Here is a 46,644-nt window from a genome sequence, read left to right as displayed (position 1 = left end):
GAGACGCCGAGCCTCCTCCCGGTCACCCGTGGGGAAAGGGGCGTCGTGCTCCTGAGACACACCTCTCGCCCGACGGCCCTCTCCGACAGCGACCGCAAAGCCGCACGGCGAATGTCCCGAGCTTCGTGAATAACCGAGGCTCATACAGAGAAACAGAGGAACAGAGGAACAGAGAAATCCTCCGCTTCTCTGTTTCTCTGTGTGATTCCAATCTTTCCGGAACCAGAACAATGCTCGGCAAATTGGTATCATACCACGTTTCCGAGCATTGTTCTGGTTCGCGAGAAACAGATTGGCATCACACAGAGGACACGGAGGACACGGAGGACACGGAGGACACGGAGAGAACTTCAATCTCTCCGCTGTTCCTCTGTGTTCTCTGTGCCCTCTGTGTGAGACCTTTTCAGGGCTGATACCCGAACGATTCCCTGCGAAATGGTATCAGGCCCTGTTCCTTCGGCGAAGCGGCAGGAAAGCGAAAACGGCCGGCTAGGAGCCGTGATACAGGCGGTCCAGGTCGACGAGTTCGACGTCGGCACGTGCGCCGGCCTGCGCCGCGATCTCCGCGCTGAAGCTCGCCCCGCAGAGCAGCAGCTTCGCCTGGGCCGCGCGAGTTCCCAGCGCCGCCCGCGCCTTTTCGAGGCGGCGCAGGTGCCCGGTTCCGATCGTCTCCCCCGCCTTCGCCTCGCCGATGGCAAGGACCTGTCGCTCCGAGGGAGCGGCGGCGCCTTCGTCCGACGCGATCACGATGTCGAGCTGGCAGTCCTTGCCGTCGATCGTTGCGGTGGACGGCCCCACGATGTCGGGAGAGCCGCCGAGCGTCGCCGCGTCCGCGTAGCGGCGCACCCACGCACGTGCCTGTTCCTCGAAGACCGGGCCCCGGACCCGCGAATCGAAGGTGGCGGCAAGCCTCCGCTCCCAGGTCGCGCGCGGGTCCCGGTCGCGCAGGAGGGAGCCGTGCGGCTCCAGGATCGCGTAGTGGAACTGCAGGAAGGGGTCCGCAAGCGAGTACGTCGGCCGCTGGTCGCGGATCGGGTCGGAGTGCCGGACGACGAAGCCCGCGGCGATCAGGCGCTTCAGCGGCGGATCGATGTTCGACACGGTCCGCCGCAGCTGGTTCGCGATCGTCCCGGCGGTGACCGCTCCGTTCGCGATCGCCCCGAGGATGCTGTGGTGCATCGTCGAGCTGGCGGCGGACAGGGTAGGCTCTTCCGCCAGCAGGGTCGTCGCCTCGTGGTGCAGCGTAGCGGCCGGGGAAAGCACGCGGGCGGCCACCCAGCGGTCAAAGTCCTCCGTGCCCTCCGGAAGGTCGTGGTCGACCATGTCCGTCGCATACCCGATCACGCCTCCGATCACCGCGTAGACCCGGACCGCGAGCTCCAGGCCAGCGTCCGCGGGAAGCTGACGGGCGGCCGCACGGAAGTCGAACGGCTGCATGACGAGCTCCATCCCCGCCCGGCCGCGCAGGGGAGCTTCGCCGGCCGTGAGGGAGCGCATCATCGCGATGGCGGAGCCACAGAGGACGAGCCGCGACCTCCCGCGGTTCGCGCGCCGTCCACCGGGGCCCAGCACGGCTGCGATCACGGAGTCCACCGTCGGGTCAGCTTCCAGGAGGTAGCCGAACTCGTCGAGCACCACGGGTGTCGGCCGGCTCGCCCCGAGCTGGGCGAGCTGGCCCAGCGCCTCCTCCCACGTCGTGAACAGAAGGCGCCCCGTCCCGAGATGCGCCCCGAGAGCCTCACCGAGGCGGGTGAGGTGAATGGCCGCTTCACCCCGGGTCGCCTCCCAGTAGAACCCTCCGCGTTCGGCGGTGAGGGCTTCGAGCAGGGTCGATTTGCCGATGCGCCGCCGCCCGTACACCAGCCCGAGCGTGTTGCGGTCCACGCCGGAATCGAAGAAGGCTTCGATGTGGACGCGGCTCGCTACCGGATCCATGGAGGGGCTCCTGACGTAATTCGATGGATACTCAGTCTTAGAATACTATTTCTCGATTGAGTATTTCGTCAAGTAGTATCGGGGCGGGAGCCTCCTACAAGGCATCGGAAAAAAGCGTCGAGGCCAGGAAGGTCGCCTCCCTGGCCTCTTCACGTCTGCGGAACCGACGCGTACTCACACGTCGAGGTTCTTCACGTACTTGGCGTTCTGCTCGATGAACACGCGGCGGGGCTCCACCTCCTCGCCCATCAGCTGCGTGAAGATGGAGTCGGCCTCCACGGCGTCCTCCATGGACACCTGCAGGAGAGTCCGCGTCTCCGGGTCCATGGTGGTCTTCCAGAGCTGGTCGGGGTTCATCTCACCCAGGCCCTTGTAGCGCTGCACGTGGATCCCCTTGGTCCCATCCTTCCCGTCGCCGTCGGGGCCCTTGAAGCGCGCCAGGATCTCGTCGCGCTCGGCGTCGCTGTAGGCGTAGAGCTCCTGCTTCCCCTTGCGGATCATGTACAGCGGCGGCTGGGCGATGTAGACGAAGCCCGCGTCCAGCAGCTGCCGCATCTGCCGGAAGAAGAAGGTGAGCAGGAGCGTACGGATGTGGCTGCCGTCCACGTCCGCGTCGGTCATGATGATGATCTTGTGGTAGCGCGCGTTCTCCAGGCTGAACTCGTCCTCGCCGATCCCGGTGCCGATGGCCGTGATGATGGCGCGGATCTCGTCGTTGGAGAGCACCTTGTCGAAGCGCGCCTTCTCCACGTTCAGGATCTTCCCCTTGAGCGGGAGGATCGCCTGGAACTCGCGTTTGCGCCCCTGCTTGGCGCTGCCGCCGGCCGAGTCGCCCTCGACGATGTACAGCTCGCCGATCTCGGGGTTGCTGCTGGAGCAGTCGGCCAGCTTCCCCGGGAGCACGCCCGTCTCCAGCGCGCTCTTCTTGCGGGTGAGGTCGCGCGCCTTGCGGGCGGCCTCGCGCGCGCGCGCGGCGCTGATCGCCTTCTCGATGATGGCGCGCCCCACCCCCGGGTGCTCGTCCAGGTACTCGCTGAACTTCTCGTTCACCACGCTCTCGACGGCGCCCTTGACCTCGCTGTTGCCCAGCTTGGTCTTGGTCTGCCCCTCGAACTGCGGCTCGCGCACCTTCACGCTGATCACGCAGGTGAGCCCCTCGCGCACGTCGTCGCCCGAGAGCCCCTCCACGCCGCCCTTCTTGAAGAGCCCGGTCTTGCGCGCGTAGTCGTTGATGGTGCGCGTGAGCGCGCTCTTGAAGCCCGTGAGGTGCGTGCCGCCCTCGTGGGTGTTGATGTTGTTGACGAAGGTGAAGGTGTTCTCGTTGTAGCCGTCGTCGTACTGGAAGGCGATCTCGATCTCGGCCTCGGGGCGCGCGGCCTCGATGTGCACCACCTCGGCGTGCAGCGGCTTGCGGGTGCCCCGCAGGTGCTCCACGAACTCGCGCAGCCCCCCCTCGTAGTGGTAGGCCTCGCGCCGCGCCTCGGCGCCCTCGCTGGTGGGGCGCTCGTCGGTGAGCGTGATGTGCACGCCCCGGTTCAGGAACGCCAGCTCGCGCAGGCGGTTCGACAGCGTGTCGTACGAGTAGGTGGTCTCCTCGAAGATCTGCGGGTCGGGCTTGAAGGAGACGGTGGTCCCGCGCTCCTTCGTGGCCCCCGTGACCGTCAGCTCCCGCGTCTTGTCGCCACGGGCGAAGGCCATCTCGTGCACCCTGCCCTCGCGCCGGACCTCCACGCGCAGCCACTCGGAGAGGGCGTTCACCACCGAGACGCCCACGCCGTGCAGGCCGCCGGAGACCTTGTACGAGCCCTCGCCCTGGTTGTCGAACTTGCCGCCCGCGTGCAGCACCGTGAGCGCCAGCTCCACCGCCGGCACCTTCTCGGTGGGGTGCAGGTCCACGGGGATGCCGCGGCCGTCGTCCACCACCGTGATGGAGTTGTCGGGGTGGATGGTGACGTCCACGTGGGTGGCGTGGCCGGCCATCGCCTCGTCGATGGAGTTGTCGACCACCTCGTACACCAGGTGGTGCAGGCCGCGCGCGCTGGTGGACCCGATGTACATCCCCGGGCGCTTGCGGACCGCCTCCAGCCCCTTGAGGACCTGGATCTGGCCGGCGTTGTACTCGTGGGCCGCGGAGCTCGAAGCCATACCCCCTCGGTCGCTGTGATTTAGCTCGAAGTTTCGCTCGAAAACGGAACCGCTCCAATACCCCGGATCCGGGCGGAAGTTCGCCCGGCACCTGGCTTTAGCGCCCTTTCGTCAGGCCGCCATCACGAACACGATGTGGCGGATCTTCCCCTCGCGCTTGCCGGCGTTCACGCGCTTGATCAGCTCGCCCTTCATCAGGTTGAGCTCCATCATCCACGCGCTGGTGGCCACCGAGACGAAGAGCGTGTCCTCGGCTAGCCCCGTGGCCTTCGTGACCGCGGCGATCTGCGGTCCCACGCGCTCGGGCCACTCGGTGAGCGCCGAGGCGGCCTCGACCCGGGCGGCCAGCCCGCTCTTGTCCAGGAAGCGCGCGACCAGGTCGCCCACGGGCTGCGGCTGGCCGGCTTTGGCGTCGCGGGTACGGCTCACGCGCGGATGCGTATTCGGAGAGGAGAGAGGGCCTGCGGGTACCCCTCAATTTAGCGACTGCGAGGCGGGAGCGAAACCGTCACGGTACACAGCGGATTGGACACTCCTTACGACCACACCCCAACATGTCGCGCTGGCGGGGCCGGTTCCTCACCAGGCCGCCGGCTTGCAGACCGGCCTGCCGGCGGCGCTCCACACCGGGTCCGGAAGCTGGAACTTCGCGTAGTGGTCGCGCCCCACCAGGAAGCTGCGGTCCGCCAGCGCATGCAGGTCCCGGCTGTGGCGGCGGTAGGGGAAGACGACGCCCACGGTATATCCAGGGTACAGGCACCGGACCGCGCGCACGGCGGGGAGCACGTCGGTGTCGCCGGTGACGAGCGCCACCGCCTCGCACTCGCCGGTGGCGAAGGCGGAGAGCATCCGCGCCGCGAGCGCCACGTCGGTCTCCTTCTCCTCGTACTGGCGCGTCCGCAGGCCGCAGTGGCGGCACAGCGGCTTCTTCTTCTTGAAGCGCGACATCACCACTTCCACCCCCGACGCCTCCAGCGCGGCGATGTACGTCCGGTGCCTGTGCGTGTGGTCCGGCTTCGCGGCGTCCATGTGCGTCGCCAGGGCGGTGAAGTAGACCACCCGCTCGAGGTGGACGCGCTGCTCGCCGAACATGGAAAGGGTGGAGCGGCAGAAGGCGGGGAGGTCGAGCCAGCGGTGCCCCTTCTCGTCCGCGTTGTCCAACATTGCGGCCCGAATGGAGTGGTACAGGTTGAAGCCGTCGACCAGGTAGAGGACGCGATCGGACATGTGGGGACTGGACGGAAGTGGACAGGTGGGCAAAAAGAACCCCCTGGCCGTAGCCAGGGGGGGCCTGGGGAGCCGTAGCCCGTCCAGGGATGATGCGCCAAGTCTAATCGTCCGGTTGGCTGCTGTCAAGAGTGTGCATTCCGGAGAGACCGGCGAGCCGCCGGACCTGCTCCGGATCGAGCGGCTCGCCGACGATCCCGCGGCGGAGATTCGCGACCGCGGTGTCGATCATCCTCAGCGCACGGAGCGAGATGAAGTCCTCGCCGCCATGGTGCACGCTCTCCTCTGACCGCTTCATCGTCCCTCCGAGATCACCCCGTCGCGGATCGTCCAGCGGGGCAGGCTGCCGCCGTGGACCTGGACGTCGGTCTGCTTGGGGGAGGTGAGGATCACCTGGCCGCCCTCGGCGGCGTCGATCCAACTCGATGATGCGGCGGGTTCTTAGCCCGTAAATTCTAGGGACGAGGTGTGCGCCTCACCTGGGCCTCACCTCGTCGGATGACCGTCGCCGTCCTCGGTTGAGCTGCTCCACCAGATCGGGAGGCAGCGGCACATGATGAAATTCCACGTTATCAGGAAATCGACAACGGTCCTTCTCTCGAAGGCATGCTTCGTACATATCCCGTTCAGTTAGAAGCACCAATCGCTGGTGAGCGCGCGCCATGATAAGGAACAAGACGCCCGCTCGAATTCGCAGCATTTTTCCCACACCCCTTTTACCGGAAGCCATTTTCGACTCGCTGGTCGAGATCAGCGCTATGATTTCGCGGTCTTCGCTGACTGCAGCGAACCGGTACTTCCCGCAGTCACCGAGGGGCACGTCCCGCCGGTCGAAGCTCTGAGCGAATTTCGCGGTGAGCCACACATCGCGTACCCACCGCTCGATGTCGCGCTGGTAAGTGGTATCAGCCATTGGGTTGAATCCTCCGTAAGTTGAATTGAATGCGCGTTACAGCTCTGAGATTACTCCGTCGCGGATGGTCCATCGCGGGAGGCTGCCGCCGTGGACCTGGACGTCGGTCTGCTTGGGGGAGGTGAGGATCACCTGGCCGCCCTCGGCGGCGTCGATCCACTCGATGATGCGGCGGCTTCGCCCCGGGTCCAGCTCGGCGAAGACGTCGTCCAGCAGGATCACCGACTCGCGGCCGCGCGTCTCGCGGATCGTCTCGGCCTCGACCATCCGCAGCGCGATGGCCGCAGTGCGCTGCTGCCCCCCCGAGCCGTAGGTGCGCAGGTCGAGCGCGGCGCCGTCGGGCCCGGCGGTGGTGAAGCGCAGCTCGTCACGGTGCGGCCCGGCGAGCGTCATCCCCCGCACCCGCTCGGGCTCGGCCAGGCGCTCCAGCCGCGCGCGGAACGCCTCGGCCACCTCGTCCGCCGACGGCGTCGCGGGAAGGTCGGAGAAGGAGGGGACGAAGGCGAGCGCGCCCGGCTGCCCGCCCGCCACCCGCGCGTAGTGCTCCGCGAACCCCGCCGCGCGCTCGGCCACCCAGCGCGCGCGCGCGGCCACCACGCGGCTGCCCGAGGCCACCAGCCCGTCGTTCCACGCGGCCACCAGCTCGGGGGCGGCGCCCTGGCGCAGGAGCGTGTTGCGCTGGAAGAGCGCCTGGCGGTAGCGCTGCAGCGCGGCCAGGTACCCCGGCTCGGCCAGCGATAGGACGATGTCGAGGAAGCGCCGCCGCTCGCCGGGGCCGCCCGCCACCAGCTCCACGTCGGCGGGGGAGAAGATCACCGCGCCCACCTGCCCGAGCGCGTCGCCCAGCCGCTCGGGCTCGGCGCCGTTCACCGTCACCTTCTTCTTCTTCCGCCGCCGCTCGAACGCGGCCGCCACGGTGCGCGTCTCGCCGCCGGGGCCGCGCAGCTCGCCCTCCACGCGGAAGACGTCGGCGCCGAAGCGCACCAGCTGCTCGTCGGGGGCGCCGCGGAAGGAGCGGAAGATCTCCAGGTAGTAGACGGCCTCGAGCAGGTTGGTCTTTCCCTGCCCGTTGTCGCCGACGATGGCGACGCCCTGCGGCGGCAGCTCCAGCACCTGCTCGCCGAAGTTGCGGTAGTCGCGCAGGTGCAGACGGGAGAGGAACAAGGGTGGGCCTGGCTCGATGGGTCAGATACAGGTAGGGTGCTAGCGCAGTCGCCGCACCCTGCTTTCCCCGATCTGGAACTGGAACGGACGCCGCTCGCTGCCGGCCAGGCGCTTCAACTCGGGCCAGTGCTTCACGACCGTTTGGATGATCTGGCAGAGACGTGGAGACCGTTTACCCGGGAGCAGGAAGAACGCCCCGACCTTGGACTCGCGGAGCGCGGCAAGCTCGTGCGGCTTGCGGGTGATGTTCATGTCACGGGAGACGACGCACCATCCCCGCTCGCCCGCATAGCGAATCCACGTTTCGTCAGGCGTCGCGGGAGCGAAGATCTCGCTGACGTGCTCAGCGGGCTCGCCAAGCACGCGGAGTGCTTCGGCGAGCCCGGGCGGCAGGTGCGCATCGAACAGGAACCTTACGCCGCCGCCAGCCATTCCTCGAACCGGACGGCGGTTTGCACGTGGCGCGGCGGCACCTTGAAGAGCCAAGATACACGGTTGAGCGCGCGTTCTTGGTCGTATCCGGTTTCCGCCTCCAGCGCTTCCGCGAGCACGCGTGTGGGAATCCCTACTTCGGCCACGATCGGAGACCCGAACGCCACTTCGGGATCGACGACGACACGGCCCTGCTTCCCGAGGGGCCACCACCGGGTGGGCACGTCGAATGGGTCGAACTCCAGCTGTCCGAGGTAGGGACGGACGAGATCGTCGAACGTATGCTGTCCATGTCCGACGAGGCGCACCAGCGACTCACCACCGTGCGCCTCCCGCAGCAGGGCATAGATTCCCGACGGATCGGCGAAGAACTGCCGCATCGCGAACGGGTGCTCGGTCTGGTAGATCCGGGCCGCCACCGCGGCGGCTTCGTGGATCAGCTTCCAGGAAGCCCCTGCGCGGCGGAAGCCCTTGATGTACATCAACTCAACGAGCTCGATGAACGTCAGCGCGCTTCGGCCCTCCAACTCGGGAAGCCTTGTCTTGATGAGCGGGTCGTATTCGATGCGCGCACCGCCCCGCCGCCGGGCGTAGCCGAACGCCCACCGCCGCACTTCGGCTGCGGGTGCCTTGATCAGCGCCGCGGCCTCCGCAGGCGTGTAGATCCCGGTACCAAGCATTCCGTTCTCCCGAGTGGCGGCAACTATGCGGACGACCAAAGATAATCCGAATACGTGGTGGGGAACAGGACTGAAGACTGCGGAGACAGGGCTCACCACCCGGGGACGCCCTCGTGGCGCAGGAGCCAGCGCTTGACGTCGATCTCCTTGCCGTCGTCCCACGCGCCCGCGTACCCGCCGATGCCGTCGCCGGCGAGCACGCGGTGGCAGGGGATGACGATGGGGATCGGATTGTTGCGGTTGGCCTGGCCCACGGCGCGGGCGACGGACTCCACGTCTTTCGCCACCTGGCCGTAGGTGCGCGTCTGGCCGCAGGGGATCGCCCGGAGCGCGTCCCACACCCGGCGCTGGAACGCCGTCCCCTCGGGAGCGAGCGGGAGGTCGAAGTCGCGCCGCTTCCCCGCGAAGTAGTCGCGGAGCTGCTCGGCCACCCGCCACCCCAGCGCGTCGTCGCGCGTGGGCTCCACGCGCGTCCCGGCCGGCGGGTGCGCGCCCTGCGGCCAGTAGCGGATCGACCGCACCGCCCGCCCGTCGTGCTCCACCAGCAGCGGCCCGACCGGAGACGCCAGCAGCAGGCGGTACAGGTTGTCGGAAGGCGCCAGTCGGGTCATCGTCGAAATCCTGCCGAGTTGTTCTCCATGCCCGGAGCCGGCGAGGCAGGCCTTAGGCAGGCCTCGCCCCTACGTCATCGATGCGCGCGAAGACGGCGGGGCGCCGAATCACTTTCGCACTTTCGCACTCACGCACTCACGCACTGCAGTTCAGCGATTCCTGAATTCCGCCTTCCGCTTCTCCAGGAACGCGCTCATCCCCTCGCGCATGTCCTCGGTGGCGGCGAGCAGGCCGAAGAGGTTGGACTCGAGCGCCAGGCCGTCGTCCACCGACATCTCCATCCCCCGCGTGGCGCACTCGATGGCCAGGCCGACCGCCACGGGGCCGTTGGCCAGGATGGTTCCCATCATCCTGCGCGCGGCGTCCATCAGCTCGGCCTGCGGCACCACCTTGTTGGCCAGACCGATGCGGTACGCCTCGTCGGCCTTGATGAACTGCGCGGTGAGCATCAGCTCCAGCGCGCGCCCCTTGCCCACGATGCGCGGCAGGCGCAGGGTGCCGCCGTAGCCGGGGATGATGCCCAGCTTGACCTCGGGAAGGCCGAACTGCGCGTTCTCACTGGCGATGCGCAGGTGGCAGGCGAGCGCCAGCTCGCACCCGCCCCCCAGCGCGAAGCCGTTCACGGCCGCGATCACCGGCTTGCGGGAGAGCTCGATGCGGCGGAACACCTGCTGCCCCAGGCGGCTCACCTCGATCCCGTCCACCGGTCCCATCTTCGCCAGCTCGCCGATGTCGGCGCCGGCCACGAACGCCTTCTCGCCCGCGCCGGTCACGATCACGCCGCCCACGTCGTCGCGCCCGGCGACCTCGTCCACCGCCTGGCCAAGCTCGCGGATGGTCTGCTCGTTGAGCGCGTTGAGCTTGTCTGGGCGGTTGACGGTGAGCGTGGCGATGCGGTCCTGGACGTCGAGGAGGAGGTTGCTGTATTCGGCCATGGGAAGTGCGTGAGTGCGTGAGTGCGGAAGTGCGTTGCGGCGGGGCGACAACCTAGCGGCGGCGCGGGGGGGCGGCAACCGCGCGACGGACGCTAGAGACCGGCCCGATCTGGAGTTGGGCACCTACGGGAAGTTCGGCTACGGCGGGCGCATCTCGCTCCAATGCGGCGGAAATAGAGCGGGCATAAGAGCCTGGTGCGCCGAAACGTTAAAAGACACAGTTTGGACACCCGTCCGGATTTACACTCGCAATCTCCCCATATGGATCGGATCTTCGGCTGGCCTGGCGTTTACTGGACCGCGCGCATTCTCCTGATTATCGTCATGGGAGGCGGCTCGTGTGTCCTCCTGCTGCTGCTCGCGCGGTTCCTGCGTCCCAGGCATGTCCTGGCGCTGCTCCGGTCCGACCCGCCCAAGCTGGATGAGGTAGGCGGAGAGTTTGCGGGAGCCAAGGCGAGCGTGAAGTTTGCCGCTCAGAGTACCGCAATGGAGACGCTCAGCCAGCGGGTCATCGCTCTGGAACAGCGGGTGGACGAGCTACGGACTCTTGGGTCCGAAACTACCCGGCAATTGGACAAGTGATCGAGAGAGATGCGAATGGACTCCGCCAAGCTCGCCCAGATCCTAGCGCGCTACGAGGCATTGAAGCCCGACTACGAGGAGTTGGAGCGCCTGCGCCGGAAGACGGTGCTCAATCTGCTCATCGCGAGGGGCATCGACGTGCCGGACGCGGACAAGCTCGACAGCAAGGCCCTTCAGGAGATCCTGGACCGTGAGGCGGCGCGCGCCGCTTAGCACCGTCTTCCGCTCAATCGAATCGGCCGCGTCAGGGGACGCGGCCGATTGTTTTTCACGCCGGCTGGCCCTGGAGCATCCCCGCCTGGCGCAGCGCCTCGCGCACCTTCGGGCGGTCCTTCTCCCGCAGCGGCTTGAGCGGGGGGCGGGGGGCGCCGCCGTGCAGCCCCAGCTCCTCGAGCGCGGCCTTGATCCCGGGCACGCCCAGTTCGCCGACCACGGCCCGGTGCAGCGGCGCGATCCGCTCCTGCAGCCGCCCCGCCTCGGCCAGGCGCCCCTCCGCGTAGAGGCGGGCGAGCTCGGCGCACTCGGCGGGCGCCAGGAGCGCCACCGCCAGGATGCCGCCCACCGCGCCGATCTCCAGCGCGCCGTAGACCACCGCGCCGCTCCCCGCCAGCACGGCCGCGCGCCCCTCGCACGCCTCCACCAGCGCGCCCAGCGTGCGCAGGTCGCCGTGCGAGTCCTTGATGCCGACGATGTTGGGGTGCCGGGCCAGCTCGCCGACTAGGCCGGGGGGCAGCTCCACCCCGCTGAAGCGCGGCGGCACCTGGTAGAGGATGACGGGGACGGGCGAGGCGTCGGCGACGGCCGCGAAGTGGTCGCGCAGCGCCTCGGGCGTCATCAGGGGCTTGAAGTACGCGGGCGGCTGCACCAGCACCGCGTCGGCGCCGGCCCCGGCGACGGCGCGGGTGGCGCGCACGGTGGCGCGGGTGGACTCGGCGCCGGTGCCGGCCAGGAGCAGCCGGCCCCCGTCCACCACGTCGCGGGCGCCCGCCACCAGCCGCGTCTTCTCGTCCTCGTCCAGGAGCGGCCCCTCGCCGGTGGAGCCGAAGAGCACCACGCCCGCGAGCGGCGCCTTGAGCCAGGCGCGCAGGTTGGCCCGCAGCGACACCAGGTCGGCGTCGCCGGTGACGGGGTCGAACGGGGTGGTGGCGGGGGCGAAGACTCCTCGCAGGTCCATGGCGGCCGGGGCGCGGGTGAGCGGTGGCGGAAGCGCCGCAATCTACCCCGCATCGCCGGTGCCGGACAGGCGGCCCGGCGCTCGCGTTCAGGAGCACGGCTGGGCAAGAGCTCGGCACACCCCGTTCGAGGCGCACCGCGAGCTCGTGGGGCGGCGCGCGCCGTCCCACCGGTTTCGGCGCGAAGCATTCTGCTACGCGCGGGGGCAGAGGGTGTCCGCGATGCCCATCAGGAAGCGGACGGCCTCCGCGAGCTGCCGCGACACCCGCTCGATCCACGGGAGTGCCCGCTCCAGCCAGGGACGGATCCGGCGGTAGGTGGCGCAGGCCTGCTGCGGATCGACCATTTCGCGGGCCACGGTGGCCCCGCCGAGCTCCTTCTCGATCTCCGCCAGAGCTTCGCGTGCCTCGCGATCCTGCGGAACTGCGCTGCTGTCTGCGTCTGGCATGATCCCCTCCGTTCGATGTCCGGTTCACTGCACCAGGGTCGGCGGACCGCGGCTGCTGGTCCGTCCACCGATTAGATGGGCGTGTCTCCGTCTTCGCACTCCGTCTGACCTGAAATGCCGGCTCGACCCCGGGCCGACAGTTCGTGTGGCCGGTACGACAATGCGGAAGGGGCGCCGTATGCTGGCGCCCCTTCCGCATTTCGGCCGTCGCCGAGCCCCTCGTCGAGCCTGTCGGCGAGCGTTCGTCGTGTCGCCCAGCCCGGTTCCCGGCTACAGCGTGAGGTTGATCTGCGCCGGGTGGGGCGGGAGGTCGGCCAGCGGCTTCGTGGGGATCAGGCGCCCGTCCGTCCCGATCGCGCGCAGCGTCAGCCGCGGGCCGTCGACGGTGACCAGCAGGAAGTGCGCGGCATCCCCGTGGCAGCACGAGGCGCCGGGGTGCACGCGCTGCTTGTCGACGCCCTTGGCCCGCTTCCCCGAGGCGCCGCTCACCACGTAGTGGATATCCCCGATCCGGTGGTGCTGGAAGTTGTGCTCGTGCCCGGAGAGCCAGAGGCGGAACCCGTCCAGCCCGGTGAAGAGGTTCGCCAGGTTCTGCACGTTCGGCTCGTGGGGGTGGTTCGGCCCCACGCTGAGCGGCGGATGGTGGCTGTACGGGATCTTCCACCCGCGGGAGCGGTCGCCCAGGACTTCCTGGATGAACGCCTTGTGCTGCGGGCGCTCGAAGGCGGGCTCCGTGCTCGGGCGCCCCGTGTCGAGCGCCACCATCTCCAGGTCGGGGCCGCAGCGGAAGCGGTAGAACATCGTCTCGAACCGGCCGTCCGGGCCCTTCCAGCGGGGCGCCAGCCGGGGGAAGCGCTCGGCCAGATAGAAGTTGTCGATGTGCTGCGCCAGGTCGGCCTCGTTCTCCGTCTCGGCGTGGTCGTGGTTGCCCAGGCTGGGGAACACCGGCACGCGGTTGATGATGCGCCGGTACGGCAGGAAGAACGTGGCGAACCAGTCGTCGTCCTCGTTCCCGCTCGACCGCAGGTCCTTCGTGAGGATGCGCACTCCCGTCTCGAGCAGCCCCAGCAGCCCGGAGTGCTTCACCTGCGCGTAGACGTTGTCGCCGGTGGTGACGATGAAGCGCACCTCCCCGCGGTCGACGGCCGCCTCGAGCGCGGCGGCGACGTCGTACTGCTCCTGCTTCCCGCTCCCCTGGTCGCCGAGCACGGCGAAGGTGACCGGCACGGGAGGGCCGTGGGGGTCGGGGAAGGTGGTGAACTCGTTGCGGTAGCGCCACGCGGCGGGCGAGAGCCGTACGTCGCGCCCGCTCCCCTCGCGGGCGAAGTCCGACGGCGTCGCGCCCCAGGGCCTGCCGTCCACCCGCACCTCGTACGCGTACCGGGTGTCGGGGCGCAGGCCGGTGACCAGGAGGTGGTTGCGGCCGCCGGGGACCGGGAGGTCGCGCGTCTCGGCGGGGGCGCCGCCCGCCGCCAGGCGCGTCACGCGCACGGTGGCGCCGCCGTAGCTCTCGGTCTCCAGGCCGATGCACCCGCGCCTGCGTCCGATGTCAGGGCGGGCCAGGTCTTCGTGGTCGATCAGCTCGTGCTCGCCGTCGGGCTCCGGGTCGAAGAAGAACGCTCCCCACGCGATCAGCGCGCTGTCGTGCGAGAGGTGGGGAAGGAGGAGGAACTCCTCGCGATGGACGGCCATGATCGCCTCCGGACTCACGGGGGACTTCCCGGGGATGGGGACGCGGGCGGGCGGCAGGAGAATGCGCGAAAGGGAAGATGCGCCGCGCCGCGCACGCGCGGAAGCTTCTCTTCCGGGGCGGCGCGCCTACGTGCGCAGCGACCAGAGCCCGGTGTACTCCGGCACGCGCCGGCCGCCGCCGCGGCGCACCGCCTCGCCCAGCTCCGCGCCGAAGAAGAAGCGCACCAGCTCCACCGCTTCCTCGTGGCTCCGGAACTCGAAGTCGGTGCGGACCTCGCGCCGCGCGAAGCCGTGCTCGTCTTCCAGCCAGGCGTAGTACTCCGCGAGGTCCGGCGTCGGCGGCGCGGGAGCGCCGGCGCCCGTCCCGAGCGTCTCCAGCACCACCAGCGTCCCGCCGGGGCGCAGCGCGCGCCGCATCTCCGCGAGGGCGGCCGCGACGGAGCCGCGCCACCCGTCCGGCATCCACTCCAGGAAGTGGCCGAACACCCACCCCGCCAGCGCCAGGTCCGCCCAGTCGCCGCGCACGGGGAGCGCCCCGGCCTCGGCGCAGCAGAAGCGGGCGCCCCCCGCCTCCGGGAGCCGCCCGCGCGCGACGTCCAGCATCGGCCACGACCGCTCCGTGGCCACGATCCGCCCCGCCACCGGGGCCAGCAGCCGGGTCAGCCGTCCCGTCCCCGCCCCCACCTCCAGCACCCGCGCCCCGGCGAGCTCCGCCACCGCCGCGAGCGCCGGGAGGAGGCTGCCGTCGGCGTCCTCCGCGCTCACCAGGCGGTCGTACGCCGCCGCCCCTTCGCGGTAGAGCCGCCGGTAGTCGATCGGCGGCTCGCCTCCGGCCCCGGACCCGCCCGTCACCCTTCGCGGGCCTCGTACTCGCCCTTGAGGCGGGAGACCACGGAGGGGTCGGCGAGCGTGGTGGTGTCGCCCAGCGCGCGGCCCTCGGCGATGTCCTTGAGCAGGCGGCGCATGATCTTCCCCGAGCGCGTCTTGGGAAGGTCCGCCGCGAAGAGGATGTCGTCGGGGCGGGCGATGGCGCCGATCTTCCGCACCACGTGCTGCCCGAGCTCGCGCTTGAGCTCGTCGGTGGGCTCGTGCCCCTCCTTGAGCGTGACGAACGCGGCCACGGCCTGCCCCTTGAGCTCGTGCGCCTTGCCGACCACGGCGGCCTCGGCCACGGCGGGGTGGTCCACCAGCGCCGACTCCACCTCCATGGTGCCGATGCGGTGGCCGGCCACGTTCAGCTCGTCGTCGATGCGGCCGATCACCCAGAAGTAGCCGCGCTCGTCGCGCTTGGCGCCGTCGCCGGGGAAGTAGACGCTCTCGCCCGGCTGCTCGTCGCCCTCCTCGCCCACCGTCTTCCCCGCCCACTTCGACCAGTAGGTGTCGACGAAGCGCTGCGGGTCGCCCCAGATGCCGCGCAGCATGGAGGGCCAGGGGCGGCGGATGGCGAGGAAGCCGCCGCCCACGTCCACGCACCTGCCGTCGAGGGTGAGGATGTCGGCGCGGATGCCGGGGAAGGGCGTGGTGGCCGAGCCGGGCACGGTGGTGGTGGCGCCGGGGAGCGGGGTGATCATGATCGCCCCCGTCTCGGTCTGCCACCAGGTGTCCACCACGGGGCAGCGCCCGCCGCCGATGTGGCGGTGGTACCAGACCCACGCCTCGGGGTTGATCGGCTCGCCCACCGTGCCCAGCAGGCGGAGCGACGACAGGTCGTACTTCTCCGGGAACTCGGTCCCCCACTTCATGAAGGCGCGGATCGCCGTGGGCGCCGTGTAGAAGATCGTCACCCGGTAGTCCTGGATCAGCTTCCAGAACCTCCCGCGGTCCGGGGCGTCGGGGGCGCCCTCGTACATGAGCACGGTGGCGCCGTTGGCGAGCGGGCCGTAGACGATGTACGAGTGCCCCGTCACCCAGCCGACGTCGGCCGTGCACCAGTAGACGTCGTCGTCTTTCAGGTCGAAGACCCACCGGGTGGTGGCGTAGCACTGGGTGAGGTAGCCGCCGGTGGTGTGCATGATCCCCTTCGGCTTCCCCGTGGTGCCGGACGTGTAGAGGACGTAGAGGAGGTCCTCGGCGTCCATCTCCTCCGCCGGGCACTCGGCCGGCTCGTGCCCCACCGCCTCGTGCCACCAGAGGTCGCGCCCCTCCGTCATCCGCGCGCCGCCGATCGTCTCTCCTTCCGCGCCGTGGCGGCGGACCACCAGGACGCGCTCGATGCTGGGGCAGCCCCCCTCCTCCTCGAGCGCCTCGTCGGCGCCGCGCTTGAGCGGGACCACGCCGCCGCGCCGGTAGCCCCCGTCGGCGGTGATCAGCACCCGGGCCTCGGCGTCGCGGATGCGGTCGCGCAGGCTCTCGGCCGAGAAGCCGCCGAAGACCACGGAGTGCGGGGCGCCGATGCGCGCGCACGCCAGCATGGCGATGGCGGCCTCGGGGATCATCGGCAGGTAGATGGCCACGCGGTCGCCGCGCCGGACCCCCAGCCGCTTGAGGGCGTTGGCGGCGCGCGCCACCTCGCGGTGCAGCTCCTCGTAGGTGAACGACTTCCGGTCGCCGGGCTCGCCCTCCCAGAGGAACGCCGTCCTGGTGCGCCGGGGGCCGTCCAGGTGCCGGTCCAGGCAGTTGTAGGCCGCGTTCAGCGTGCCGCCCACGAACCACCGCGAGTACGGCGGCTCCCACTCCAGCACCCGGTCCCAGCGGCGGAACCAGTGCAGCTGCTCGGCCCACCCGGCCCAGTAGCCCTCCGGGTCGGCGTCGGCGCGCGCGTAGACCTCGGGGCCGCTCACGTGGGCGCGCGCGGCGAACTCCGGCGGCGGCGGGAAGGTGCGGTCTTCCTGGAGAAGGGAGTCGAGGGTCGGTTCCGTGGCGGCCATCGGTGTCTCCTGTCGTCGTCCGCGCGGGCTGCCGCGCCGGACGAGCGTTCGCTTGATGGTGTGGTTCGGGATGATGCGGCGCCCGCCGCGGGCGCCGCAAGGGGCCTGCCGCGGGTGCGCCGATGCCGGGGTGCGCGCGCCAACGTAGCGGTGATGCACGATTCTCGCGGCGGTCGATCGGCAGATCGGTTTCGCTGCAAGAGGAGGAGACGATGAAGCTCGCGATTCGATGGGGGATCATCGCGCTCGCGGCGTGCGCGCCCGCGCCGGGGCCGGGAGACGGGGGAGGGGAGACGGCGCCGCCTCCGCCCGCCGCGCCCGCCCCGCCCGCCGCGGCAAACGACGCGCAGCCGGACGACGCGCAGGAATCGGATTCGGCGCGGATCGCGCGGCTGGAGCGCGAGGCGAGGGCGCTGGCGCGGGCGGACGGGTGCCGCGAGGGCGCCCAGTGCCGCACGGCGCCGGTGGGGAGCCGTCCCTGCGGCGGCCCGCGCGAGTACGTCGTCTACTGCGCGGCCGCCACCGACTCGGCGGCGCTGTTCGCCAAGCTGGCGGAGCTGGCGCGCGCGGAAGACGAATACAACCGCAGGCGCGGTCTCGCCTCTACCTGCGAGTTCCGCGAGCCGCCGCAGGTCGGGCTGTCGGGTGGGACGTGCCGGGCGCGCGCGGGACAGGCGGGGGCGGAGGTGCCCCAATAGGGCGGTGGTGAAGGGCGGCTGAAGCCGCGGCAACAACCGCAGAAAGCCTCGCCGGCCGCCTTCGGTGCGGGGGCGAGGCCTGTGCGGGCGAGGCTTCAACCACACCCGGGGGGGGAAGATCCCGCGGCGCGCGAAGATCCCTTCCGCGCGTCAGTTCAGCTCCGGGTCGCGGGCGGGGCTGGAGACGATGAAGGGGGTCTCGTGCGGGTCGACGCCGTCGATCCTCACCACGAACTTGTAGAGGCCGGGGCGGGGGAACTGCACGCCCACCAGCGTGAAGACCTGGTTGGCGGTGCTGAACTCGCCCGGCGCCACGATCGGGGCGTTGATCTCGCCCATCGCCTCGAACATCACCTCGCCGTCCTCGCTGGCGAGCCGCACCTGCACGGGGTAGACGCGGCCCGTGTCGCCGAACTCGGCGTGCACGCGGAAGGCGAACACCATGCGCGGGTGCACCACGGGGAAGTCCATCGCCGCGATGCGGTCGAAGATCCCCATCACGTTCAGCTTCCCTTCCTGCGAGATGTTCGCTTCGTCGGCCAGGAAGGCCATCGGGATCTTCATCGCGCTCCTCCATCCGTGCAGTCGTCGGCGCCCTGCCGCACCCAGAACGAGCCCACCGCCACGTCGTCGGGGACCGAGTCGGGCTGCACGCGCGCCAGGTCCCACCGGCGGGTGGCGAGGGTGTCGAGCCCGAAGCTGATCCCCGGCGCGTTGGGGAACCACACCGCCACCCGCCGCTCCGCCGCCCCCGCGCACATCCGCCCGTAGCGCGCGCGCAGGTCGCCCACCGTGGAGCCCACGCCCATGCCCGCCGCCGTCCGGAGCCCCGGCTGCTCCACCACGATGCGCGCGACCCTGTCTCCCGCGAGCACGGCCAGCACGCGCCGGCCGCCCGGCACGGCCACGGCGCCCCGCTCCGCCGCCCCCTCCTCGCCTCGCCAGGCGGTGTCGCGCGCCTCGGGGCAGATGGTGCGCAGCTCCTCCAGCGTCATCCCGATGCGCACCGGGCCGATGCCGTAGCGCGTGACCGCCACGTCGCCCACGTTGCCGCACCCGCCCACCACCACCTCCGAGCCCGGGATGATGCGCAGCGTGTCCTGCACCCACGCCCCCAGCGGCGCGCCGTCGCGCGTGGTCAGCCAGGCGCGCACCAGGTAGCGCTTCGGCAGCGTGTCCGGCCGCGCCGGCTGCCTGCCGCGCGCGGTCGCGGGCGCACCCGGCGCGGCGGCCGCCGGAGCGGGGGCGGGGGGCGTGCGGACGGCCTGCATGAAGCCCGCCGTGCGCCCCGGCTCGACCGTGGCGACGGGGAAGCCGACCCGCGTGCCCCCGTCCGAGGAGGCCAGCGTGGGGCGAAGGCTGTCGGGCGCCGCGGAGTCGACCACCAGCTCGGCGGGCGCCTGGACGAAGAGGTTCAGCACGGCGTCCCGGAGCGGCGCGCCGGTCGCGTTCGCCACCAGCACGCGCACGGTGTCGGTCTGGTTCCACCCCAGCTCGCCGGGCATCTGGAGCTGCAGCGTGGGCTGCCTGCCGGGCACGGGCGGCGCCTGCGGCGCGCCGTCCGCCGGCTCCTCCCGCGGCCGGTCGCGGCACGCCGCGAAGACCGCCGCCGCGCAGGCCAGCACCGCCGCCCGCCTCCACCGCCCCGCCTCACCTATCTTCCGCACTCGCGCCTCTCTTCCGTCTCATGCCGAAGGTGTGGCGGCGGCTCCGCTCGGACCGCCAGCCACCAGAACCGTCGAGTAGATCCCTCGGGTCGCTACCGCGCCCTCGGGATGACATCGCCTGGGACCGACCGGCTCGTTCCGCAGTCTCGTACTCTCGCACTTCGCACTTCGCACTGGCAGTTCCGCGCCCCGGTTTTGCGTGGAACCCGCGGTGCTCTATTTTGTCGCCCGCCCGGCGCTTCCGCGAGGGCGGCGCGCGCGTCCCAACCACCGGCTCACATTGTGATGGCCGTACACCACCAGCCCGAGCGCCGGGGGCAGGAGAACCCCACGCTCAACCGCGCCGCGCGGATGGGCGTGGCCACCGAGGACGAGCAGCTCCTCGAGTCGCCGTCGACGCGGCCCGCGGCGCCCGACTTCACCTCGTCGGACCCGTGGCGCGTGCTGCGGATCACGGGCGAGTTCGTGGAGGGGTTCGACGCGCTCGCCAAAGTGGGGCCCGCGGTCACCATCTTCGGCTCGGCGCGGGTGCCGCCCGAGGACCCGTTCTACCAGGCGGCGCGCGAGACGGCGCGGCTGCTGGGCGAGGCGGGCTTCAGCATCATCACCGGCGGCGGGCCGGGGATTATGGAGGCGGCCAACCAGGGCGCCCGCGACGCGGAGGCGCCCTCCATCGGCTGCAACATCGAGCTGCCGTTCGAGCAGGCGATCAACGAGTACGTCGACCTGGCCATCAACTTCCGCTACTTCTTCGTGCGGAAGACGATGTTCGTGAAGTACGCCGAGGCGTTCATCATCTTCCCCGGCGGCTTCGGGACGCTGGACGAGCTGTTCGAGGCGCTCACGCTCATCCAGACCGGGAAGGTGCGCGACTTCCCGGTGATCCTCTACGGCTCGGACTACTGGCGGGGGCTGATCGACTGGATCAAGGACCCACTCCTGGCTGAGGGGAAGATCTCGCCCGACGACGTGAACCTGCTGCGGGTGACCGACTCGCCGGAAGAGGTCGCGCGCGTGGTCGTCGAGTGCCACGAGCGCCTCTGCGATCAGAAGCGCGAGGAGCCCGTCCGCCCGAACGGGGGCGCGCGCCGCCGCCAGATCCACGGCGCGGTCAGCTTCCATCCGCGCACGCCGCGCCCCGGGACGCAGCCGGCGCCGGGCGAGGCGCCCTCGACGGTCGATCCCACGACGCCGGCGGAGCCGGAGAAGCACGCGGGGGAGTAAGTGTTTTAGTCCTTAGTCCTTAGTCCTTAGTCCTTAGTGCTTAGTGGGGCGGGCGAGGGACGAGCGCAGGGCAGAGAGCATCCGGGCAACATCGAGACAGAGGGCGTTCAGGGCACGGTGGTCACTCCCGGAGAGATAACCGAGGTCGCGAGCAAGATAGAGCTGGCTCTGGACCTCAGCCGCAGAGCCACGCGCGATTGAGAGGAAGCGGCGAACCTCGGGTTTGGTGTAGCGGCCAAAGCCTTCGGCGATGTTCGACATCACCGATACCGAGGCGCGACGAACCTGGTCGCGAAGGGCGAAGTCTCGCGCGAACGAGCCTACATCTGTATGCCGGTACACTGCGAGTGCGAGATCCTTGGACTTCTGCCAGACGAGAAGTTCTTCGAAACGGTCGATCTTCATCGGGAGGAATGGGGTCGTGGGGGGAAGAGGATGTACCCGGCACAAAATAGACGTTCCGAACGGCTCGCGCGCCAGTCCCCCTGGATGGGCGGGAAACTGACGGCGAAGCACTAAGGACTAAGCACTAAAACACCAAGGACTAATTGCGATGGCGCAGAGCAAGTTCCTATCGGGGAAGCGGATCGAGCCCGCTCGTATCACTGCCGGGTTCTCGGTGACCGACCTCGTCGACGGGACGTTCCAGGCGTACAACGCGGCGCGGCTCAGGGAGGCCTGCCATCTTCTCACCAGGAAGATGCTGGACGACGACGTCACCGTGGGGCTCACGATGACGGGGGCGCTCACGCCGGCGGGGCTGGGGATGAGCGCGCTGATCCCGCTGATCGAGGCGGGGTTCGTGGACTGGATCATCTCCACCGGAGCCAACCTGTACCACGACACGCACTTCGGCATCGGGCTGGAGCTCAAGCAGGGGAACCCGCACGTCTCCGACACCGTGCTGCGCGACGAAGAGGTCGTGCGCATCTACGACATCTTCTTCGACTACTCGGTGCTGCTCGACACCGACGCCTTCTTCCGCCAGATCATCGCCAGCCCCGAGTTCCAGCGGCCGATGTCCACCGCCGAGTTCCACTTCCTCTGCGGCAAGTACGTCGCCGCGCGCGAGGAGGAGCTGGGGCAGGGGCGCAAGTCGCTGCTGGCGGCGGCGTACGAGTACGGCGTGCCGATCTACACCTCGTCTCCCGGCGACTCGTCGATCGGGATGAACGTGGCCGCCAAGGCGCTGCAGGGGAACAGGCTGGTGTTCGACGTGAACGCCGACGTGAACGAGACGGCGGCCATCGTGCTCGACGCCAAGCGCACGGGCGGCAAGTCGGCGATCTGGATCCTGGGCGGCGGCAGCCCCAAGAACTTCGCGCTGCAGACGGAGCCGCAGATCCAGGAGGTGATGGGGATCGACGAGCGCGGCCACGACTACTTCCTCCAGGTGACCGACGCGCGTCCCGACACCGGCGGCCTCTCGGGCGCCACCCCGGCCGAGGCGGTGAGCTGGGGGAAGGTGGACCCCGACCGGCTGCCCGACGCGGTGGTGTGCTACCTGGACTCGACCGTGGCGCTGCCGATCCTGGCCGCCTACGCGCTCGACAACCACCCGCCGCGCGAGCCCCGGCGCCTCTACCACCGCCGCGACGAGATGATGGCGCGCATCCGCGAGGAGTACGAGCGCTCCGAGCGCAACGAGGCGGTGCAGGAAGCCGCCCGCGGGCACGCCGCCCACGCGGGCCACATGCTCGAGCGCGACCGCTGAGCGCGGGGCTGACCTCCGTAACCAGGGGAAGCCGGGAGGTCCCCCAAGACTGTCATCCTGAGGGAGCCGCTGCTCCGAAACCGCTGAACGCACGATGTTGGGCGGCGACCGAAGGATCTATGGGCAGCGTTCGAGCAGACCCGGCGACCGGAGCAGGAAATCGATGATCGAGAGGCTGAAGATGAAGGTGATAGCCACGCAGGCGCGAACGGGCGCCGCCCTCCTGGGGCTGGCGTGCGCGCTCGCGCTGGGCGCGTGCCGCGGCTCCGACGAGCCGTCCGGCGACGTGCAGACGACGACGCAGACGCAGCCCGCCGCTCCGGCGCCGGCGGCTCCCGCCGAGGGCGCGCCGGCGCCCGCCGGGCAGCCGCAGGCCGCGCCGACGGCCGCCGCACCGACTGTGGTGGTGCCGCCTCCGGGCGAGAAGCTCACGCTGGCCCACGCCGAGCAGGTGGGCTTCGTGCGCGGCGCCCGCAAGGAGTTCAAGATGATCGACGCCATCGACGGCGCGGGCGGGACCATCAACGGCAGCGACGTGGAGCTCTACGTCTACGAAGGCGAGGTCCCCCAGCAGCAGGTGGAGCAATTCCGCAGATACAGCGGCCCCAACTCCGCCATGGGCTGGCTGGGCGTCTGCATCGTCCGCAACCTGATGATGCTGTACCGCGAAGAAGCCGCCTGCGACGCGCTGAAGCAGCTGCAGTAGCGGGATCACGTCCTGTTCATCCGCCCGGTGTGGCTCACATCGGGCGGAGTGTTTTCCGCTGACCCATGCTGAAGGCTGCGTGTGGCATGGAGATCACGTTCTTCGAATCGGGAGCCGATTTCCGGCGGTGGCTGGAGGCGAACCACGCCGCGGCCAAAGAGCTGATGGTCGGGTTCTACAAGAAGGGCTCGGGGAAGCCCAGCATCACGTATCACGAGGCGCTGGACGAGGCGCTCTGCTTCGGCTGGATCGACGGGGTGCGCAAGAGCGTGGACGACGACAGCTACACCATCCGCTTCACCCCGCGCAGGCCGGGGAGCGTATGGAGCGCCGTCAACCTCAGGCGCGCCGAGGAGCTGGAGCGCGCCGGGCGGATGGCCGCGCCCGGGCTGAAGGAGTTCCACGAGCGCGACCCGCGGCGGTCGGGACTGTACTCGTACGAGAACCGGCCCAAGGAGTTCGACGCCGGGCTCGCGGCGAGATTCCAGGCGAACGCGAAGGCGTGGGACTTCTTCCAGGCGCAGCCCCCCGGCTACCGCCGCGTGGCCGTCTTCTGGGTGATGGAGGCGAAGAAGGAGGAGACCCGGCTGCGCCGGCTCGACCGGCTGATCGGTGAATCGGAGCAGGGGATGCGGCTGCCGGAGCTGGCGGGCGCGGCGCGGAAGCCGAAGCCGCCGGGAGGGAGCGCGGATGCGCCGTAGGGCGAGGACGGCCGCGCTGCTGCTGGCGGCGCTCGCCATCTACCTGGGCAGCTACCTCTGGCTCCGCGGCGCCCGCCGCGAGGTGTGGGAGCGCGACGGCCGCGCATACGTCATCTTCCCGGCGGGCGCGCCGGCGCTCTACTACCTCTACCGCCCGCTGTCGTACGCCGACGCCGCGCTGACCGGCACCGGCTCGCACCTGGGGCCGCACCGCTGAGCACCTTCGTCCTCCCCCGCGCCGGCGGGAGCCCGGCACCTCACCTCTCCCACGCGGCATCCCCTCCGGACGGAACGCACCTCCCTCGAGCGAGGAAAACGCCATGGACAGCGGAATCCGGCAGTGGCTCCGCGATCCGGAGAAGTGGCTCCACCTGCTGACCCTGGTCGGGGGCCTGGCCGCGTTCGGCCTCGGGCTCAACGAGTACCGCGAGGAGCAGCGCTGGAAGCGGCTGGAGTACTTCACGGAGCTGCTGCAGTCGTTCGAGGCCGAGCCCGAGGTCCGCGACGCCCTGCTGATGCTGGAGTACAACCAGCCGCGGGTCTGCGCGCGCGAGGAGGCCGCGGCGGACGCGCGGGGGCGGTGCTTCGCGGTCACCGACAGCCTGATGGTGAAGGCGCTGGACGCCTCGATGCAGAACCGGGTGCTGACCGACGACGAGCGCCACGTGGTCTACGGGCTGGACCGGCTCCTCACGGCCCTGGACCGGATCGACTACCTGCAGACGCAGGGATTCGTCGCCGAAGAGGTGCGGCACCCGACGGTCGCCTACTGGATCTACCTGATCGGCGACCGCCAGGCCCCCGCGAAGCCGGCCGCCGTGCGCGCGAAGCTCTGCGAGTACATCCGGTTCTTCGAGTACGCCGGGGCGCTGAGCCTGGTGGCCCGCTACACCGCGCCGGCCCAGCGCGTCCCCGAATGCGCGGCGGCCCGGCCGGCCTCCTCCTGAAGCCGCGGGCGGAGTCATCTCCGGGTGAGCCGGCCTCGCGCGGCGCGCCCGGCCCGCGCAGATTGTCCGGCCCCGCGCAGCGCCGGCGCGGGGCCGGAGCTTTTTCGCCCACGAGAGCCGCAGGTCCCGGAGCGCCCGATGGACTTCCCCCGCCTCACCCGCTACCTGGCCGAGCTGTCGGAGAACAACCACAGGGAGTGGTTCGAGGCCCACCGCGCCGAGTACCAGGCGCTGCGCGACCAGTTCTGCGCGTTCGTGGGCGAGGTGATCGCGCGCGTGGCCGAGTGGGACGACACGGTGCGGTGGGTGGACCCGAAGGACTGCGTCTTCCGCATCTACCGCGACGTGCGCTTCAGCCGCGACAAGACGCCGTACAAGACCACCTTCAGCGCGTCGATCGGCGAGCGGGGGCGCAAGGGGCCGGACCCGGGTTATTATTTCCACGTGGACGAGAAGGGCGTGCTGATGGCGGCCGGCGGCGTCTACATGCCCGACGCGGACCGGCTGGCGCGCATCCGCGAGCACGTGGCCGAGCACCCGGAGCGGCTGGAGAAGATCCTGCGCAGGCGCGACTTCAAGCGCGCGTTCGGCGGGATCTGGGACGAGCAGCGGCTCAAGCGGCCCCCGCGCGGCTACTCGGAGGACACGCCGCTGATCGGCGTGATCAAGCTCAAGAGCTTCATCGTCATCCGCGAGCGCGACGTGCGGGACGGACCGGACGACGTGCTTCCCTGGATGCTCGACACCTTCCGCGCCATGCACCCGTTCCTCCTCTGGCTCCGCGAGACGCTGGCGGGCGCGGAGGCGGCGGAGGCGGCGGTGGGGTAGATCACGGGGGGATTCGGCACGGTTTGGGCGGCATTCGTCCGGGCGGTTGAAACCGCAGCAACAACGGCAGGAAGCCTCCTGCGGAGGCTGCAAGGCCGTCATCCGCGCGCGGGGCGGCTCTCGTGGAGACGCGGCAGTCGAGGCAGGCCCCGCCCCTGCGGGACGACGGCGCGCGCGGACACGAATCGCCGGCGCACTTCGCACTTAGTACTTCGCACTTCGCACTTGCCCATGGCCACCGCCGAGCTGGACCTGCTGATCTCCACCCGCCGCGACCTGCACCGGCACCCGGAGTTGGGGTTCCAGGAGCACCGCACCGCCGGGATCGCCGCCGGGCGGCTGCGCGCCGCCGGGTACGACGTCCAGACCGGGATCGCCGGGACGGGCGTCGTGGGCACGCTGCGCGGGGGCGCGGGGGATGGGCCCACGCTGCTGCTGCGCGCGGACATGGACGCGCTCCCGATCCGCGAGGAGACGGCGCACGGCTTCGCCTCGACGCACGACGGGCTGATGCACGCCTGCGGGCACGACGCGCACGTGGCGATCGGGCTGGCGGTGGCCGAGCGGCTGGCGGCCGGCCGCGATCGGTGGGGCGGCACCGTGAAGTACGTCTTCCAGCCGGCCGAGGAGGGCGGCGGCGGCGCGCTGCGGATGGTGCGGGAGGGCGTGCTGGAGGGGGTGGACCAGGCGCTCGGGCTGCACGTGTGGACGGGGCTGCCGAGCGGCGTCGTCGGCGTCGTGCCGGGGCCGTTCATGGCCTCGGCGGGCGAGTTCGAGATCACCGTCCGCGGCCGGGGCGGGCACGGCGCCATGCCGCAGGAGACGGTGGACGCGGTGCTGGTCGGCAGCCACGTGGTGGTGGCGCTGCAGAGCATCGTGTCGCGCAACACCTCGCCGCTGGACTCGGCGGTGGTCTCCGTGGGCGCCTTCCACGCCGGGAGCGCGTGGAACGTGATCGCCGACACGGCCACCCTGGCCGGCACCGTGCGTGCCTTCGACGTGGAGGCGTGCGAGGAGCTGCCGCGCCGCATGGAGCGGGTGACGGCGGGCGTCTGCGAGGCGCTGGGCGCCGCGTACGAGTTCCGCTACCACCTCGACACGCCGCCCACCATCAACGACGCGCGCCTGGCCGAGCTGGTGCGCCGCGCCGCCGAGGAGGTGGTGGGCCCGGAGCGCGTGCGGACGGATTCCGACGTGCGCACGATGGCGGCCGAGGACTTCGGCGAGTTCCTGCTGAGGGTGCCCGGCTGCTACTTCTTCGTCGGCGCGCGCAGCGAGGAGAAGGGCGCCGTCCACCCGCACCACTCCCCGCGCTTCGACATCTGCGAGGACTGCCTCCCCGTGTCCGTGGACGTGCTGGAGCGCGCGGCGCTCGCGGCGCTGTCCGCGCGAGGCGGCGCCTGACCCCGGAACGGCCCCGCTCCGGCCCCGAAAATGCGTTCGGGCCGTCGCAACTGGACGAAGCGCGCTCACGGTGTCGGGACGAGAGGGAGGACGGGACGAGATGGCGATCAGGCTGCTACCGAAACGGCTCGTCGGGACCACGATCCGGGGGATCCGCACCCGGCTGGGGCAGACGCAGGACGAGTTCGCGGAGTCGCTGGGGCTGGAGGACGGCTCCACCGTGTCGAAGTGGGAGAACGGCGAGGCGCAGCCCGACTACGGCACGCTGGCGAAGATCGCCACCATGGGGCTGGTGGACGTGCTGGTGTTCACCGAGGCCGGGCCCGCCGAGGATACGCCGCAGCTCACCCCCGGCGAGGCCAACGAGCTGCGCCGGCTCCTGGGCCACATGGAGACGCTGATGCGCGAGGCGCGCGAGATCGTGGAGCGCGCCGCCGACCGCACCGCCGTGGAGGTGCTGGAGGCCGCCACCGGCCGCGCCCCCGCCCGCGGCGAGTTCGAGATCGAGCCCGCGCTGGCCGTGCACGCCGAGGTCGCCGTCACCCCCCGCGCGCGCAAGTCCGCCGGCGGCGGGGCGCCGAGCCCGGGCGGCTCGCGGTCGCGGAGCGGAGGGACGCCCGGCGGAGGCGGGGGCTCCTCCTCGCGCGGGAGCGGCGGTGGCGAGGGCGGGGGCCGCGGCTCTTCCTCGGGCGGCGGCGGCAGCAAGTCCAGCGGCGGCGGCCGCACGCGCTCCTCCGGCGGCCGCTCGTCCGGCGGGACGCGCTCCTCGGCCGACCGCTCTTCCGGCGGCTCTTCCTCCGGCGCGTCGGGCTCCTCGTCGGGCGGGACGGGCTCCTCGGGCGAGGGCTCCTCGTCCGGCTCGCGTTCGTCGCGGACGGGGTCTTCGTCCGGGTCGCGCTCCGGCGGGGGCGGGGGCTCCTCGTCCGGCGGCGGTGGAGGCTCGTCGTCCGGCTCGGGCGGGGGCTCGTCGTCCGGCACGCGCGGCGGAGGGCGTTCGGGGAGCAAGTCGGGGTCGCAGCCGGCGGACTGACGCGCGTTCTTGCGCGCGCGCCGGACGCCGCCCGAAATTCGGGGCGCCCGCCTCGCACCGGGGCGGGCGCCCTTTCGCGTCCCGGACTCTTCTCCCGCCTCCCCGTCCATGACTCTCGCACTGCGACGCCTCGGCGCTCTCCCGATCTGCCTGCTGCTCGCGGGCGCGGCCGCGTGTGGCGACGGCGGCGGCCGCCCGTCGGGCCGCGCCCGCATGGACTCGCTGGACGAGTCGACGGCGCGGTGGGCGGCGCGGGCCTCGTACGCGGGCTTCGGGATCGAGCTGTTCCGGCAGATCGCCTACACGCGGCCAGGAACGAACGCCTTCGTGTCGCCCGCGTCCGCGGGGCTCGCGCTCGCGCTCCCCTACCACGGCGCGTCGGACGGCACGCGGGACCAGCTGGCGCGCGCGCTCGGCTTCGGGAGCGCGGCGCCGGACACGGTCGCCCGCGCGAACGGCGCGCTGCGCGCCGCGCTCGACCGGAGCGGCCCGGTGCGGCTGGAGGTCGCCACCTCGCTGTGGGCGGCGGCGCACGCGCGGCTCGCCCCCGCGTTCCTGGAGCGCGGGCGCGAGGACTACGGGGCGGAGGTCGACGCCGTCGACTTCGGCGACCCGTCGGGCGAGCGGCGCATCTACGAGTGGGTGGGCGAGGCCACGCACGGGCGCATCCCCGGGCTCTCCTTTCCGCCGGACCCGGAGACGCTGCTGCTGGTGCTGAACGCCGTCTGGTTCAAGGGGGCGTGGGCGGAGAAGTTCGACCCGGCGGCCACGCGGCCGCGCCCCTTCCGCCGCGAGGACGGTCGCACCGTGCGGGCGCCGATGATGTCGCGCACGGGCGAGTACGGCTACCTGGACGCGGCGGGGTTCCGCGCCGTGCGCCTGCCGTACGCGGGCGGCCGCTTCGCCCTGTACGTCTTCCTCCCCGACTCGGGCGCCACGCTGGAGTCGTTCATCGGCGCCCTCTCCGCCGCGGAGTGGGAGGTGTACCTGCGCAACTTCCCGCCCGCGCCGGTGGCGCTCACCCTCCCGCGCTTCGCATGGCGCGGCGCGCTGGACCTGGCGCCCGCGCTGCAGGCGATGGGGGTGCGCGACGCCTTCGACCACACGCGCGCCGACTTCCACGAGATGTTCGCGCCGCAGTCGCTCGCCGGGCGGCCGAACCCGTTCATCGGGCGCGTGCACCAGCAGGCGTTCGTGGAGGTGAACGAGGAGGGCACCGAGGCGGCGGCCGCCACCGGGGTCGGGGTGGACGCCGACACCGCCGGCGCCCCACCGCCGCCCGTCCCCTTCGTCGCCGACCGCCCCTTCCTCTTCGCCGTCCGCGACGACCGCACGGGGGCGCTCCTCTTCCTGGGGCAGATGCACGACCCCACCCTCACCGCCGACCCCACCGAGACGCCGGAGCCGTGAAAAACAACTGCATGTCTCACGCAGAGTCAGCAGAGTCAACGGAGAAGTTCCTCGCTGTTCTCTGCTGACTCTGCGTGAGGCTTTAGATGTTTTTCCGGATCGGTACGATCGGTCGAGGTGGACGTCTGATGCCATGGATCTGGATTTTGGCGCGGCCGGGCTTAATCTGATGTAGCCGTGCGGTTCGTCCTCCCCCCGATCCCCGACCAGCCGACCATGCCCGACCGTCCCGACACCCCCTCGCGCGCCCTCGCCGCCGAGGCGATCGGCACCTTCGCGCTCTGCTTCGCCGGCATCCTGGCCATCAACGCGGGCGAGGCCGCCAGCCTCACCACCGTCGCCTTCGCGCACGGGCTCGCCCTGGTGGTGATGATCGCCGCGCTGGCGCACCACTCGGGCGCGCACTTCAACCCGGCGGTCACCTTCGGCTTCGTGGTCACCGGGCGGATGGCGCCGCCGCGGGGCGCGCTCTACGTGGCCGCCCAGGTGGCGGGCGCCTTCCTGGCCTCGGCGCTCATCGCCGCGCTCTTCGGCAGCGAGCCGGTGGCCGGCGGCACGCCCGCGCTCGCGCCCACGGTCGATCCGCTGCGGGGCGTCGCGATCGAGGCGGTGGCGACGTTCTTCCTGGTGCTGGTGGTCTTCGGCACCGCGGTGGACGAGCGCGCGCCCAAGTCGGTGTTCCCGGTGGCCATCGGCCTCACGGTGGCGCTCGACATCATGGCCATCGGACCGCTCACCGGCGCGGCGATGAACCCGGCGCGCGCGCTGGGCCCGGCGCTGGCCTCGGGCGCCTGGACCGACCACTGGGTCTACTGGGCCGGCCCGCTCCTGGGCGGCGCCCTGGCGGCGGGGCTGCAGAGCGCCTTCTTCCTGGCCCCCGCGCCCAGCCCGGCGGTGGCGGAGCGCGGCGGTCCCGCGCCCGACGAGCAGCGCGGCCGTGTGTAAGGAAGTGCGAAGTGCGAAGTGCGAAGTGCGAAGTGCGAAGTGCGAAGTGCACGATTGATGTCCGACGACTCGGGACGACTTCCCGGGCCCGCGGGGGCCGCCCGCGGGAACCCGGTTGTCCCGGGCGCCCCGTCCCCCTAGCTTCCGGCCGGAAGCGGTCCATTCGCGCCGACCGCGCTCGGCCCCTCACCCTGTTTTTCGAAGGACCATGCGCAAGATCCTCCTCTCCCCGCTCCTCCTGGCGCTGGCGGCCTGCGCCACCTCGACGGGAGGCGTCGCCACCTCGACCACGCCGGCCGGCGTCGAGACGTCGGGCGCGCAGACGGTGGTGCGCACGCGCGGCGAGTTCGCCCCGGCCGAAGAGGTGGGGGCGCCCCTCCAGCGCGTGTGGGACGTGCTCCCGCAGGTCTACGCCGAGCTGGGGATCGCCGACGCCGGGCAGGACCCCGCCACGCGCACTGTGGGGCACGGGCGGCTGGTGGTGAGCCGGCGCTTCGCCGGGCAGCCGATGTCGTACTGGCTCTCCTGCGGCGCCACCGCCACCGGCAGCTCCGCGGCCGACGAGTTCCGGGTGCAGATGGCGGTGCGCACCACGCTGTCCCCCTCGGGCGCCGCCACCTCGGTGCGCACGGTGATCGAGGCCACCGCCCGCGGCAACCAGGGCACCAGCTCCGACGCGCGCGACTGCACCACCACCGGCCGCCTGGAGCAGCGCATCGCGGCCCTGCTGCGGCAGAAGCTGCAGACGTAAGGGCGTCCGGTGGGCGGCAGCGTCAGCGTCCCCGTCTGGCTCTTCGCCGTGATGGCCGTGCTCGCGGCCTGGGCGGCGCTCGACCGGCTGATGGTGCCCAGCGCGCGCTGGGTCGTCCGCCAGCGCACCAACCGCGTGATCGACGAGCTGAACACGCGGCTGCGCATCGAGATCCCCCAGTTCAACCTCACCAAGCGCCAGGTGCTGGTCGACCGCCTCCTGTACGACGCGCGCGTGCAGGAGGCGGCCGGCGAGTACGCCCGCGCGCACGCCATGCCGCGCGAGGTGGTGATGGCGCGCGTGGAGCGCTACGCGCGCGAGATCGTCCCCTCCTTCAACGCCTACCTGTACTTCCGCGTGGGCTACTGGCTGGCCCGCAAGGTGGCGCGCATGCTCTACCGCGTGCGCCTGGCCTCCACCGACGACGACGGGCTGGACCGCATCGAGAAGGGGTCCACGGTGGTGTTCGTGATGAACCACCGCAGCAACATGGACTACGTGCTGGTGGGCTACCTGGCCAGCGAGCGGGCCGCGCTCTCGTACGCGGTGGGCGAGTGGGCGCGCATCTGGCCGCTGCACATGCTCATCCGCTCCATGGGCGCCTACTTCGTGCGCCGCGACTCGGGCGACGAGCTGTACCGGCGCGTGCTGGAGCGCTACGTGTACATGGCCACCTCGTCGGGCGTCACCCAGGCCGTCTACCCCGAGGGCGGCCTCTCGCGCGACGGGCGGCTCCGGCGGCCCAAGCTGGGGCTGCTGGACTACATCCTGCGCGCCTTCGACCCGCAGGGCGGGCGCGACCTGGTGTTCATCCCCGTCGGCATCAACTACGACCGCGTGCTGGAGGACCGCACGCTCCTCCTCGACCTCGAGCCGGGGCGCAGGAAGCCGGGGTCCGGGCGGGCCGCCGTCAACACGCTCCGCTTCGTCGGGCACAACCTGCTGCTGGCGGCGAGGAGCCGCTGGCACCGCTTCGGCTACGCCTGCGCCAACTTCGGCACGCCGGTGTCCATGCGCGCGTACTGCGCGGAGCGCGGGATCGACTTCCGCGGGCTGCCGAAGGAGGAGCGCATGGCCGCCGTGGCGGAGCTGGGCGCCGAGCTGATGCGCGCGGTGGGCGCGGTGATCCCCGTGGTCCCCGTCCCCCTGGTGGCCGCGGTGTTCGTGCGCGAGCCCGGCGCCGCCCTGAGCGAGCTGGAGCTCAAGGCGCGCGTGCACGAGCTGATCGAGGAGCTGGAGGCGGCGGGCGCGCGCGTCTACATCCCCCGCAGGGACCTGGACTACGCCATCGTGGTGGGCCTGCGCATGCTCACGCTGCGCCACCTGGTGCTCGACGCCGACGGCCTCTTCTCCGCCGTCCCCACGCAGACGGCGGTGCTGCGCTACTACGCCAACTCCATCGCCCACCTGCTCCCCGCGCGGGCGGAGGCCGAGCTGGTGACTGCGTGAGAACGGCAGTGCGAAGTGCGAAGTGCGAGGTGCGAGGTGCGTCGGGACCAGCGCCGGCCTTTCGAGGCGAGATGGGAAGTGAAGCCTCGCCCGCGCCGACCTCGTGTCCATGCCGAGGGCCGTCGGCGAGGCTTTCCGTGGTTCCAGCCGCGGGTTCACCCGCATTCCCCACCGCTTCCGCGGACGCCCCGACAGATTCCGCGGACGCGCCCGCTACTTCGCACTTCGCACTTCGCACTTCGCACCGGGGTTTGACGCAAAGGCGGGGGCGCGGCTAACGTTCGAACGAGCTCCGCGCGACGGGACCCCGCTCCACGAGGCCGTTTGTTCCAGGCAGGACCGCCCTGGGTGATCGTGGCCAGCTACGGAGGCGTGCTCGAGGCCGAGTTCGCCGCCGCCACGCTGCAGGAGGCCGGCATCCCCGCCCGGGTGACGGGCGCGCACCTGGGGATCTTCGGGGCGGGGTACCAGGGCCCCTCCCTGCACGGCGCTCAGGTGATGGTCCCCTGGCACCGCGAAGGCGACGCCCGCCTGCTGCTGGAGACCCTCGCGCCCCACGACGACCCGGACGACGTGGAAGACCTCCCGGAGGAGACGTCATGACCCGCCCCCTCGCGCTCCTGCTCCTGGCGGCCGCCTGCTCCAACCCCTCCGGCGAGGGCCCGCCGCCCCCTCCGCCCCCACCTGTGGTCGAGGGGCTGCGCGCGGTGGTGGTGGCGGAAGGCCTCGCCTCGCCCGTCTACGTCGCCGCGCCCGCGGGCGACCCGCGGCTCTTCGTGGTCGAGCAGCCCGGGCGCATCCGCATCGTGCAGAACGGGCAGCTCCTGGCCACCCCCTTCCTCGACATCGTCGCCCAGGTGGGGAGCGGCGGCGAGCGCGGGCTCCTCTCCGTGGCCTTCCACCCGCGCTACGCCCAGAACGGCTTCTTCTACGTCGACTACACCGACCGGGCCGGCAACACCCGCATCGAGCGCTACCGGGTGAGCGCCGACCCCAACCGCGCCGACCCCGCCAGCGCGCAGCTGGTGATCGCCATCGACCAGCCGTTCGCCAACCACAACGGCGGGCTGGTGATGTTCGGCCCCGACGGCAAGCTGTACGTGGGGATGGGCGACGGGGGGAGCGGCGGCGACCCGCTGGGGCACGGCCAGAACCCCGCCACCCTGCTGGGCGACATCCTGCGCCTGGACGTCGACGCCGCCGGCCAGCCGTACGCCGTCCCCCCCGACAACCCGTTCGTGGGGCAGGCGGGCAGGCGCGGCGAGATCTGGGCGACCGGCGTGCGCAACCCCTGGCGCTTCGCCTTCGACGCGGGCCTCCTCTACCTGGCCGACGTGGGGCAGAACGCGTGGGAGGAGGTCAACGTGGTCCCCGCCGGCCAGGCCGGCCTCAACTACGGCTGGAACGTCATGGAGGGGGCGCACTGCTTCAGCCCCTCCACCGGGTGCAGCCAAGCGGGGCTGGTGATCCCCGCGCTCGAGTACCCGCACGAGGGCGGCGCCTGCTCGGTGACCGGGGGCTTCGTCTACCGCGGGAGCGACATGCCGTCGCTGCAGGGCCGCTACTTCTACGGCGACTACTGCGCGGGGTGGATCCGCAGCTTCCGCTACGCGGGCGGCCAGGCCACCGACCGCCGCGCCTGGGAGGTGGGCGACGTCGGCAACATCCTCTCCTTCGGCGAGGACGCCCGGCGCGAGCTGTACGTGGCCTCCAGCAACGGCCGCGTCTACCGCCTGGCGCCGGCGCAGTAGGCCGGCCGGCGGCTCAGGGGAGGGGAACGTCCAGGCTGCGCGCGGCCTCCACCACGGCGGGATGCGCCAGGCCCAGGGCGGTGGGGGCGGCGTACGCGAGCGCTCCCGCCCCGGCGCGCTCCCGGAAGAGCACCACCGTGTGCCACTCGCCGAAGAAGGCCGACCACCAGCGCAGCCCCACGTACCCTTCCGCGTGCAGCCCGGCGGCCACCTCCTGCGAGGTGGCGCGGCGGCGGGCGGCGGTGTCGTCCGGGCGGATGCCGTGGCGCGCCAGGAGCCCGGGGTCGCAGAGGTCCGCCACCCGCCCCGCCACGGCCGGCGCCACCGAGACCCGGACCAGCGCCAGCGTGTGCCCGGCCACCACCAGGTCGGCGGCGTCGAGCGGCGCGGGCTGGTTGCGGAAGCGCTGGATCAGCTCGCCCACGGCGTGCTCCGGCGTCTCGGCCAGGTAGAGCACCCCGGAGGACCGGCCCGGCAGGTCGAAGCGGCCGCTCCCCTGCCCGGCGGGAACGAAGGCGGCGGAGAACCGCTCGCCCTCCGCCGCCAGGGGGTCCCAGGGGAAGACGCGCCAGAGGACGCGCTCGCCCGTGCTCACGCGAACGCGCCGCTCTTCTCGGCCTCGATGGCGGCGACCACCTCCGAGAGGCTCCCCTCGCGGAGCACGGCGATCGGGCGGCGGTTCCCCAGGTGGGCGTTCACGCCGTGGAGCCACTTGGGGATGCTGGAGAGGCTCAGGTAGCCGCTCAGCAGCTCGATCACCACGTCCAGGGCCACGAGGCGCTCCCGGTTCTCGGGGTCGGGGACCTGCCCGGCGCGCCACCGGGCGGGCTGGGCGCGGTCGACGCCCAGGAAGTCGGCCAGCTCGGCGTCGGACTCGAAGGCCCTGCGCGCCGAGTGCAGCCGCACGGCTACGCGCTCCGCGTCCTCGCTGCTCCGCACGGCGCGAGGCGGCGAGGGGCGCGCCCGCCTTCCCGTGGGGTAGCTCCGCCCGGCGAAGGGGGCGCTCCCGTACAACGGGAGGGGCGGGGCGGTGGACCCGTACGGGACCTGTGGCGCGTCGCGCGCGAGCAGGCCCTTCAGCCGGTCCAGGGTGCGCTCGTACGGCGTCGAGCCTTCGATGAACTGCCGCAGCGTCTCGGGGCTGATCCCCGCCTGGCGCGCGACCTGCCGGTACGAGCTGTGCTCCACCGCCTCGCGAGCCTGATCGCGGAGCCTCTCCACGGGGGGCTCGGATCCCTGGTCTGCACTGCGTTCACTTTCCATGCAACGAATTTTGTTGCAAGCCGTCCAGCTGTCAAGGCTCTCGAAAGGGCTCCGCTCCCCCGCCAGCCGGAGGACTGCGCCCGTAGCCCGGCGACGACCTCAGCCCCGAACCAGCCATGCGACTGCGCCGCACCCCTGACGCCGCCCTCCTTCCCCTGCTCGCCCTGGCCGCGCTCGTCGCGTGCGCGCCCGGCTCGGCCGCCACCTCCGACCCCGCCGACGAGGGTCCGTCTCCCGCGCCGAGCTCCGCGGCGGCGCCCGCCGCGCAGGAGCGCTGGGGGATGGTGATCCACGGCGGCGCGGGGACCATCCGCCGCGAGGACCTGACCCCCGAGCGCGAGGCCGCCTACCGCGCGGGGCTCACCCGCGCGCTCATGGCGGGCTACGCGGTGCTGCAGCGCGGCGGGCCCAGCCTGGACGCCGTGGAAGCCGCCATCAACGTGCTGGAGGACGACTCGCTCTTCAACGCCGGCAAGGGCGCCGTCCTCACCGCCGACGGGCGCGCCGAGCTTGATGCCGCCATGATGGACGGCGCCACGCTGCGGGCCGGCTCGGTGGCCGGGCTGCACCGGGTGAAGAACCCGATCGACCTGGCGCGCGCGGTGATGGAGCGCTCCCCGCACGTGATGATGATCGGCGACGGGGCCGAGTCGTTCGCCCGGGAGCAGGGGATCGAGCTGGTCTCGCCCGACTACTTCATCACCGCCTCGCGCCGCCGCTCGTGGGAGCGGATGCGGATGCAGGACAGCCTGCGCGCCGACAGCGCCCGGCGCGCCCGCGGCGCGTACGCGGTCCCCGACGAGCGCAAGTTCGGCACGGTGGGGGCGGTGGCTCTCGACCGGAGCGGCAACCTGGCGGCCGGCACCTCCACCGGCGGGATGATGATGAAGCGCTGGGGCCGCGTGGGCGACGTGCCGATCATCGGCGCCGGCACCTACGCCAACAACCGCTCGTGCGCCGTCTCGGCCACCGGCCACGGCGAGTTCTTCATCCGCAACACCGTGGCGCACTCCATCTGCGCGCTGGTGGAGTACGGGGGGCTCTCGCTCCAGGCCGCGGCCGACTCCATCGTCATGCGCCAGCTGGTGGCGCAGGGCGGCGACGGCGGGATCATCGCCATGGACCGGCAGGGGAACTGGACGCTCACCTTCAACTCCGCCGGCATGTACCGCGGCCGCATCGGCGCCGACGGCAAGCCGATGACGGCCATCTTCCGCGAGCCCTGAGCCTGCGGCGGCGGGCGCCCGCGCGAGCGAGCGCCGGCGTGCGAGCGCCTGAAGACGCCCGCTGGAACGACGGGAAGCCTTTCGGGCTGGGTCCGGCGTGGGGAAATTCCCCGGTGCTCCGGGCCCCCCGGAATGACCCGCATCGAGGGTTACCGTAAGCACCGCAGCCGCGTCCAGACGGATGGAGCCTGCGCAGGCAGGCTTTTCGCCGTTGTTGCCGCGGGTTCACCCGCCCGGCGCGGGGGAGCCGAATCGACCGGAGGTGCCGATGCGCGTCGGCGAGGTGCTGGAGACCTGCCTGTACGCGGGCGACCTGGAGGCGGCGGAGCGCTTCTACACGACCGTCCTCGGGCTGGAGCGGATCGCGGGGGTGGAGGGGCGGCACGTCTTCTTCCGCTGCGGCGGCCGCGTCTTCCTGGTCTTCAACCCGGAGAAGACGCGCGAGGCGGACGCCGGCGTCCCCACGCACGGGGCCGCGGGGCCGGGCCACGTCTGCTTCGCCGTGCCCGAGGCCGAGATCGACGCCTGGCGCGGCCACCTGCGCGCGCACGGCGTGGAGATCGAGACGGAGCTCACCTGGCCGAAGGGCGGCCGCTCGCTCTACTTCCGCGACCCCGCCGGCAACTGCCTGGAGATCGGCACCGCGCGGATCTGGGGGATCGAGGAGGCGGAGGCGCTGGGACGGCGAGTGCCCAGTCCCTAGTGCCCGGTGCCAGGAACTGCAGCGTCGTTCCTGGGCACTGGGGACTGGGCCCTGGGCACTCGCAATCTAGAACGCCCCCTCCCGCAGGATCGCGCGCAGGGCGAAGAACGCGAGAACGCCGACCCCGCCCAGCACCAGCACGAGCAGGAGCACGACCACCAGCAGCACCGCGGCGCTGGAGCGGCGGGCCGAGTCGGGCGCCACGACGCTCTGGCGCAGCAGGCGCACGTTGCGGTCGTTCGCCTTCCACCAGGCGTCGAACAGGTCGCCCGCGAAGGGAACGGCGCCCACCAGCGCCTCGATCCCCACGTTCAGCACCATCCGCAGCAGCACGGGGAAGGGCGCCCCCAGCCGCGCCGCCTCCACCACGATGTACGCCGACAGCAGCGACCCCGCCGCGTCGCCCAGGCCGGGGATCAGCCCGATCACCGCGTCCAGCCCGAAGCGCCGCCCCGTCCCCGGGATCGGGATCGAGTCGTCCAGCAGGTACGCCAGCGAGTCCAGCCGCCGCACCGCGCCGGACTCCGGCCCCGCCCCGCCTCTCGTCCGCGCCACTCCTTCCCCTCCGCTCGGTCTCGTCCCCGCGCACCCGGAGCGCCGGGCGTGCACGCTCCGCGCCGTGCGACGAGCCAAAAAGAAAACGATAGTTTTGTAAATAGTTGACTGGCACCGCACCGGACGTTACTGTCCCTCCAGGGCCGCAACCGTCCAGTTTTCTCCAGCCCTCGCTGTGACGGCCGAACATTTTGCAGCGTCTCTGCTTGCATCCTTCGCCGTACCCCGCAGGAGCCTGAGAGTTGAGCAAGGTACCGCAGGTACCGCCCTACATGGGCGACTTTTCGGACGAGGACATGGCCTGGGCCTACGCCGTGGGCGAAAAGCGCCAGGTGCGGCCGGGCGAGGCGATCATCCACGAGGGCCAGCCCGTGCGCGACCTGTACATCGTGCTGAAAGGGGCTTTCGTGGTGACCTCGCGGAAGCGCGACATGTCGGAGGTGCACCAGCTGGGGCCGGGCGAGATCGTGGGGGAGATGTCGTACGTCTCCAAGCAGCTCCCGTACTCCAGCGTGCGAGCCGCGACCGAGTCGGTGGTGTTCCGCATCCCGCTCACCGCCCTCGACCAGAAGATCGCGGCCGACCCGGGCTTCGCCGCGCGCTTCCACAAGGTGGTCTCGCAGTTCACCGTCGCCCGCCTGCTGGAGTGGGGTCCCCCGCGCCCGGAGCCTCAGCCCTCCGAGGCATCCGGCGACGCGAGCCTGCGCGTGCACGAGCTGATCGAGAGGATGCTGCGCGGCGAGTTCCCCTGAGGCGGGGCTCGCCGCGCGGACCAGGAAGCGCCGGGCGGGGGCGAGGCCCCGGCCCGGATGCCGTCTACGCCGGATCGATCTCCACCCGGAGCCGCGTCCCCGCGCGCCCCACGGCGTAGTTGGAGAGGTACTCGGGGAAGCGCGGCTCCAGCGCCTCGCGCACCCGGTGCGCGGCCGCCTCGCTGTCGCACACGGCGAACACCGACGGCCCCGACGAGCTCATGGTGGAATAGATCCCGCCCGCCTCGCGCACCGTGCGCAGGATGGCATCGAGCACGTCCGCCTTCCAGATGGTCCCCAGCACCACCACGCTGCCCACCTCATTCAGCTCCCACCCCTGCTCCAGCATTCCGCGCGCGTCGTTGCGCAGCAGGTACGGCTTCATCCGCCGCTCCAGGAAGTCCAGCAGGCGCTCGCCGTATTCGGCCTGGTAGTCGAAGGTGACCCCCTGCGTGACGTCGAACTCGTCCAGGTCGCCCACGCCGCGCTCGATGGACTTGCCGAACTCGCGCAGCTTCTCGTTCCCGAAGGTGCGGGTGTCGCCCTTCGCCGTCAGCAGCCACAGCCCGTCGGCGTCGGCGCTGCCGATGTAGCGCGCGTGCTCGTCGACCCAGACGATGCCGCCGTAGAGGACCGCCGCCTCGCCCACGCCGGTGTCGACGCCCCAGAAGAGCTTCCCGGCCTCGTCGTCGGAGTTCTCCACGAAGTTCTGGGTGAGGATGTCCCACATCTCGGGAACGGAGAACGGAGTGCCGAAGACGGCGTTGAGCCCGGCCAGCACCCCCGTGTTGAAGGTGACGTTCGAGCCGTAGCCCGAGTGCACGTGCTCGATCCGCGCCGGCACCGACACGTGCAGGTCGCCGCCCTCATAGCCGACCAGGCGGGTGAAGAGCCGAATCAGGTGCTCGGCCGTGGGCACGCTCGCCGGGCCGCCGCCCCCCTCGCCCACCGTGATCTCCACCTCGCTGCAGGCGGTGGTGGTGGAGGTGCCGATGCCGCCGGCGCCGGGGGTCACCGGCCGCATCTTGTTGAAGTCGATCACCTGGAAGTGCAACCGCCCGGGCGTGACCACGCGTGCCCGGCGGTGCACGGGCCGCGCCCGGCGGTACCACTCCGGTCGGATGCGGAGCTGCTGGCCCGGGTCGAAGCGCGCCCCCGGGTCGATGTCGGGGCCGATGTCGATCTCGCTCATCCTCCTCTCTCCTCGCCGGACGCGGGCGGAGAGGCTCCGCCGCAGATAGGCGATCTTGTTGAGTTCCTTGGGGCGCAGGCAGTCGGGCCCGAGCGCGCTCCGCAGCTGCTCTACCAGCCGGGCGGCCGCGCCGGCGTGCGCCTGGTCGTACTCCACCTCGACGATCGTGGGCTCGGGGAAGGGGACGCCGTGCAGCTCGTCCACCAGCACTCGCAAGCCCTGGTCGGTGACCCGAAGCGCGTCGAGCCGCTCGATTGGCCGGGCGTCGACCCCGGCCAGGCTCCCGCGCTCCTCGCACTCGGCGAGCACCGGGAGCAGCTCGAACCCGGTGCGCCTCTTCTTGATCCTCATCACCTCCACCAGCCCCGCGCGCCGGTACTGGGCCAGCAGAGCCGCCATCGCCGGGGCGTCGCTGCGCTCGAAGGTCTGCACCAGAACGCGGTTGGTGCGCGCGTACAGGGGCCCTTCGCCGCGCGCGCCGCGCCACGAGACGGCAATGACCTCGAAGGTCAGCGGCCGGGTGTGCCGGGTGTAATGGCGCAGCCGGACCGAAACGCCGCGCGCGAACAGGCGGCGGTCCGCCGTGTCGAAGTAGCGGTCCCGCATCGCCCGCACCTGCGGAGCCACGCCGGTGAGCGCGGCGCAGATGCGGACCACCTCGGCGGCGGGGCGGGCGACGAAGAACGCCACCTCGCTCGGCGCCAGGCGCATGAACGCCGCCTTGAGCCGCGGGTCGCTGGTGAAGACCGCGGCGGGCAGCTCCACCCCGTCCAGCGTCTGGACGGACGAGGACGGAGAGACCGGCGCGCGGACGCTCCCGCCGGCGGAGCCGGAGGAGACGGGGACCATGGGGGCGCGGCGGTCGTCGTATGCGCTGCTCATTTTTGTCGGATAAAGCATGCAAACCCCGTTCCGCGCGCCGGGCGCCGTTCTCAGCAGAAGAGCGGGAGCGCGTTCTCGGGCGGGAGCCCGCCGGGGGCCCACACCTCCTTGAGGAGAGGCTCGCCCGCGCGGAGCCAGTGCTGCACGTAGCGCACGCCGTCGATCACCCGGTCCCCGGCGATGTGGGTGTGCCCGTAGACGTGCACCGCCGCACCCAGGCGCCGCACCTGCGCCTCGATCCCCTCGGAGCCGGCCACGCGCGGCAGCCCCTTGAAGCGCAGCCAGCGCACCGGGGGCACCAGGTCTGGGCGGGGGACGAAGTGCGAGAAGGAGACCACGGGCCCGTCGTAGCGCACCAGGTGCGGCTCGTTCATGGCCAGGAAGTGGCGGTCCAGGCGCCCCAGCCCCGCCGGCCAGCGGCAGAGGTAGGTGTCGGCCCACCCCTCCAGCTCGGCCTCCACCGCCTCGCCGCGCACGTCGAAGTCCGCATGGTACCAGGCGAAAAGCGGCACCACCCACGCGCCGCCGGCCCGCGCCGGCCGGGTGCGCACGCCCGCCGCCTCGCAAGTCGCGAGGACGGCGCGGAGCTTCTCCAGCGAGTCGCCCTCGCGGCCGCGCACCCACAGCTCGTGGTTGCCGGGGACGAAGAACACCTCGCCGAAGCGGCCGCGCAGGAAACCGAGCGTCTCGGCCAGCACCTCCAGCGAGTCGGCCACGTCGCCGGCCACGATCAGCGCGTCGCCCCGGTGCTCCGCGGCGGGGATCCGCTCCAGCAGCCGCCGGTTCTCGCGGAAGTCGGTGTGCAGGTCCGAGACGGCGAAGATGCGCACGCCGCTCACCCCGCGGGGGCCAGGAGCCACGCGGCGGCCTCGCCCCCGGAGAGGGCCACGCGGCACGCCGGCCGCCGGAGCGCCTCCAGCGTGCCGTCGGGGTGCACGGCCACGCCCCCGCCGGCGGGGACCCCCAGGCCCTCCACGCCGCCGCCGCGGGCGCGGACGATCCGCCGGAGCGCGCTCCAGTCCGACGCCTCGTCGTGCGCGGAGACCACAAAGGGGACCAGGCCGAAGGTGGGGAAGGCCGCCTCGGGGCCCGCGCCGCCCTCCGGCCAGCCCAGCAGGCCGAGCTGCACCGCGCCGGCGGAGACGCCCACGAGCACCGCGCCCGCCCGGAAGCGCCGCACGGCCGCCTCGCCCACCCCGTTGACGGACAGCGTCCGCCAGCCGCGCTCCACGTCGCCGCCGGCCAGGAGCACCAGGTCGGCCGCCTCCAGGAACGCCCGGTCCTCGCAAGAAGGCGCGGAGGGGATCATCCGGCACGCGGCGATCCCGGCCGTCTCCGCCGCGGCGGCGAAGATCCCGTAGAAGGCCGGATCGTCGCCGTTGGAGGCGCCCACGTATGCGGCGCGCGGCGAAGGCGGGAGGTGGCGGCGGACGCGCGCGAGGAGCGGCTCCCCGTCCCCGTGCGGGAAGAGGAGCCGGCTGTCGGCCAGGAGGTAGACGGGACGGAGCGGGCGCGCGCCCGGCGCCGGGTCACGCCCCGGCGCGGCCGCCGCGCCCGTCTCCAGGAAATGCGGGGCACCGCCCGCGAGGACCTCCGCCATCTCCGCCCGGGGCGATCCGGTCCCGCGTCAGCGGACGGTGGCCGGGATGGTGAGGCGCACGTTGTCGCCCGGGTGCACGAAGATCTCGAAGCTCTGCGCGGTGTTGCTGCTGCCCACGGGGTCGGCCATGAAGCGCAGCGCGCGCCCGAGCCCCACCATGTTCTCGGGGATGCGGAAGGTGCCCGTGCTGTTGCCGCTCACCGAGCCCAGCCGCTGGCGGGCCGAGCTGTACAGCACGTACACGGTCATGTCGAGCCAGGACTGGTTCTGCACGGTGACCGTGGTCCTCTCGACCGGGCGGGGCGCGTTGCGGCCGCGCCCGGTGCACGCGGCGACGGCCAGCACGGCGAAGAGCGCGATCAGCGGGATGCGAAGTCTGCGGGCCATACGACTGCTCCTGCGTAAGGGATCAGGACCTCTCGGATCGAAGCGAAAACCGGGCCCCGCGGACGTCACGGCACCACGGGACGCGGCCAGGGGCGCAGGAGCGCGATCAGCACCAGCGCGAGCAGGAGGAGCGCGAAGAGCACCACCACCCCGTACAGGCAGCCCCGCAGCCCGCATCCGCCGGGCGGCCGCCCCTCCTCGCGCGGGAGCGGGACCACCCCGTCCGGAAGATCGTCGTCTGGAAGCCGCCGCGCCATGCGTCCCCTCTCGCCTGGTACCCCGCAGCCGCCCGGGGGTCACGCCCCGAGCGCCGCCAGCTCGTCGGACTCCACCACCCGCACTCCCGCCACGCCCTCCCGCGCCAGCCGCACCAGCGCTCCGGCCACCGCCGCCGCCGGGAGCGCGCGGTAGCGGCGCAGCGGGCCGACCAGGAGCGGGTTCAGCACGGGTGCCGCCTTCTGCGCGAGCGCCTCGGCGGGGCGGCGGCCGGAGTGCTCGCCCAGCAGCAGCGAGGGGCGCGCCAGCAGGACGCCCGCGAACGGCAGCGCCGCCACCGCGCGCTCCACCTCGCCCTTCACCCGGTTGTAGAAGACACGCGAGCCGGGGTCCGCCCCCAGTGCGGTGACCAGGAGGAAGTGCCGCGCCCCCCGCGCGCTCGCCAGCCGGGCGGCGGCCAGCGGGTAGTCGTGGTCCACGCGGCGGAACGCCTCGCGCGAGCCCGCGGCCCGGATGGTGGTCCCCAGGCAGCAGAACACGTCGTCCACGGCGAAGGCGTCCGCGTGCTCGTCCAGGCGGTCGAAGTCGGCGGTGCGCTGCTCCAGCTTCGGGTGCTCGCGCGCCGCGGGGCGCCGGCCGAGGGTGGCGACCCTCGTCCAGGCGCCGTCGGCCAGGAGCAGGTCCAGGCAGTGCCCGCCCACCAGCCCGGTGGCGCCGAGCACGAGGGCCGAGCGGGAGGATGCCGGCATGCGGTGGCGGTCTTCGGGGAAGGAAGGCGGGCTACGGCGTGGCGTCGAGCACCGCCAGCAGCCCCTTGCGCCCGTAATCTACGATCCTGCGGTCGCGGGTGACGAGGGTGGCCCCCGTGCGCCGCGCCGTGGCGATCAGGATGCGGTCGGCGGGGTCGCCGCGGATCGGCTCGGGGAGGCGCGAGCTGTCCACCGCCACGTCGGGGGTGAGGCCGGTGAAGTGCACGCCGGGGGCGTTGAGCGCCCGGCGCACCCACTCCGACACGTCCATCGAGAAGCGGATGCGCCCCTTCGCCTCCAGCATGGCCACCTCCCACACCGAGATGGCGGAGACCAGCACGCGCCCGTCGGCCCCCGCCTCCTCGACGGCGGCGTGGGCCGCGGGGCCGATCTCGCGCTCGGCGCCCTCCATCACCCAGATCCAGACGTGCGTGTCGAGGAGGAGCGGGGGCGTGGGGAGGCTACGCATCCGCCTCCCACTCCTCGTCCAGGGGAGCGACCAGGTCGCCGTGGGAGACCACGGAGCCGGAGAGGTGGCCGAAGAGCGAAACGGGGTTGCGGTCGTAGGGGACCAGCCGGGCGACGGGCCGGCCGTAGCGCGTGACCACCACCTCGCCGCGCCCCTGCCGCACCTGCTCGATCAGGCGCAGGCAGTGCGTCTTGAACTCGGCGGCGGTGATCCACTCCTCGTCGGAGCCGCCGGGCGCGTACTTCGCGGCGGCCTCGCGCACCACCCGCCTGTCGTTCTTCGGCTTCTCGTACATGGAAACCTCACGGAAAGATGGACCAACAAATTACAACCAACACGTCCAGCGCGCAAGATTCTCGTGGGCCGGCGCAGTCTCCCCCGACCTACGGTCCAACCGGGGCCCGACGGGAGCGGCCGGGCCCCGGGATTGTCCGGTTATGGGACGCCGAATCCCACGCGCGAACAAGCCGGCCACGGCCAGCGATTCTCCAAATGGTTGAAATACATCCGCTTGCGAGCCGCCCAACCTCCGGCACGGGGCTCGCCATCCTCCGCCTCCGGGAACCGCGCACGCCTCCCGTGCCGCCCTCACCCGAACCCGCCGCCCGCCAATGATCCGCCTGCGCAACCTCGAGAAGTTCTTCGGCACCGGGACCCAGCGCACCTGGGTGCTGCGCAACATCAACCTCGACATCGCCCCCGGCGAGTTCGTCTCCGTGATGGGCCCGAGCGGCGCGGGGAAGAGCACCCTGCTCTCCATCATGGGGATGTTCGACAGCGCCTGGAGCGGCGAGTACTGGTTCGCCGACCGCCCGGTGCACAAGCTCGGCGGCAAGGACCGCAACACGCTGCGCAACCAGAACATCGGCTTCGTTTTCCAGCAGTACCACCTGCTCGACAACCTGACGGTGGCCGAGAACCTCGACATCCCCCTCTCGTACCGTGACATCAAGAAGCGCGAGCGCGAGGCGATGGTGGCCGACGCGCTCGACCGCTTCGGGATCGTGGCCAAGAAGGACCTCTACCCCACCCAGCTCTCCGGCGGGCAGCAGCAGCTGGTGGCCGTGGCGCGCGCCATCATCCACAGCCCCAGGGTGATCCTGGCCGACGAGCCCACGGGGAACCTGCACTCCACGCAGGGGCGCGAGATCATGGAGCTGTTCCGGCGCCTGAACGCGGACGGCACCACCATCGTGCAGGTGACCCACTCCGAGGCGAACGCCGCCTACGGCCACCGCATCATCGAGCTCGCCGACGGCTGGATGGTGGGCGAGACGGCAGCCGCATGAGAGTGCCCAGGTTCTAGTGCCCAGTGCCCAGGAACGGCGCTACGCCCCCTGGGCACTGGGCACTGGGCACTTTCGCACTTTCGCACTTTCGCACTTTCGCACTCGCCGAATGGACACCTTCCTCCACGACCTCCGCTACGCCCTGCGCCAGCTGGCGCGCTCGCCCGGCTTCACCCTGCTGGCGGTGGTGACGCTGGCGCTCGGGATCGGCGCGAACACGGCGCTGTTCACGCTGGTGGACGCCCTGCTCTTCCGGCCGCGCCCGGGCGTGGCCGACCCCGACCGGCTGGTGTGGGTGACCCCGGTGGACGAGCGAGGGGGACACCCGCTCTCGCTGTCGTACCCCGACTTCCGCGACTACCAGGGCGGCGCGCGCGACGTGCTGTCGGACGTCGCGGCGTTCCACGACGTGGAGGTGTCGCTCTCGGGCGGCGGCGAGCCCGAGACGGTGCGGGGGCAGCTGGTGAGCGGCGGCTACTTCGCCGTGCTGGGGACGCCGATGGCGCTGGGGCGCGGCTTCGCGGCGGGCGAGGACGCCCCCGGCTCCGAGCCGGTGGCCGTGCTCTCCCACGCGCTCTGGCGGCGCCGCTTCGGGGCCGACCCGCGCATCGTCGGCCGCCGGGTGGTGATGAACGGCCTGGCCGCCACGGTGGTGGGGGTGACGGCGCCGGGGTTCAACGGGGCCGACCACGACCTGCCGCGCGAGGTGTGGCTGCCGATGTCGCTGGCCGAGCGGGCGCTCCCCGGGCTGCCCGGCACCTCGGGCTTCCGGGAGGCGCGGACCACCTGGTGGCTGAACGCCATCGGCCGCCTGAAGCCCGGGGTGACGCCGGAGCGGGCCGACGCGGCGCTGGCCGTGGTGGCGGCGCAGATCGAGGCGGCGGACCCGGAGGGGCACAAGGGGGTGACCGCGCGCACCTTCCCGGCGGGCTCGGGGCTCACGCCGGGGGCGCTCGGCAGCGTGGTCCCCGTGACGGCCGTCGCCTTCGCGGTCACCGGGCTGGTGCTGCTGATCGCCTGCGCCAACGTGAGCAACCTGCTCCTGGCGCGCGCGGCGGCCCGGCGGCGGGAGATCGGCGTGCGGCTGTCGCTGGGCGCGGGGCGGGGGCGCATCGTCCGCCAGCTCCTCACCGAGAGCGTGCTGCTGGCCGCGCTGGCGTGCGCCGCCGGGCTGGTGGCCGCCGCCTGGGGGCTGGACGCGCTCGCCGCGTCGGTCACCCTGCCGCCGCTGGACCTCTCCCCCGACCTCAGGGTGCTGGCCTTCTGCGCGGCCGCGGCGGGGGCCACGGGGGTGCTCTTCGGGCTGGTGCCGGCGCTCGACGCCACGCGCG

At 71.9% G+C, this 46,644-nt stretch carries 53 protein-coding genes (1 of these 53 cut by a window edge); 23 read left to right on the top strand and 30 right to left on the bottom strand.

Features of this window, described 5'->3' with window-relative positions:
• Positions 1 to 489: 489 nt before the first annotated feature.
• From VF746_19910 to VF746_19860, 11 genes are all read right to left on the bottom strand, one after another.
• Positions 490 to 1,935, bottom strand: a complete 1,446-nt coding sequence (locus VF746_19910; GenBank protein ID HEX8694701.1) for a hypothetical protein — start codon at positions 1,933 to 1,935, stop codon at positions 490 to 492.
• A gap of 174 nt (positions 1,936 to 2,109) precedes the next feature.
• Positions 2,110 to 4,080 (bottom strand): DNA topoisomerase (ATP-hydrolyzing) subunit B, encoded by a 1,971-nt coding sequence (gene gyrB, locus VF746_19905; protein HEX8694700.1) that lies wholly within the window; start codon positions 4,078 to 4,080, stop codon positions 2,110 to 2,112.
• 111 nt (positions 4,081 to 4,191) lie between these two features.
• The gene (locus VF746_19900) at positions 4,192 to 4,509 is read right to left on the bottom strand and encodes a DUF721 domain-containing protein (protein HEX8694699.1); all 318 of its coding nucleotides are present in this window, start codon (positions 4,507 to 4,509) and stop codon (positions 4,192 to 4,194) included.
• Positions 4,510 to 4,659: 150 nt separating this feature from the next.
• Complete coding sequence (locus VF746_19895; GenBank protein ID HEX8694698.1) at positions 4,660 to 5,307, bottom strand: NYN domain-containing protein; 648 nt, start codon at positions 5,305 to 5,307, stop codon at positions 4,660 to 4,662.
• A 103-nt stretch (positions 5,308 to 5,410) separates the two neighbouring features.
• Positions 5,411 to 5,605: a hypothetical protein gene (locus tag VF746_19890; GenBank protein HEX8694697.1), complete on the bottom strand. Its 195-nt coding sequence runs from the start codon at positions 5,603 to 5,605 to the stop codon at positions 5,411 to 5,413.
• Positions 5,606 to 5,782: 177 nt separating this feature from the next.
• Positions 5,783 to 6,220 (bottom strand): hypothetical protein, encoded by a 438-nt coding sequence (locus VF746_19885; GenBank protein ID HEX8694696.1) that lies wholly within the window; start codon positions 6,218 to 6,220, stop codon positions 5,783 to 5,785.
• A 36-nt stretch (positions 6,221 to 6,256) separates the two neighbouring features.
• Positions 6,257 to 7,384, bottom strand: coding sequence for a DNA replication/repair protein RecF (locus VF746_19880; protein HEX8694695.1), 1,128 nt, complete (start codon positions 7,382 to 7,384; stop codon positions 6,257 to 6,259).
• 39 nt (positions 7,385 to 7,423) lie between these two features.
• Positions 7,424 to 7,816 carry a DUF5615 family PIN-like protein gene (locus VF746_19875; protein HEX8694694.1) on the bottom strand — a complete coding sequence of 131 codons (393 nt, stop codon included), beginning with the start codon at positions 7,814 to 7,816 and terminating at the stop codon, positions 7,424 to 7,426.
• Entirely contained in the window at positions 7,798 to 8,496 is a 699-nt protein-coding gene (locus VF746_19870) for a hypothetical protein (protein ID HEX8694693.1), read from the bottom strand. Before VF746_19870 ends, VF746_19875 begins: the two co-directional genes overlap by 19 nt.
• A gap of 92 nt (positions 8,497 to 8,588) precedes the next feature.
• On the bottom strand, positions 8,589 to 9,107 hold the full coding sequence (locus tag VF746_19865) for a methylated-DNA--[protein]-cysteine S-methyltransferase (protein ID HEX8694692.1): 519 nt from the start codon (positions 9,105 to 9,107) through the stop codon (positions 8,589 to 8,591).
• Between the two features lie 150 nt (positions 9,108 to 9,257).
• The gene (locus VF746_19860) at positions 9,258 to 10,043 is read right to left on the bottom strand and encodes an enoyl-CoA hydratase-related protein (protein HEX8694691.1); all 786 of its coding nucleotides are present in this window, start codon (positions 10,041 to 10,043) and stop codon (positions 9,258 to 9,260) included.
• 261 nt (positions 10,044 to 10,304) lie between these two features.
• Between VF746_19860 and VF746_19855 the strand changes: the two genes are divergently transcribed.
• Together VF746_19855 and VF746_19850 are read left to right on the top strand one after the other, a co-directional pair.
• On the top strand, positions 10,305 to 10,625 hold the full coding sequence (locus VF746_19855; GenBank protein ID HEX8694690.1) for a hypothetical protein: 321 nt from the start codon (positions 10,305 to 10,307) through the stop codon (positions 10,623 to 10,625).
• A gap of 15 nt (positions 10,626 to 10,640) precedes the next feature.
• Entirely contained in the window at positions 10,641 to 10,838 is a 198-nt protein-coding gene (locus tag VF746_19850; protein ID HEX8694689.1) for a hypothetical protein, read from the top strand.
• 55 nt (positions 10,839 to 10,893) lie between these two features.
• Here VF746_19850 and VF746_19845 read toward each other — a convergent pair whose 3' ends face one another.
• The 5 genes from VF746_19845 to acs form a co-directional block, all read right to left on the bottom strand.
• On the bottom strand, positions 10,894 to 11,799 hold the full coding sequence (locus VF746_19845; protein ID HEX8694688.1) for a dihydrodipicolinate synthase family protein: 906 nt from the start codon (positions 11,797 to 11,799) through the stop codon (positions 10,894 to 10,896).
• A gap of 192 nt (positions 11,800 to 11,991) precedes the next feature.
• Complete coding sequence (locus VF746_19840) at positions 11,992 to 12,246, bottom strand: hypothetical protein (protein HEX8694687.1); 255 nt, start codon at positions 12,244 to 12,246, stop codon at positions 11,992 to 11,994.
• A gap of 270 nt (positions 12,247 to 12,516) precedes the next feature.
• Positions 12,517 to 13,938 carry a metallophosphoesterase family protein gene (locus VF746_19835; GenBank protein HEX8694686.1) on the bottom strand — a complete coding sequence of 474 codons (1,422 nt, stop codon included), beginning with the start codon at positions 13,936 to 13,938 and terminating at the stop codon, positions 12,517 to 12,519.
• Between the two features lie 126 nt (positions 13,939 to 14,064).
• Entirely contained in the window at positions 14,065 to 14,790 is a 726-nt protein-coding gene (locus VF746_19830) for a class I SAM-dependent methyltransferase (protein HEX8694685.1), read from the bottom strand.
• Entirely contained in the window at positions 14,787 to 16,805 is a 2,019-nt protein-coding gene (acs, locus tag VF746_19825) for an acetate--CoA ligase (protein HEX8694684.1), read from the bottom strand. The genes VF746_19830 and acs overlap by 4 nt, the downstream gene beginning before the upstream one ends.
• A gap of 212 nt (positions 16,806 to 17,017) precedes the next feature.
• Between acs and VF746_19820 the strand changes: the two genes are divergently transcribed.
• Entirely contained in the window at positions 17,018 to 17,503 is a 486-nt protein-coding gene (locus VF746_19820; GenBank protein HEX8694683.1) for a hypothetical protein, read from the top strand.
• A 150-nt stretch (positions 17,504 to 17,653) separates the two neighbouring features.
• On the opposite strand, the gene VF746_19815 is transcribed toward VF746_19820, so the two are convergent.
• Both VF746_19815 and VF746_19810 read right to left on the bottom strand, forming a co-directional pair.
• Positions 17,654 to 18,067 carry a hypothetical protein gene (locus tag VF746_19815; GenBank protein ID HEX8694682.1) on the bottom strand — a complete coding sequence of 138 codons (414 nt, stop codon included), beginning with the start codon at positions 18,065 to 18,067 and terminating at the stop codon, positions 17,654 to 17,656.
• Entirely contained in the window at positions 18,064 to 19,170 is a 1,107-nt protein-coding gene (locus VF746_19810) for a hypothetical protein (GenBank protein HEX8694681.1), read from the bottom strand. The genes VF746_19815 and VF746_19810 overlap by 4 nt, the downstream gene beginning before the upstream one ends.
• 285 nt (positions 19,171 to 19,455) lie before the next feature.
• Here VF746_19810 and VF746_19805 point away from each other — a divergent pair, with 285 nt between their 5' ends.
• Positions 19,456 to 20,394: a TIGR00730 family Rossman fold protein gene (locus VF746_19805; GenBank protein HEX8694680.1), complete on the top strand. Its 939-nt coding sequence runs from the start codon at positions 19,456 to 19,458 to the stop codon at positions 20,392 to 20,394.
• A 33-nt stretch (positions 20,395 to 20,427) separates the two neighbouring features.
• On the opposite strand, the gene VF746_19800 is transcribed toward VF746_19805, so the two are convergent.
• A complete protein-coding gene (locus tag VF746_19800; protein HEX8694679.1) occupies positions 20,428 to 20,799 on the bottom strand; it encodes a four helix bundle protein in 372 nt (123 codons plus the stop codon).
• A 148-nt stretch (positions 20,800 to 20,947) separates the two neighbouring features.
• Here VF746_19800 and speY point away from each other — a divergent pair, with 148 nt between their 5' ends.
• The 14 genes from speY (at position 20,948) to VF746_19730 (ending at position 34,030) form a co-directional block, all read left to right on the top strand.
• Positions 20,948 to 22,108 carry a deoxyhypusine synthase gene (gene speY, locus VF746_19795; GenBank protein HEX8694678.1) on the top strand — a complete coding sequence of 387 codons (1,161 nt, stop codon included), beginning with the start codon at positions 20,948 to 20,950 and terminating at the stop codon, positions 22,106 to 22,108.
• 163 nt (positions 22,109 to 22,271) lie between these two features.
• Positions 22,272 to 22,814, top strand: coding sequence for a hypothetical protein (locus VF746_19790; GenBank protein HEX8694677.1), 543 nt, complete (start codon positions 22,272 to 22,274; stop codon positions 22,812 to 22,814).
• Between the two features lie 86 nt (positions 22,815 to 22,900).
• The gene (locus tag VF746_19785) at positions 22,901 to 23,515 is read left to right on the top strand and encodes a YdeI/OmpD-associated family protein (protein ID HEX8694676.1); all 615 of its coding nucleotides are present in this window, start codon (positions 22,901 to 22,903) and stop codon (positions 23,513 to 23,515) included.
• Positions 23,505 to 23,732 carry a hypothetical protein gene (locus tag VF746_19780; GenBank protein HEX8694675.1) on the top strand — a complete coding sequence of 76 codons (228 nt, stop codon included), beginning with the start codon at positions 23,505 to 23,507 and terminating at the stop codon, positions 23,730 to 23,732. Before VF746_19785 ends, VF746_19780 begins: the two co-directional genes overlap by 11 nt.
• Positions 23,733 to 23,835: 103 nt before the next feature.
• A complete protein-coding gene (locus VF746_19775) occupies positions 23,836 to 24,462 on the top strand; it encodes a hypothetical protein (GenBank protein ID HEX8694674.1) in 627 nt (208 codons plus the stop codon).
• A gap of 138 nt (positions 24,463 to 24,600) precedes the next feature.
• The gene (locus VF746_19770; protein ID HEX8694673.1) at positions 24,601 to 25,290 is read left to right on the top strand and encodes a DUF2461 domain-containing protein; all 690 of its coding nucleotides are present in this window, start codon (positions 24,601 to 24,603) and stop codon (positions 25,288 to 25,290) included.
• Between the two features lie 231 nt (positions 25,291 to 25,521).
• Positions 25,522 to 26,694, top strand: a complete 1,173-nt coding sequence (locus VF746_19765) for an amidohydrolase (protein ID HEX8694672.1) — start codon at positions 25,522 to 25,524, stop codon at positions 26,692 to 26,694.
• A 100-nt stretch (positions 26,695 to 26,794) separates the two neighbouring features.
• Positions 26,795 to 27,724, top strand: a complete 930-nt coding sequence (locus VF746_19760) for a helix-turn-helix transcriptional regulator (GenBank protein HEX8694671.1) — start codon at positions 26,795 to 26,797, stop codon at positions 27,722 to 27,724.
• A 108-nt stretch (positions 27,725 to 27,832) separates the two neighbouring features.
• Positions 27,833 to 29,134, top strand: a complete 1,302-nt coding sequence (locus VF746_19755; protein ID HEX8694670.1) for a serpin family protein — start codon at positions 27,833 to 27,835, stop codon at positions 29,132 to 29,134.
• Positions 29,135 to 29,311: 177 nt separating this feature from the next.
• Positions 29,312 to 30,079: an aquaporin gene (locus VF746_19750; protein HEX8694669.1), complete on the top strand. Its 768-nt coding sequence runs from the start codon at positions 29,312 to 29,314 to the stop codon at positions 30,077 to 30,079.
• Between the two features lie 208 nt (positions 30,080 to 30,287).
• The gene (locus VF746_19745) at positions 30,288 to 30,830 is read left to right on the top strand and encodes a hypothetical protein (protein HEX8694668.1); all 543 of its coding nucleotides are present in this window, start codon (positions 30,288 to 30,290) and stop codon (positions 30,828 to 30,830) included.
• Between the two features lie 9 nt (positions 30,831 to 30,839).
• Complete coding sequence (locus VF746_19740; GenBank protein ID HEX8694667.1) at positions 30,840 to 32,279, top strand: 1-acyl-sn-glycerol-3-phosphate acyltransferase; 1,440 nt, start codon at positions 30,840 to 30,842, stop codon at positions 32,277 to 32,279.
• A 324-nt stretch (positions 32,280 to 32,603) separates the two neighbouring features.
• A complete protein-coding gene (locus VF746_19735; protein HEX8694666.1) occupies positions 32,604 to 32,882 on the top strand; it encodes a hypothetical protein in 279 nt (92 codons plus the stop codon).
• A complete protein-coding gene (locus VF746_19730) occupies positions 32,879 to 34,030 on the top strand; it encodes a PQQ-dependent sugar dehydrogenase (protein HEX8694665.1) in 1,152 nt (383 codons plus the stop codon). Before VF746_19735 ends, VF746_19730 begins: the two co-directional genes overlap by 4 nt.
• A gap of 13 nt (positions 34,031 to 34,043) precedes the next feature.
• Here VF746_19730 and VF746_19725 read toward each other — a convergent pair whose 3' ends face one another.
• Together VF746_19725 and VF746_19720 are read right to left on the bottom strand one after the other, a co-directional pair.
• Positions 34,044 to 34,625, bottom strand: coding sequence for an RES family NAD+ phosphorylase (locus tag VF746_19725; GenBank protein HEX8694664.1), 582 nt, complete (start codon positions 34,623 to 34,625; stop codon positions 34,044 to 34,046).
• Complete coding sequence (locus VF746_19720; protein HEX8694663.1) at positions 34,622 to 35,251, bottom strand: hypothetical protein; 630 nt, start codon at positions 35,249 to 35,251, stop codon at positions 34,622 to 34,624. Before VF746_19720 ends, VF746_19725 begins: the two co-directional genes overlap by 4 nt.
• 158 nt (positions 35,252 to 35,409) lie before the next feature.
• Here VF746_19720 and VF746_19715 point away from each other — a divergent pair, with 158 nt between their 5' ends.
• Positions 35,410 to 36,519: an isoaspartyl peptidase/L-asparaginase gene (locus VF746_19715; GenBank protein HEX8694662.1), complete on the top strand. Its 1,110-nt coding sequence runs from the start codon at positions 35,410 to 35,412 to the stop codon at positions 36,517 to 36,519.
• Positions 36,520 to 36,787: 268 nt separating this feature from the next.
• Complete coding sequence (locus tag VF746_19710) at positions 36,788 to 37,222, top strand: VOC family protein (GenBank protein HEX8694661.1); 435 nt, start codon at positions 36,788 to 36,790, stop codon at positions 37,220 to 37,222.
• 66 nt (positions 37,223 to 37,288) lie between these two features.
• Here the strand turns inward: VF746_19710 and VF746_19705 are convergent, their stop codons facing one another.
• Positions 37,289 to 37,777, bottom strand: coding sequence for a DUF4112 domain-containing protein (locus VF746_19705; GenBank protein HEX8694660.1), 489 nt, complete (start codon positions 37,775 to 37,777; stop codon positions 37,289 to 37,291).
• Between the two features lie 242 nt (positions 37,778 to 38,019).
• On the opposite strand from VF746_19705, the gene VF746_19700 reads away from it, so the two are divergent.
• Positions 38,020 to 38,529 carry a cyclic nucleotide-binding domain-containing protein gene (locus tag VF746_19700; protein HEX8694659.1) on the top strand — a complete coding sequence of 170 codons (510 nt, stop codon included), beginning with the start codon at positions 38,020 to 38,022 and terminating at the stop codon, positions 38,527 to 38,529.
• Positions 38,530 to 38,593: 64 nt separating this feature from the next.
• On the opposite strand, the gene VF746_19695 is transcribed toward VF746_19700, so the two are convergent.
• The 8 genes from VF746_19695 to VF746_19660 form a co-directional block, all read right to left on the bottom strand.
• Positions 38,594 to 40,603, bottom strand: a complete 2,010-nt coding sequence (locus VF746_19695; GenBank protein ID HEX8694658.1) for a CYTH domain-containing protein — start codon at positions 40,601 to 40,603, stop codon at positions 38,594 to 38,596.
• A gap of 50 nt (positions 40,604 to 40,653) precedes the next feature.
• Positions 40,654 to 41,463, bottom strand: a complete 810-nt coding sequence (locus tag VF746_19690; GenBank protein ID HEX8694657.1) for a metallophosphoesterase — start codon at positions 41,461 to 41,463, stop codon at positions 40,654 to 40,656.
• Positions 41,439 to 42,203 carry a Type 1 glutamine amidotransferase-like domain-containing protein gene (locus VF746_19685; GenBank protein ID HEX8694656.1) on the bottom strand — a complete coding sequence of 255 codons (765 nt, stop codon included), beginning with the start codon at positions 42,201 to 42,203 and terminating at the stop codon, positions 41,439 to 41,441. The genes VF746_19690 and VF746_19685 overlap by 25 nt, the downstream gene beginning before the upstream one ends.
• 27 nt (positions 42,204 to 42,230) lie before the next feature.
• The gene (locus tag VF746_19680) at positions 42,231 to 42,590 is read right to left on the bottom strand and encodes a hypothetical protein (GenBank protein HEX8694655.1); all 360 of its coding nucleotides are present in this window, start codon (positions 42,588 to 42,590) and stop codon (positions 42,231 to 42,233) included.
• A gap of 65 nt (positions 42,591 to 42,655) precedes the next feature.
• Positions 42,656 to 42,847 carry a hypothetical protein gene (locus tag VF746_19675; protein ID HEX8694654.1) on the bottom strand — a complete coding sequence of 64 codons (192 nt, stop codon included), beginning with the start codon at positions 42,845 to 42,847 and terminating at the stop codon, positions 42,656 to 42,658.
• Positions 42,848 to 42,886: 39 nt separating this feature from the next.
• Complete coding sequence (locus tag VF746_19670) at positions 42,887 to 43,555, bottom strand: NAD(P)H-binding protein (protein ID HEX8694653.1); 669 nt, start codon at positions 43,553 to 43,555, stop codon at positions 42,887 to 42,889.
• A 31-nt stretch (positions 43,556 to 43,586) separates the two neighbouring features.
• The gene (locus VF746_19665; GenBank protein ID HEX8694652.1) at positions 43,587 to 44,024 is read right to left on the bottom strand and encodes a type II toxin-antitoxin system VapC family toxin; all 438 of its coding nucleotides are present in this window, start codon (positions 44,022 to 44,024) and stop codon (positions 43,587 to 43,589) included.
• Positions 44,017 to 44,319, bottom strand: coding sequence for a type II toxin-antitoxin system prevent-host-death family antitoxin (locus VF746_19660; GenBank protein ID HEX8694651.1), 303 nt, complete (start codon positions 44,317 to 44,319; stop codon positions 44,017 to 44,019). Before VF746_19660 ends, VF746_19665 begins: the two co-directional genes overlap by 8 nt.
• A 316-nt stretch (positions 44,320 to 44,635) precedes the next feature.
• Here VF746_19660 and VF746_19655 point away from each other — a divergent pair, with 316 nt between their 5' ends.
• Positions 44,636 to 45,313 (top strand): ABC transporter ATP-binding protein, encoded by a 678-nt coding sequence (locus VF746_19655; GenBank protein HEX8694650.1) that lies wholly within the window; start codon positions 44,636 to 44,638, stop codon positions 45,311 to 45,313.
• A gap of 109 nt (positions 45,314 to 45,422) precedes the next feature.
• On the top strand, positions 45,423 to 46,644 hold the beginning of the coding sequence (locus VF746_19650) for an ABC transporter permease (GenBank protein HEX8694649.1). 1,226 nt of this gene lie beyond the right edge of the window; 1,222 of the gene's 2,448 nt are visible here — the first part of the coding sequence; the start codon lies at positions 45,423 to 45,425; its stop codon lies beyond the right edge, outside the window.

Origin of the sequence: Longimicrobium sp., from assembly GCA_036389795.1 — a bacterium.
GTDB lineage: Bacteria > Gemmatimonadota > Gemmatimonadetes > Longimicrobiales > Longimicrobiaceae > Longimicrobium.
The sequence above is the reverse complement of the archived record's forward strand: the minus strand, read 5'-3'. Positions and strand labels throughout refer to the sequence as shown.

Bases quoted from the DNA above. Each gene is read 5' to 3' on its own strand.
- VF746_19765 (HEX8694672.1), top strand. From the start codon at position 25,522: ATGGCCACCGCCGAGCTGGACCTGCTGATCTCCACCCGCCGCGACCTG.
- VF746_19660 (HEX8694651.1), bottom strand. From the start codon at position 44,319: ATGTACGAGAAGCCGAAGAACGACAGGCGGGTGGTGCGCGAGGCCGCC.
- VF746_19675 (HEX8694654.1), bottom strand. From the start codon at position 42,847: ATGGCGCGGCGGCTTCCAGACGACGATCTTCCGGACGGGGTGGTCCCG.
- VF746_19785 (HEX8694676.1), top strand. From the start codon at position 22,901: ATGGAGATCACGTTCTTCGAATCGGGAGCCGATTTCCGGCGGTGGCTG.
- VF746_19780 (HEX8694675.1), top strand. From the start codon at position 23,505: ATGCGCCGTAGGGCGAGGACGGCCGCGCTGCTGCTGGCGGCGCTCGCC.
- VF746_19670 (HEX8694653.1), bottom strand. From the start codon at position 43,555: ATGCCGGCATCCTCCCGCTCGGCCCTCGTGCTCGGCGCCACCGGGCTG.
- acs (HEX8694684.1), bottom strand. From the start codon at position 16,805: ATGGCCGCCACGGAACCGACCCTCGACTCCCTTCTCCAGGAAGACCGC.
- VF746_19875 (HEX8694694.1), bottom strand. From the start codon at position 7,816: ATGGCTGGCGGCGGCGTAAGGTTCCTGTTCGATGCGCACCTGCCGCCC.
- VF746_19840 (HEX8694687.1), bottom strand. From the start codon at position 12,246: ATGCCAGACGCAGACAGCAGCGCAGTTCCGCAGGATCGCGAGGCACGC.
- VF746_19865 (HEX8694692.1), bottom strand. From the start codon at position 9,107: ATGACCCGACTGGCGCCTTCCGACAACCTGTACCGCCTGCTGCTGGCG.
- VF746_19715 (HEX8694662.1), top strand. From the start codon at position 35,410: ATGCGACTGCGCCGCACCCCTGACGCCGCCCTCCTTCCCCTGCTCGCC.
- VF746_19850 (HEX8694689.1), top strand. From the start codon at position 10,641: ATGGACTCCGCCAAGCTCGCCCAGATCCTAGCGCGCTACGAGGCATTG.
- VF746_19655 (HEX8694650.1), top strand. From the start codon at position 44,636: ATGATCCGCCTGCGCAACCTCGAGAAGTTCTTCGGCACCGGGACCCAG.
- VF746_19890 (HEX8694697.1), bottom strand. From the start codon at position 5,605: ATGAAGCGGTCAGAGGAGAGCGTGCACCATGGCGGCGAGGACTTCATC.
- VF746_19665 (HEX8694652.1), bottom strand. From the start codon at position 44,024: ATGCGTAGCCTCCCCACGCCCCCGCTCCTCCTCGACACGCACGTCTGG.
- VF746_19710 (HEX8694661.1), top strand. From the start codon at position 36,788: ATGCGCGTCGGCGAGGTGCTGGAGACCTGCCTGTACGCGGGCGACCTG.
- VF746_19845 (HEX8694688.1), bottom strand. From the start codon at position 11,799: ATGGACCTGCGAGGAGTCTTCGCCCCCGCCACCACCCCGTTCGACCCC.
- VF746_19775 (HEX8694674.1), top strand. From the start codon at position 23,836: ATGGACAGCGGAATCCGGCAGTGGCTCCGCGATCCGGAGAAGTGGCTC.
- gyrB (HEX8694700.1), bottom strand. From the start codon at position 4,080: ATGGCTTCGAGCTCCGCGGCCCACGAGTACAACGCCGGCCAGATCCAG.
- VF746_19680 (HEX8694655.1), bottom strand. From the start codon at position 42,590: ATGGCCCGCAGACTTCGCATCCCGCTGATCGCGCTCTTCGCCGTGCTG.
- VF746_19770 (HEX8694673.1), top strand. From the start codon at position 24,601: ATGGACTTCCCCCGCCTCACCCGCTACCTGGCCGAGCTGTCGGAGAAC.
- VF746_19855 (HEX8694690.1), top strand. From the start codon at position 10,305: ATGGATCGGATCTTCGGCTGGCCTGGCGTTTACTGGACCGCGCGCATT.
- VF746_19745 (HEX8694668.1), top strand. From the start codon at position 30,288: ATGCGCAAGATCCTCCTCTCCCCGCTCCTCCTGGCGCTGGCGGCCTGC.
- VF746_19800 (HEX8694679.1), bottom strand. From the start codon at position 20,799: ATGAAGATCGACCGTTTCGAAGAACTTCTCGTCTGGCAGAAGTCCAAG.
- VF746_19860 (HEX8694691.1), bottom strand. From the start codon at position 10,043: ATGGCCGAATACAGCAACCTCCTCCTCGACGTCCAGGACCGCATCGCC.
- VF746_19755 (HEX8694670.1), top strand. From the start codon at position 27,833: ATGACTCTCGCACTGCGACGCCTCGGCGCTCTCCCGATCTGCCTGCTG.
- VF746_19685 (HEX8694656.1), bottom strand. From the start codon at position 42,203: ATGGCGGAGGTCCTCGCGGGCGGTGCCCCGCATTTCCTGGAGACGGGC.
- VF746_19760 (HEX8694671.1), top strand. From the start codon at position 26,795: ATGGCGATCAGGCTGCTACCGAAACGGCTCGTCGGGACCACGATCCGG.
- VF746_19695 (HEX8694658.1), bottom strand. From the start codon at position 40,603: ATGAGCAGCGCATACGACGACCGCCGCGCCCCCATGGTCCCCGTCTCC.
- speY (HEX8694678.1), top strand. From the start codon at position 20,948: ATGGCGCAGAGCAAGTTCCTATCGGGGAAGCGGATCGAGCCCGCTCGT.
- VF746_19885 (HEX8694696.1), bottom strand. From the start codon at position 6,220: ATGGCTGATACCACTTACCAGCGCGACATCGAGCGGTGGGTACGCGAT.
- VF746_19790 (HEX8694677.1), top strand. From the start codon at position 22,272: ATGATCGAGAGGCTGAAGATGAAGGTGATAGCCACGCAGGCGCGAACG.
- VF746_19805 (HEX8694680.1), top strand. From the start codon at position 19,456: ATGGCCGTACACCACCAGCCCGAGCGCCGGGGGCAGGAGAACCCCACG.
- VF746_19870 (HEX8694693.1), bottom strand. From the start codon at position 8,496: ATGCTTGGTACCGGGATCTACACGCCTGCGGAGGCCGCGGCGCTGATC.
- VF746_19730 (HEX8694665.1), top strand. From the start codon at position 32,879: ATGACCCGCCCCCTCGCGCTCCTGCTCCTGGCGGCCGCCTGCTCCAAC.
- VF746_19815 (HEX8694682.1), bottom strand. From the start codon at position 18,067: ATGAAGATCCCGATGGCCTTCCTGGCCGACGAAGCGAACATCTCGCAG.
- VF746_19820 (HEX8694683.1), top strand. From the start codon at position 17,018: ATGAAGCTCGCGATTCGATGGGGGATCATCGCGCTCGCGGCGTGCGCG.
- VF746_19895 (HEX8694698.1), bottom strand. From the start codon at position 5,307: ATGTCCGATCGCGTCCTCTACCTGGTCGACGGCTTCAACCTGTACCAC.
- VF746_19835 (HEX8694686.1), bottom strand. From the start codon at position 13,938: ATGGCCGTCCATCGCGAGGAGTTCCTCCTCCTTCCCCACCTCTCGCAC.
- VF746_19910 (HEX8694701.1), bottom strand. From the start codon at position 1,935: ATGGATCCGGTAGCGAGCCGCGTCCACATCGAAGCCTTCTTCGATTCC.